The organism is Alicyclobacillus hesperidum, from assembly GCF_900107035.1.
GTDB classification, from domain to species: domain Bacteria; phylum Bacillota; class Bacilli; order Alicyclobacillales; family Alicyclobacillaceae; genus Alicyclobacillus; species Alicyclobacillus hesperidum.
The window spans coordinates 1-57671 of sequence record NZ_FNOJ01000007.1 but is presented as its reverse complement, the minus strand read 5'-3'; the positions used below and the strand labels follow the sequence as shown (position 1 = coordinate 57671).

Annotated in this window: 56 protein-coding genes, 1 pseudogene and 2 riboswitches (1 of these 59 running past the window's edge); of the genes and pseudogenes, 40 read left to right on the top strand and 17 right to left on the bottom strand. The window is 55.0% G+C overall.

Annotated features, from left to right (window positions below):
* The 4 genes from metA to lgt all read left to right on the top strand — a co-directional run.
* Positions 1-903, top strand: partial view of a homoserine O-acetyltransferase MetA gene (metA, locus tag BLU70_RS07040; protein ID WP_040288322.1) — the 3' portion only. It extends 33 nt beyond the left edge of the window; only the last 903 of its 936 coding nucleotides appear in the window; its start codon lies beyond the left edge, outside the window; the stop codon is at positions 901-903.
* A 46-nt stretch (positions 904-949) separates the two neighbouring features.
* Positions 950-1204 (top strand): hypothetical protein, encoded by a 255-nt coding sequence (locus BLU70_RS07035; protein WP_006445583.1) that lies wholly within the window; start codon positions 950-952, stop codon positions 1202-1204.
* Between the two features lie 157 nt (positions 1205-1361).
* Positions 1362-1670 carry a Spo0E family sporulation regulatory protein-aspartic acid phosphatase gene (locus tag BLU70_RS07030; RefSeq protein ID WP_040288324.1) on the top strand — a complete coding sequence of 103 codons (309 nt, stop codon included), beginning with the start codon at positions 1362-1364 and terminating at the stop codon, positions 1668-1670.
* A gap of 77 nt (positions 1671-1747) precedes the next feature.
* On the top strand, positions 1748-2554 hold the full coding sequence (lgt, locus tag BLU70_RS07025) for a prolipoprotein diacylglyceryl transferase (RefSeq protein ID WP_040288326.1): 807 nt from the start codon (positions 1748-1750) through the stop codon (positions 2552-2554).
* A gap of 77 nt (positions 2555-2631) precedes the next feature.
* Here the strand turns inward: lgt and BLU70_RS07020 are convergent, their stop codons facing one another.
* A complete protein-coding gene (locus tag BLU70_RS07020; RefSeq protein ID WP_074692952.1) occupies positions 2632-4101 on the bottom strand; it encodes a Ppx/GppA phosphatase family protein in 1470 nt (489 codons plus the stop codon).
* A gap of 186 nt (positions 4102-4287) precedes the next feature.
* Here BLU70_RS07020 and BLU70_RS07015 point away from each other — a divergent pair, with 186 nt between their 5' ends.
* Positions 4288-4485 carry an alpha/beta-type small acid-soluble spore protein gene (locus tag BLU70_RS07015; protein ID WP_040288328.1) on the top strand — a complete coding sequence of 66 codons (198 nt, stop codon included), beginning with the start codon at positions 4288-4290 and terminating at the stop codon, positions 4483-4485.
* Between the two features lie 64 nt (positions 4486-4549).
* Here BLU70_RS07015 and BLU70_RS07010 read toward each other — a convergent pair whose 3' ends face one another.
* The 4 genes from BLU70_RS07010 to BLU70_RS06995 form a co-directional block, all read right to left on the bottom strand.
* Positions 4550-5224 carry a haloacid dehalogenase type II gene (locus BLU70_RS07010; RefSeq protein WP_040288330.1) on the bottom strand — a complete coding sequence of 225 codons (675 nt, stop codon included), beginning with the start codon at positions 5222-5224 and terminating at the stop codon, positions 4550-4552.
* Between the two features lie 25 nt (positions 5225-5249).
* On the bottom strand, positions 5250-6026 hold the full coding sequence (locus BLU70_RS07005) for a 7-carboxy-7-deazaguanine synthase QueE (RefSeq protein WP_083341194.1): 777 nt from the start codon (positions 6024-6026) through the stop codon (positions 5250-5252).
* Positions 6023-6490 carry a 6-carboxytetrahydropterin synthase QueD gene (queD, locus tag BLU70_RS07000; RefSeq protein WP_006445591.1) on the bottom strand — a complete coding sequence of 156 codons (468 nt, stop codon included), beginning with the start codon at positions 6488-6490 and terminating at the stop codon, positions 6023-6025. Before queD ends, BLU70_RS07005 begins: the two co-directional genes overlap by 4 nt.
* Positions 6491-6619: 129 nt before the next feature.
* Positions 6620-6973: a winged helix-turn-helix transcriptional regulator gene (locus BLU70_RS06995; protein ID WP_040288332.1), complete on the bottom strand. Its 354-nt coding sequence runs from the start codon at positions 6971-6973 to the stop codon at positions 6620-6622.
* Positions 6974-7151: 178 nt separating this feature from the next.
* On the opposite strand from BLU70_RS06995, the gene cobT reads away from it, so the two are divergent.
* The 7 genes from cobT (at position 7152) to cobS (ending at position 14055) form a co-directional block, all read left to right on the top strand.
* Complete coding sequence (gene cobT / locus BLU70_RS14920) at positions 7152-8978, top strand: nicotinate-nucleotide--dimethylbenzimidazole phosphoribosyltransferase (protein ID WP_338082082.1); 1827 nt, start codon at positions 7152-7154, stop codon at positions 8976-8978.
* The gene (locus BLU70_RS06985) at positions 8975-9577 is read left to right on the top strand and encodes a cob(I)yrinic acid a,c-diamide adenosyltransferase (protein ID WP_006445594.1); all 603 of its coding nucleotides are present in this window, start codon (positions 8975-8977) and stop codon (positions 9575-9577) included. The genes cobT and BLU70_RS06985 overlap by 4 nt, the downstream gene beginning before the upstream one ends.
* 32 nt (positions 9578-9609) lie before the next feature.
* Positions 9610-9806, top strand: a riboswitch (cobalamin riboswitch).
* Between the two features lie 110 nt (positions 9807-9916).
* Positions 9917-10900, top strand: coding sequence for an ABC transporter substrate-binding protein (locus tag BLU70_RS06980; protein WP_237716367.1), 984 nt, complete (start codon positions 9917-9919; stop codon positions 10898-10900).
* Positions 10897-11910, top strand: a complete 1014-nt coding sequence (locus BLU70_RS06975) for a FecCD family ABC transporter permease (protein ID WP_006445596.1) — start codon at positions 10897-10899, stop codon at positions 11908-11910. Before BLU70_RS06980 ends, BLU70_RS06975 begins: the two co-directional genes overlap by 4 nt.
* 5 nt (positions 11911-11915) lie before the next feature.
* Entirely contained in the window at positions 11916-12713 is a 798-nt protein-coding gene (locus BLU70_RS06970; RefSeq protein ID WP_040288333.1) for an ABC transporter ATP-binding protein, read from the top strand.
* Positions 12710-13255, top strand: coding sequence for a bifunctional adenosylcobinamide kinase/adenosylcobinamide-phosphate guanylyltransferase (cobU, locus tag BLU70_RS06965; RefSeq protein WP_006445598.1), 546 nt, complete (start codon positions 12710-12712; stop codon positions 13253-13255). Before BLU70_RS06970 ends, cobU begins: the two co-directional genes overlap by 4 nt.
* Positions 13256-13269: 14 nt before the next feature.
* Positions 13270-14055, top strand: a complete 786-nt coding sequence (cobS, locus tag BLU70_RS06960) for an adenosylcobinamide-GDP ribazoletransferase (protein ID WP_040288335.1) — start codon at positions 13270-13272, stop codon at positions 14053-14055.
* Between the two features lie 10 nt (positions 14056-14065).
* Here the strand turns inward: cobS and BLU70_RS06955 are convergent, their stop codons facing one another.
* Positions 14066-14710 (bottom strand): histidine phosphatase family protein, encoded by a 645-nt coding sequence (locus BLU70_RS06955; protein WP_006445600.1) that lies wholly within the window; start codon positions 14708-14710, stop codon positions 14066-14068.
* Positions 14710-15390 carry a TIGR00266 family protein gene (locus tag BLU70_RS06950; protein WP_074692949.1) on the bottom strand — a complete coding sequence of 227 codons (681 nt, stop codon included), beginning with the start codon at positions 15388-15390 and terminating at the stop codon, positions 14710-14712. Before BLU70_RS06950 ends, BLU70_RS06955 begins: the two co-directional genes overlap by 1 nt.
* A 209-nt stretch (positions 15391-15599) precedes the next feature.
* Between BLU70_RS06950 and BLU70_RS06945 the strand changes: the two genes are divergently transcribed.
* Both BLU70_RS06945 and BLU70_RS06940 read left to right on the top strand, forming a co-directional pair.
* Positions 15600-16076: a MarR family winged helix-turn-helix transcriptional regulator gene (locus tag BLU70_RS06945; protein ID WP_074692947.1), complete on the top strand. Its 477-nt coding sequence runs from the start codon at positions 15600-15602 to the stop codon at positions 16074-16076.
* A 3-nt stretch (positions 16077-16079) separates the two neighbouring features.
* A complete protein-coding gene (locus tag BLU70_RS06940) occupies positions 16080-17702 on the top strand; it encodes an MDR family MFS transporter (RefSeq protein WP_074692944.1) in 1623 nt (540 codons plus the stop codon).
* A 153-nt stretch (positions 17703-17855) separates the two neighbouring features.
* Here BLU70_RS06940 and thiE read toward each other — a convergent pair whose 3' ends face one another.
* The 5 genes from thiE to def form a co-directional block, all read right to left on the bottom strand.
* On the bottom strand, positions 17856-18506 hold the full coding sequence (thiE, locus tag BLU70_RS06935) for a thiamine phosphate synthase (RefSeq protein WP_074692941.1): 651 nt from the start codon (positions 18504-18506) through the stop codon (positions 17856-17858).
* Positions 18503-19324, bottom strand: a complete 822-nt coding sequence (thiM, locus tag BLU70_RS06930) for a hydroxyethylthiazole kinase (protein WP_074692939.1) — start codon at positions 19322-19324, stop codon at positions 18503-18505. The genes thiE and thiM overlap by 4 nt, the downstream gene beginning before the upstream one ends.
* A gap of 35 nt (positions 19325-19359) precedes the next feature.
* Positions 19360-20265: a bifunctional hydroxymethylpyrimidine kinase/phosphomethylpyrimidine kinase gene (gene thiD / locus BLU70_RS06925; protein ID WP_074692937.1), complete on the bottom strand. Its 906-nt coding sequence runs from the start codon at positions 20263-20265 to the stop codon at positions 19360-19362.
* Positions 20258-20971 carry a thiaminase II gene (gene tenA / locus BLU70_RS06920; protein WP_074692934.1) on the bottom strand — a complete coding sequence of 238 codons (714 nt, stop codon included), beginning with the start codon at positions 20969-20971 and terminating at the stop codon, positions 20258-20260. The genes thiD and tenA overlap by 8 nt, the downstream gene beginning before the upstream one ends.
* Positions 20972-21033: 62 nt before the next feature.
* Positions 21034-21133: riboswitch (TPP riboswitch) on the bottom strand.
* Between the two features lie 60 nt (positions 21134-21193).
* A complete protein-coding gene (def, locus tag BLU70_RS06915) occupies positions 21194-21973 on the bottom strand; it encodes a peptide deformylase (protein WP_074692932.1) in 780 nt (259 codons plus the stop codon).
* A gap of 142 nt (positions 21974-22115) precedes the next feature.
* Here def and map point away from each other — a divergent pair, with 142 nt between their 5' ends.
* Positions 22116-23321, top strand: a complete 1206-nt coding sequence (gene map / locus BLU70_RS06910) for a type I methionyl aminopeptidase (protein WP_074692929.1) — start codon at positions 22116-22118, stop codon at positions 23319-23321.
* A 283-nt stretch (positions 23322-23604) separates the two neighbouring features.
* A complete protein-coding gene (locus BLU70_RS06905) occupies positions 23605-24414 on the top strand; it encodes a Nif3-like dinuclear metal center hexameric protein (protein ID WP_074692927.1) in 810 nt (269 codons plus the stop codon).
* A gap of 12 nt (positions 24415-24426) precedes the next feature.
* Here the strand turns inward: BLU70_RS06905 and BLU70_RS06900 are convergent, their stop codons facing one another.
* The gene (locus BLU70_RS06900) at positions 24427-24861 is read right to left on the bottom strand and encodes a hemerythrin domain-containing protein (RefSeq protein ID WP_074692924.1); all 435 of its coding nucleotides are present in this window, start codon (positions 24859-24861) and stop codon (positions 24427-24429) included.
* A gap of 126 nt (positions 24862-24987) precedes the next feature.
* On the opposite strand from BLU70_RS06900, the gene BLU70_RS06895 reads away from it, so the two are divergent.
* The 3 genes from BLU70_RS06895 (at position 24988) to BLU70_RS06885 (ending at position 28493) form a co-directional block, all read left to right on the top strand.
* On the top strand, positions 24988-25935 hold the full coding sequence (locus BLU70_RS06895) for a DMT family transporter (RefSeq protein ID WP_083341191.1): 948 nt from the start codon (positions 24988-24990) through the stop codon (positions 25933-25935).
* 201 nt (positions 25936-26136) lie between these two features.
* Complete coding sequence (gene mqo, locus BLU70_RS06890; protein WP_420865892.1) at positions 26137-27630, top strand: malate dehydrogenase (quinone); 1494 nt, start codon at positions 26137-26139, stop codon at positions 27628-27630.
* A gap of 524 nt (positions 27631-28154) precedes the next feature.
* Positions 28155-28493 (top strand): hypothetical protein, encoded by a 339-nt coding sequence (locus tag BLU70_RS06885; protein WP_040288346.1) that lies wholly within the window; start codon positions 28155-28157, stop codon positions 28491-28493.
* A 472-nt stretch (positions 28494-28965) separates the two neighbouring features.
* On the opposite strand, the gene BLU70_RS06880 is transcribed toward BLU70_RS06885, so the two are convergent.
* Both BLU70_RS06880 and BLU70_RS06875 read right to left on the bottom strand, forming a co-directional pair.
* Positions 28966-29706 carry an SGNH/GDSL hydrolase family protein gene (locus BLU70_RS06880; RefSeq protein WP_074692918.1) on the bottom strand — a complete coding sequence of 247 codons (741 nt, stop codon included), beginning with the start codon at positions 29704-29706 and terminating at the stop codon, positions 28966-28968.
* Positions 29707-29754: 48 nt separating this feature from the next.
* On the bottom strand, positions 29755-30438 hold the full coding sequence (locus tag BLU70_RS06875; RefSeq protein ID WP_074692915.1) for an SGNH/GDSL hydrolase family protein: 684 nt from the start codon (positions 30436-30438) through the stop codon (positions 29755-29757).
* A gap of 1153 nt (positions 30439-31591) precedes the next feature.
* Between BLU70_RS06875 and BLU70_RS06865 the strand changes: the two genes are divergently transcribed.
* The 7 genes and pseudogenes from BLU70_RS06865 (at position 31592) to fdhD (ending at position 39932) form a co-directional block, all read left to right on the top strand.
* Positions 31592-31924 (top strand): hypothetical protein, encoded by a 333-nt coding sequence (locus tag BLU70_RS06865; RefSeq protein ID WP_074692911.1) that lies wholly within the window; start codon positions 31592-31594, stop codon positions 31922-31924.
* 125 nt (positions 31925-32049) lie between these two features.
* Positions 32050-33291, top strand: coding sequence for an N-acetylglucosamine-6-phosphate deacetylase (nagA, locus tag BLU70_RS06860; protein ID WP_176780855.1), 1242 nt, complete (start codon positions 32050-32052; stop codon positions 33289-33291).
* A 119-nt stretch (positions 33292-33410) separates the two neighbouring features.
* Positions 33411-33575: pseudogene (locus BLU70_RS06855) on the top strand (DUF255 domain-containing protein); the annotation flags it as partial.
* A 76-nt stretch (positions 33576-33651) separates the two neighbouring features.
* On the top strand, positions 33652-35538 hold the full coding sequence (locus tag BLU70_RS06850) for a thioredoxin domain-containing protein (protein WP_074692905.1): 1887 nt from the start codon (positions 33652-33654) through the stop codon (positions 35536-35538).
* A 78-nt stretch (positions 35539-35616) separates the two neighbouring features.
* Entirely contained in the window at positions 35617-38577 is a 2961-nt protein-coding gene (gene fdhF / locus BLU70_RS06845) for a formate dehydrogenase subunit alpha (protein WP_074692902.1), read from the top strand.
* A gap of 6 nt (positions 38578-38583) precedes the next feature.
* On the top strand, positions 38584-39099 hold the full coding sequence (locus BLU70_RS06840; RefSeq protein ID WP_074692900.1) for a helical membrane plugin domain-containing protein: 516 nt from the start codon (positions 38584-38586) through the stop codon (positions 39097-39099).
* A gap of 20 nt (positions 39100-39119) precedes the next feature.
* Positions 39120-39932, top strand: a complete 813-nt coding sequence (gene fdhD, locus BLU70_RS06835) for a formate dehydrogenase accessory sulfurtransferase FdhD (protein ID WP_074693005.1) — start codon at positions 39120-39122, stop codon at positions 39930-39932.
* Positions 39933-40001: 69 nt separating this feature from the next.
* On the opposite strand, the gene BLU70_RS06830 is transcribed toward fdhD, so the two are convergent.
* Positions 40002-40907: a 1,4-dihydroxy-2-naphthoate polyprenyltransferase gene (locus tag BLU70_RS06830; RefSeq protein WP_074692898.1), complete on the bottom strand. Its 906-nt coding sequence runs from the start codon at positions 40905-40907 to the stop codon at positions 40002-40004.
* Between the two features lie 232 nt (positions 40908-41139).
* On the opposite strand from BLU70_RS06830, the gene menB reads away from it, so the two are divergent.
* From menB to BLU70_RS06765, 13 genes are all read left to right on the top strand, one after another.
* Positions 41140-41958 carry a 1,4-dihydroxy-2-naphthoyl-CoA synthase gene (gene menB / locus BLU70_RS06825; protein ID WP_006447945.1) on the top strand — a complete coding sequence of 273 codons (819 nt, stop codon included), beginning with the start codon at positions 41140-41142 and terminating at the stop codon, positions 41956-41958.
* A 40-nt stretch (positions 41959-41998) separates the two neighbouring features.
* Positions 41999-43522 carry an o-succinylbenzoate--CoA ligase gene (menE, locus tag BLU70_RS06820; RefSeq protein ID WP_074692895.1) on the top strand — a complete coding sequence of 508 codons (1524 nt, stop codon included), beginning with the start codon at positions 41999-42001 and terminating at the stop codon, positions 43520-43522.
* Positions 43516-44889, top strand: coding sequence for an isochorismate synthase (locus BLU70_RS06815; RefSeq protein ID WP_074692892.1), 1374 nt, complete (start codon positions 43516-43518; stop codon positions 44887-44889). Before menE ends, BLU70_RS06815 begins: the two co-directional genes overlap by 7 nt.
* Before the next feature lie 2 nt (positions 44890-44891).
* Positions 44892-46589, top strand: coding sequence for a 2-succinyl-5-enolpyruvyl-6-hydroxy-3-cyclohexene-1-carboxylic-acid synthase (gene menD / locus BLU70_RS06810; RefSeq protein WP_244885141.1), 1698 nt, complete (start codon positions 44892-44894; stop codon positions 46587-46589).
* A complete protein-coding gene (gene menH, locus BLU70_RS06805) occupies positions 46586-47395 on the top strand; it encodes a 2-succinyl-6-hydroxy-2,4-cyclohexadiene-1-carboxylate synthase (RefSeq protein WP_006447949.1) in 810 nt (269 codons plus the stop codon). Before menD ends, menH begins: the two co-directional genes overlap by 4 nt.
* Before the next feature lie 29 nt (positions 47396-47424).
* Positions 47425-48672 carry a cation:proton antiporter domain-containing protein gene (locus tag BLU70_RS06800; protein WP_052012399.1) on the top strand — a complete coding sequence of 416 codons (1248 nt, stop codon included), beginning with the start codon at positions 47425-47427 and terminating at the stop codon, positions 48670-48672.
* 133 nt (positions 48673-48805) lie between these two features.
* Positions 48806-49948, top strand: a complete 1143-nt coding sequence (gene pstS / locus BLU70_RS06795) for a phosphate ABC transporter substrate-binding protein PstS (protein WP_244885138.1) — start codon at positions 48806-48808, stop codon at positions 49946-49948.
* 24 nt (positions 49949-49972) lie between these two features.
* Complete coding sequence (gene pstC / locus BLU70_RS06790; RefSeq protein WP_006447952.1) at positions 49973-50977, top strand: phosphate ABC transporter permease subunit PstC; 1005 nt, start codon at positions 49973-49975, stop codon at positions 50975-50977.
* Complete coding sequence (gene pstA / locus BLU70_RS06785) at positions 50974-51828, top strand: phosphate ABC transporter permease PstA (RefSeq protein ID WP_006447953.1); 855 nt, start codon at positions 50974-50976, stop codon at positions 51826-51828. The genes pstC and pstA overlap by 4 nt, the downstream gene beginning before the upstream one ends.
* Positions 51829-52014: 186 nt before the next feature.
* Positions 52015-53187, top strand: a complete 1173-nt coding sequence (locus tag BLU70_RS06780; RefSeq protein ID WP_040290572.1) for an MGDG synthase family glycosyltransferase — start codon at positions 52015-52017, stop codon at positions 53185-53187.
* 13 nt (positions 53188-53200) lie between these two features.
* Positions 53201-53902 (top strand): polysaccharide deacetylase family protein, encoded by a 702-nt coding sequence (locus tag BLU70_RS06775; protein ID WP_074692888.1) that lies wholly within the window; start codon positions 53201-53203, stop codon positions 53900-53902.
* Between the two features lie 12 nt (positions 53903-53914).
* Complete coding sequence (locus BLU70_RS06770) at positions 53915-54544, top strand: YkoP family protein (protein ID WP_074692886.1); 630 nt, start codon at positions 53915-53917, stop codon at positions 54542-54544.
* On the top strand, positions 54541-55647 hold the full coding sequence (locus BLU70_RS06765) for an MGDG synthase family glycosyltransferase (protein ID WP_006447957.1): 1107 nt from the start codon (positions 54541-54543) through the stop codon (positions 55645-55647). Before BLU70_RS06770 ends, BLU70_RS06765 begins: the two co-directional genes overlap by 4 nt.
* A 22-nt stretch (positions 55648-55669) precedes the next feature.
* Here BLU70_RS06765 and BLU70_RS06760 read toward each other — a convergent pair whose 3' ends face one another.
* On the bottom strand, positions 55670-56155 hold the full coding sequence (locus BLU70_RS06760) for a flavin reductase family protein (RefSeq protein WP_040290575.1): 486 nt from the start codon (positions 56153-56155) through the stop codon (positions 55670-55672).
* Positions 56156-56376: 221 nt separating this feature from the next.
* Here BLU70_RS06760 and BLU70_RS06755 point away from each other — a divergent pair, with 221 nt between their 5' ends.
* Positions 56377-57240 carry a C40 family peptidase gene (locus tag BLU70_RS06755; protein WP_143027494.1) on the top strand — a complete coding sequence of 288 codons (864 nt, stop codon included), beginning with the start codon at positions 56377-56379 and terminating at the stop codon, positions 57238-57240.
* Positions 57241-57671 lie beyond the last annotated feature (431 nt).

Genomic DNA, 57671 nt, shown 5'->3' with positions numbered 1-57671 from the left:
AAAGAAATTTTGCAGTCTGAACATATTTTTGTTATGGGCGAAGAACGAGCTTATACGCAGGACATTCGCCCGCTCAAGATTTTGATTTTAAATCTCATGCCGCGGAAGGAAGTCACCGAGACGCAGTTACTGCGTTTGCTCGGTAACTCGCCACTGCAAGTGGAAGTCACGTTGTTGCGCATGCGGTCCCATGTTGCGAAAAATACTTCGACGGAGCACCTTGAGGCGTTTTATCAGACTTTTGATGAAGTGGAACAACAGGCATATGACGGGATGATCATCACGGGCGCACCTGTTGAACACTTGCCGTTTGAAGAAGTGACGTATTGGCCAGAGCTTTGTGAAATTCTCGACTGGACCAAGGGTGCGGTGACCTCGACGTTGCATATTTGTTGGGCCGCGCAGGCTGGGCTATATCGACATTATGGACTTCCGAAATACGCGCTAGAGCGCAAGACTTTCGGGATTTTCGAACACGTCGTCAACGTTCGATGTAACTTGACGCGAGGTTTTGACGACGTGTTTCTGGCGCCGCACTCGCGCCATACAGAAGTGCGGCCAGACGATATTCGGAGCGTGAAAGGGCTCGATATCCTCGCCGAGTCAGCCGATGCCGGTGCCTTTCTTATCGCCACCCCGGATGCTCGTCAGATTTTCGTCACTGGACATCCGGAGTACGACGCTATAACGCTAGCCGAAGAATATCAGAGGGACATCGAACGAGGATTGGATATCGATGTGCCATGCAACTATTACCCATTGGACGATCCGCGGCGTGAGCCGTTGAATCGGTGGCGCGGCCACGCCAATCTCTTGTTTGCGAACTGGCTCAATTACTGCGTATACCAAGAGACACCGTACGACCTGAGCGGGCGCATTCGACAGCGCGTGGCGAAGCCGTAAGCATCAATGACAGCGCGATCATCTCATTTGCAAGGAGTGTGTCGTCATGGTCTGGTGGATTCGCGTGGTGACGGCATTGATGTGCTCCGCAACCACATGGGGGATCGCGCGCGTGGTTGGCGATTCTGTCAAAATTGCGTGTGTATTGGGCTTTTTTGTCCTCGCTTTTGGCCTGTTGTCGACAGTCCGTAAGTACCTGTTACAACATCGGTTTTTACGACGCGATTTGTTGTCACAATATATCGATCCCATGGTCGCCAGTGCGATTGTCGCTGCGATCGTTCGGCTTGTTCGCGGATAACCTTTAGTTATCCAGTCCGATTTTACGAAATCCCTTTCGAATCGACTTTGTTCGACAATCTTGTCACGCTTTTGTTCCAACTATTTTTCCACTCACACGACAAAACGTCGTATAATGTTGAACGTTGGTTTTGTGTCACTTGGGTGGGGGGAATTTCATGGCCTGCGCGGGCAACACCACAGATTTGGTTGAATATCTGCGCAAAAAGATGGTTGAGACGGCAGAGGAAACAGGGAATCTATTAGACGAGCGGGTCATTCGCATCAGTCAGTTGCTGGATCTTCATTTGGTGGCGGCGATGCGCAATGCGCACCAGCCCGGAACTGTCGCGAGCGACGATAGGCAGATTGGGTTTGCTCCCCGTGTCTCAGGAGAACACACGTATATCGAAAAACGCATACTACCCCTCCAGTATCGTAGAAGGTTTCACGTCGTCCAGTTTACGGATCGCACGACCACGAGTTGACTGGGTGGTGCGAATCCATGTACGCTGGCTACGGAAATTGGTACGAGTGACTAACTCGAACAAAGGATGTGGCAAGCGTGCATTCGTATTGGTTTCACATTGGTGCATTTCCGGTTCGCTCTTACAGCACAATTTTTGCACTGGCGTTTCTACTCGGACTCGGCATCACGCTTTATTTAGCTAAGGTTCGGGGAAACCCTGGGGATTCCGAGCATTGGTGGGCGCTCGCACCGCTGTGTCTCATCGGTGGTGTCGTGGGAGCCCGGTTTTGGCAAGTGTTTTTCTTCGACTTTGGCTATTACGCGTCACATCCGGGTCAAATTCTACAGGTTTGGCACGGAGGCCTGTCTATCCAGGGCGGTATTGCTGGCGCGCTAGCGGCGTCCATCATCTACTTATGGAGAAAACGGCAGAGCTTTTTGCACTTTGCCGACATTGCGACGCCAGGCATCTTGCTGGGGCAGAGCATTGGCCGTGACGCAGACTTTATGAACGGAAGTGCCTTTGGTGCGCCGACTCACCAAGGCTTTGGCGTGTTATTCCCACCCGGAACCTTGGCGTATGAGCAATATGGACACCAACCCCTATGGCCTGCGGTCATTTGGGAGGGACAGGTTGATATTGTGCTCTTGGCCCTTTTGTTTGTCATATTGCAGCGCAAGAAGGGTTGGCCGCTCGGGTTCCCGTTCGTGTATTACTTGGTCGTGTATAACATATGCCGATTCTTTCTCGAAATACTTCGCGGCGACTCACCGCGGGGTATCTTTGGCTGGGACGCCGCACAGTGGACCGCACTCGCGACTGTTCTTGTCGGCTTGTTGCTTGGCGTTTGGATCTTTTTGAAGGAAAAGCGCAAAACTCCGTTGGGTGTGCAGGGTGAGTGAATCGCGATACGTGGGGATATGATGATGGCCCAAGCTGTCGGAGCGTTTCCGGCAGACCTGGGCCGTTTTGTTTTTCTTTATGATGCGGCTTGCGAAAAGTGAAGTGTGATTCCGAGCAGACGTTGTGCATCCTCCACGACTTTTGCGTCTGCGGTATCTGGTGCAATCGCGTAGAGATCTGCACCGCCAGCGATGGACAATTGGCGGGGCTGTGTGATCCATCCGATATCTGTGAGTGGAACGCCGAGTTCTAACGTGAGCCAGCGCGCAAGTCGAAGCAATACGGAGAGTTTCGCGCAACGTGAATCGGGCGTTTTTCCGCTTACCACATGTCCAACCCTGGCCCACTGTTCGTTCGACAAGCCATACAAGTAGGTCGATTGCACAAGGTAAGCGGCGTGATCGGCCGCATGCTCTGGATGTATATATGTACCCGCACCTTCAATTTGAGCAGCGGTCCATAAAATCATTCTGTCTTCTTGATTCAGATCCACGTCAGGCTGCATGACATCAAATAGCCTTAGGGCGGCGGTCGTCACGATGGCGGCAATATTGCGATCCACCTCGAACTGCCTTTGCAAGTTGCTCACGCTGTGGGCCAACACGGAGCTGACGACAGGCGTTTGGGCTTCGGCAAGCAGTGCTTCGAAAAGCAACCCTTCGCGGATTCCGTTGCGACTGATATGAATGGTGGTAGGGCGTACGTGATCGATAACCGCTTGTAATATCGCCATCCCGGACGTGATAATTTCCGCTCGGTGTTTGGCAATACCCTTAATTTTTCGCCGTTTATTCACACTCATGGCCTGCAGCTCGCGCAGCTTTCCACCTGTGTAAGAAGCGGGGAACGAATAGCCATGTAGCCGTGTCCATTCAGCGCCCGTATCTCCCATATGAAGTTTGGCCATAGCGCGGGCGGTTCCTCCAAGGCCGATGAGCGGCAAAGCACAGGCGTTTGCCAACCACGTAACGTCTGCTAACGCCTCGGTTACGACTGCGTAAGCCCGTTCAACAGCTTCCAGCTCGCCAAGGGCACCATACATTTCACGGAGATTGAGTGCCCCATAGGGGATACTGATGGCGTTTAGCAGTTGACGATTGCGCACAAGGCACAATTCGCTGCTGGCACCACCAATGTCAAAGATTAACGCGTCGTTTAGGGCGACGGTGTTGATCACGCCTAAGTATCCGTAGCGGGCTTCCTCGTCCCCAGTTAAGACGCGAAATGGAACGCCGGTTTCATGTTCTAACAACGAGAGCGCATATTCGCGGTTATCGGCTTGGCGAACCGCAGCGGTGGCGACGGCAAGCCACCGAGTGACTCCATACAATTTTCCAACGCGGACGAATCGATTCAGACAATAGATGGCTCGTGACAGACTTTCGTCAGTCAAACTGCCGTCATTTGAAAGCCCTTTCGCGAGACGTACATTTTGTTTGACTTCATAAACAGGACGATACGTCGTGTCTGCAAACGTATCAAATAGGGACATCCGGCACGAGTTGGAACCGAGATCGAGAATACCGAGCCGCTCGCTTCGTTCCATGTGTTCATCCTCTTCCGCTTTGATTTCAGTCAGTATCATGATAAGCGTATGGCTGGCGGAAGTCGATTCGGTAGGATGAATTTGGGTATGGATGGACTATTAGGAATGCTAAATGTGGCATAGATCGTGGCCATGGGGTCACAATACAACTGTCATCATCACCACACCACAAGGAGGTAAATGACGATGGCCAACAACAATAACAACAGCAAGTTGATTCCGCAAGCAGAGAAGGCTTTGGAGCAAATGAAGTACGAAATTGCTTCCGAGTTTGGTGTCAACTTGGGCGCCGAAACGACATCGCGCCAAAACGGCTCGGTCGGCGGTGAGATTACGAAACGCCTGGTCGCATTTGCTGAGCAAAACCTTGCTGGTCGTGTGTAATTAGATTGGGTTTGCAAAAGGGGCTGAACCATTGGGTTCGGCCCCTTTTCACCGTTATACGACGTCATGATTCGGAGAGGATGGCAGGCAACTCAGCAAGCGTTGCGATCACGTGATCCGGCTTTTGTCCGGGTGATATATATGGCACTTGACTTCGATTACACCAGCACGTGCGAAATCCGTACGCTTTCGCACCGGCGATATCCCAACTGTTGCTTGAGACAAAGAGGACTTCCCGCTTCTCGCAGCCAAAGGCCGATTGTACAAGGGCATAAGCCTTGCGCGACGGTTTATAGGTGCGAATGGGATCGACGCTGAGGATGAAATCGAACGAAAATAAAACATCGTTTGCAACGGCCAAGGCTTGTAGAGAGCGCAGGGTTCCATTGGACAAAACAGCCGTTTTGTAATTGTCCAATTGATGAAGTGTCGGCTTGACATCGGGATACACAGGAACCTTTTGCATGTGTTTGAGTAGCTGTTGGGCGACTGCATCGGCTTCTGTCCGCACCATCTCGTGCTCGGCGAGTGCGGCGTAGAGGGACTGTTTTGCAAGTTGATCAAAATCGCGATACTGCTCAGCCAATGCCGATTGCCACGCAAACTCGAGATGAAGCTGTCGCCAACGTTGGCAAAATGCTTGAGCGGCGGGTTGGTCCGCAAACAAAGGGCGCGCAACATCCGCCAAATCACTTATATCAAACAGTGTTCCATAGGCATCAAATGCCACAACCGCCATTTTCATATCCCCCTGCCGCATCATTTCATACGCCGCGCTGATTCGGATCCCAAATGACTTTGTGTATTTGTAGATTCAGCTTGACCCGTGAGAGTCGGTGTTGCAGTATGCGGTTGACCAGTTCACGAGGAGGCATCGACTCCCAAACAGGGCTGAATAGGACCTGAGCCTTGGTTGGATAGGCCGCCAAGACAGAGGCGGCTGTGTCAAAGTCGTGATCGTCCGCAATCACGAATTTCACTTCATCCCGGTCCGAGAGGGCAGCCAGGTGTTCGTTCACCATCTGCGCCTGTTCACCGCTTGACGGAAGTTTGTAATCGACGATAAATCGCAGCTTTGCCGCCAATTCGGGAGACTGCTCGCGCAGGGCTGCAAATGGCCGGACGTCGATCGCGCCGTTGGTCTCGACATGTAAGTCCTCGATTTGGGGCAGGCTCGCGATGGCGTCGATGAGCAACTGGGATTTGTGCCGATGAATCAGCGGTTCCCCGCCAGTTAGGCAGACCTGATGCCAGCCGAACCGATCCACACGGTCTACGATCTCGCCGATCGACGCTTCGAATTCCGGCTTGGCAGGGGCATAGCTGTAGGGGGTGTCGCACCAGGTACAACGCAGGTTACAGTGAAAGACGCGCACAAAGACGGTAGGATACCCTGCGCGCGTACCTTCGCCCTCCACCGTTTCGAAAATCTCAACCATCGGCAAGCGGCTGGATCGCCAATCGCCCCTGCGGGCCTGCTCGTATTGTACGTGCCAGTCGACGTTTCGCCGAACCGTTGTGCCAGCGGAGCTTCCTGTCATATCATCCACTCCCGCTTGAGCGTCGCTTTACTCGTCGGCGTCTCGAAAAGATCAATTTGCTCCAAACGAAGGCCACGGTAAGCATCATACTGGGCCAAGGCCGCCTCAAATTGTTCCCAGATCCATACGACCATGTTTTCGGCGGTCGTGTTCATCTTTGGTAGCACTTCATTCAGATATTGGTGATCCAGTTTGCGCTCAATGACATCTCGATATATCTGCTTTAATTCGCCGAAGTCGATCACGATGCCAATGGCATTGACGAAGCCGCTGACGGTCACGACCAGCCGATAGGTATGGCCGTGCAAGTTCGTACACTTGCCGTCGTACGCGTGCAGATGGTGTGCCGCATCGAACGTAAATTCTTTGGTGACTGCGACGCGCTTTTGATGATAAGGAAGTTCCGATTTCTCTATATCGACGCCGAGAACCTGCAGGCGCTCCGGGATTCTGTATTCGGCCATCGTCTCTCACTCCTTACTACCGGATGAACGGTTGTTTGTGCGCATAAGAGGAGTATGCTCCTATACACGTAAATGAGGCTGTCACCAAGGATACCCGTTGGATGACAGCCTTCCATCGCTGTATTGGTCTCACCGACTCAATTTCGACGTGAGTTCTTGACACTCCTCCGGGGTCACCCATTCGTCGCCCCACTGTTGCACCGCATCCATCACAGGGCGGAGTGCCTTGCCTTTGGGTGTCAACTCGTATTCGATGCGCACCGGTGTTTCCGGGTACACGTGACGAATCAAAATGCCCGCCTTTTCAAGTTCCTTAAACCTCTCGGCAAGCATTCGATCACTCATGTTCGGGATCATTTCCGAGATATCCTTAAATCGTTTCGGCCCCTGCAAAAGAACCCGTATGATGAGCCCGGTCCAGCGCTTGCCCAAAAGGGCGAAAGCCGACTCGAAGCGCGGGCATATCTGCTCATGGTTGCCCATGACGATCATCTCCTAACGATATTGTACCACAATTCTTTCAACGTCTCCTACTGAATGTGAGTAACTTTTCTTTACCGTCGCCAGAATCTTCGACCACTCGTGGCGAAACCCTCCATCCATTGCAGATTGCCGCCAGTTCTGTTACATCTGAGACAAGTGAATGCGCACGATGAAGGAGATGACAGCGGTGGACGGCCCTTTGCAACTTCCTGATCCGCGCCCGGTCGACCCAAAGGCGTATGCGAGAGCACAGGATCGATTAAATCAATTGACCAAGCCGGTTGGAAGTCTCGGTTTGCTCGAACCCATCTTATGCGATCTCGCCGCCATCCAAGGCCGCGCGATTCCATCCGTGAGGCGACCGCGTTTTCTGTTATTCGCCGCCGATCACGGTGTCGCGTCGAATCGCTCTATTTCGCGCTATGGCCAGCATGTGACAGAGGAGATGGTGGTCAACATCGCGATGGGTACCAGCGTGTCTTCGGTGATGGCCCGCAACATGGGCGTTGCGCTCGACGTCTACGACGTCGGGGTATTGCGCAAGCCGCGTCACCCACGCGTGCATGTCGAGAAAGTTGGGCTTGGCACAGCCGACTTTACGTACGGCCCGGCGATGACCAAAGAGCAGTGCGGACAAGCGCTTGCAAATGGCATGAAGGCCGCGTTACGAGCCGTTGAAGAACATGGCATGGATTTGCTGATTCTTGGTGAAATGGGAATTGGCAATACGACGGCGGCCAGCGCGCTTGCCGCATGGTTGCTCGATCTCGGCGCACAGGAGGTGGTCGGGCCAGGTACGGGCATCGCCGACGAAGCGGTCGCGAGCAAGCGCGATGCCGTTGAGCGAGCGTGTGCGCTCTGGCAGAGCGCCAGTCAGGCCTACGAACCGGATAGCGACGCCTACTGGTTAGCCGGGATGGCACAACTGGGTGGCTTTGAGTTGGCCGCGATGGCGGGGGCCATCTTACAAGCCAGCGCATCCGGCGTGGCCGTATTGCTCGACGGATTGCTCGCAGGCGTCTGCGCGCTGTGGGCAACGCGTATGCGACCCCAGACGAGCGCGTATCTCATTGCCGGCCATCGCTCGCCTGAACCGGCGCATGGCCGGATTTTGTCTGCGCTTGGAAAGACGCCTTTGCTCGATATGGGCCTGCGCGTCGGTGAAGGAACGGGAGCCATGATGGCTTGGCCGCTGATCAAAGCAGGGTGTGAAATCATGGCGGAAACAGCGACGTTTGCCGACGCGCGCGTTTCCAATCCGTTTGCCGCCGATTTGTCTAGCGATGAAGGCCATCTCGCCCTAAACGATACAGATACAAGGCGCGAGATGCCGCCGGTCGCCGTGGACTTTGACGATGCCGAGCGCAAGGCGGTGTACAAAGCGATTGCCGCAAGGCGGGATGTTCGCGTGTTTTTGCCCGATCCTGTGCCTGTCACGGTCGTGCGGCGCATTTTGGAAGCCGGGCACCAGGGGCCGTCGGTTGGCTATATGCAACCTTGGAACTTCATTGCGATTCGCGACAAACAGCTGCTTGCCGAACTCGCCGAGCTCGTCGAACGCGAACGCGTGCGCGCCGGTGAGAAGTTTCCAGATGAGCAGCGGGACTACTATTTGCGGCTAAAGGTAGAGGGATTGCGCGAGGCTCCGTGGACCATTTGTGTCACCAACGACCCGACGCGGGGTGGACCCGTCGTACTCGGGCGCAACACGATTCCTGAAACCGACCTGATGTCGACTGCCTGTGCCATTGAGAACATGTGGCTGGCTGCGCGTGCGGAAGGGATAGGTATGGGCTGGGTATCGATGTATGAAAAGGAGGATTTGCGAACCCTGTTAGGTATTCCTGAACACATTGATCCCGTGGCCTTGCTTTCGCTGGGGTATACACCTCATTTTGCGGACGAACCCATCTTGCAGAGGGTCGGTTGGCGCAATCGCATCGACATCGATGATATTGTCTTTTTTAATGGCTGGGCAAAACCGTGGAAGGGGGATATACGATGAGATTATACACGCGCGGAGGCGATCTCGGTACGACAGCGCTGATCGGCGGCGAGCGGAGGCGCAAAAGCGATTTGCGCGTCGAAGCCTACGGTACGGTGGACGAGGCCGGGGCCTTTCTTGGCTTGGCCTCAAGCCAGCTTGTCGATCCACAGTTTGCGGACATCCGCGAGCTACTCTTTGCCATCCAGCAGCGCTTGTGGGACGTCGGGGCCGATTTGGCCGCACCCAAGTCCGCGACTTCCTATGTGCTACGCACGCCCGAGGATGCGGCTTCAGTGCTGGAACCATACATCGATACATACCAAGCAGAGGCAGATAAGTTGGACAAGTTTGTGCTCCGCCAAGGCTCGCAACCAGCGGCAAGCCTGCACGTCGCCTGCACGGTGGTGCGCCGAGCAGAGCGTCAGGTTGTCCGTTTGGCCGAGTTCGAGCAGGTTCCAGGCGCGGTCCTACGGTATTTAAATCGGCTGTCAGATCTGCTTTTTGTCCTTGCCCGGGCCGTTAATGCCCGCATGCACGTGGACGACGTCGACTACGCCAATAGCCCACCAGTGTTTCGCGATCCGCGTTCGCGCCGCGATCGCCCACGAGAGGATTGACAGCAGGGCCGCCGCTGACTAGGATGAAAGGCGAACTGAACCAGCCGCTAGGTGCTTCGCGCGAAGCGAAGAGAATAGGGAAACCGGTGTAAATCCGGTGCGGTCCCGCCACTGTGAACAGGATAGACGCCTTTGCTACGAGGCACGTATTGCAATCCACTGCCGTAGGGTGGGAAGGATGCGACACGAACCTGTGAGCCAGGAGACCTGCCTAGCTGCTTACGAGCCAACCTTCGAGGAAAGGTTTGTTTCGACATGCGCGTCCAGAGAGGCGTGCACGACGGACACAGGCAACTTTCTCGCAAGGGACGCTCCAGATGAATGGGGGTCCATTTTTTTATGAGACGAAAGACAAGCTGGGCAATGTGGACGACAGCATTGGCCGCGGTTGCGGCCCTTACCGGTTGTGGTGCGGCAACTGGCGGATCCGGCGGCAACGCTGCGCAAGGAACGAGCGGGGCAGCCGCATCCAGTTCCACTTCGTTTCCGATCACGATGACCGACGACACCGGTACCAAGGTTACCATCCAAAAGGAGCCAATGCACATCGTATCAGGCACCGAGGGCACGGACGAGATTCTGGTCTCACTCGTTCCGAAATCGCGCATTTCACTGGTGACCAACCTCTCCAGCGACGCCACATATTCAGATGTCACAAACCTTGTCAAAGGGATTCACCAGTGGAGCGGTGACGACGCCGAGCAGGCGCTCGCCGTCAACCCGGATTTGGTGCTCATGGCATCGTATGCGCCGCAAAAAGTGGTGAACCAAATACGCAGTGCGGGCGTTCCGGTTTATGAATTCAATGACTTTACGTCGGTGGCAATGATTGAGCACAACATTGGCGTCATTGGCAAGCTAGTTGGTGAGCCGCAAAAGGCAAAGGCCATCGTAAATCATATGAATCACAACATCGCCGAGATCGAACACGCGGTCGCGCCGTACGGTCGTCCGACGGTCCTCGATTACAGTTCTTATGGGTACGCCGCTGGCGAAGGTACGACGGTCAACGATATCATCCGCATGGCGGGTGGGAAAAATGCCGCTGCGAGCTTGAACGGTTGGGCCAAGATCACCGATGAGGAGATTGTCAAACTCAATCCCAGTGTGATCATCGATTCGAGCGACGATGCCGCGTTTCTCAAAAAACTAGCGTCCGATCCGGCTTTGCAGTCCGTCGCGGCCGTCCGTGAACATCATCTTTACGCCATCGACAGCGCCGACTTGTCATCGGTTTCGCAATATGTCGTGAAAGGCGTTTATGATGTGGCAAAAGTGATTCACCCGAACGCGCACGTTCCGGCGGTTCAGGTGCTTTCATGAGGTGTCGGCGGCGGCTTGCGTTCGCGCTGTTAGGATTCGCCTTGTGCGTCGCCGTCGCGCTCGAAATCGGGATTGGCCCCGTCTATATTCCGTTTTGGCACATTCCTGGCGACACCATCGCGTACGCGAGCGGCCATCGGTCGCTCGACGCGATTGTCGTCGGTGCCATTCGCTGGCCGCGATTGTTGGTCGCGCTGTTGGTGGGGGCAGCGCTGGCTGTGGCTGGTTGCGTCCTCCAGGCCATTTTCAAGAACCCAATGTCAGACCCGGGCGTGATCGGCGTTTCGAGCGGTGGCGCCCTTGGCGCGGTGCTCACCATTGCCCTGGGTTTGTCAAACAAATGGCTGTGGGTAACGCCTATCGGCTCATTCGTTTGTGGCCTTGCGGTGGTCGTCCTCATTTATCGCCTTTCCACTTTCGGCCGCCGGACGAATCTTTACGCGTTGCTCTTGGCTGGTGTTGCTGTGGGTTCGTTGTGTAGCGCCATCATCACGGCAATTCTCGACATGTCACCACTGCAGACAATGGAGCAGATGATGTTTTGGCTGTTTGGTGGACTGGACGGCAGCAATTGGCATGAGACGTTTATCCTCGCCATCGTCGACGGCGTTGTGTTGCCCGCCTTTCTGACTTTGGCGTGGGCCCTCGACATCATGGTGACCGGCGAAGAACATGCCGAAGGTGTCGGCGTGGCCGTGCAGCGGGTCAAGCAGATTGCGCTTGGGCTGTGTGCGCTCGTCGTCGGCGTTTCCGTGAGCACAACAGGCGTCATTTCGTTTGTCGGCCTCATTGTTCCACATGTTCTCCGCTATCTCGTCGGGCCGCGTCACCGCTATCTGATTCCCGCCTGTGCTTTAGGTGGGGCCACTTTGCTTGCGCTCTCCGATCTCGTTGCGCGTACGGTGGTCGCCCCGGTTGAACTGAACGTGGGCATCGTCACATCGTGTTTAGGTGCGCCCTTCTTTCTTTTCTTATTATTTCAACATGGTCGCAGTTGGCGAAGGAGATGAGCGCGATGGCTGGTGTGCGACTGGATTGTGCTGCGTACCTGCCGATCTTAAAACCGATGTCCATCGCGCTTGATCTGGGCCAAGTGGTTGGCGTGATCGGGCCGAACGGAGCCGGAAAGTCGACGCTGCTTCGCCTTATGGCTGGACTCATTGCGCCGACCTCCGGGCAGGTGGTTGTGGCAGATCTGCCTCTTACAAGTCAGTCACCGCGCTGGCGCGCTCAGCAAATCGCCTATTTGCCACAGTTTATCGGCGATGACATCCCATTTACCGTGCGCGAGTTTGTGGAAATGGGGAGGTACAGCAGGGAATCGGCTTTTGCACAGGGCTCCTCGCGGCAGGAAGCCGTGATGGCTGCTGTCGCTCAAATGGGCCTGGAGCGGCTGCTCGATTTGCCACTTGCTCAGATATCGGGGGGAGAGCGGCAACGGGCAGGTATTGCCCGCTGTTTGGCACAGGCTTCGCCCGTGTTTTTACTCGACGAGCCAATTGCCAATCTCGACGTGTTTTACCAACTGGACATCCTGTCGCGTCTACGTGGTCTCGCAGCGGATGGGCGACTCATTGTCCTCGCTATTCATCATTTAGAGTTTGCCATGCGTTTTTGCGATGCTTGCATCGTGCTTGACCACGGTGCTGTCGTGGCATTTGGCTCACGCGACGAAGTGTTTCAGACAGAGCTTGTGCAGCGAGTCTTTCACATTGGTGCGCGACGTTTTGCCGATCCATTCACTGGTGATCCGCGTCTGAGTGTTATGGGCTGTCTGCCTGCCAAGGATGGAGAGGAAAGGGAAGAGTCATGAGCATCATTTTGGTCACCGGCGGCGCGCGTAGCGGGAAGAGCCGATTTGCCGAGATGCTGGCTGACCATCATGCCAACTCCGGCGCGAAGGTCATTTTTGTCGCAACAGCCGAGGCGTTTGACGACGAAATGGCGGAGCGGATCAACCGCCACCGAGCCGCGCGCGATCGGCGCTGGCGCACTGTCGAAGAGCCGTGTAATCCGGCGGCCGTCGTGCGCGCTGCACAAGCCGATGTCTATCTGATCGACTGTTTGACCCTGTTGCTCGCGAATTGGATGTTTCAGGCGAAGGTAGACGAAGCAGGTTTTTGGGACAAGCTCACAGATTTGGTTGACACCTTGGCCGCATCTCGTGCCACCTGTATCGCCGTAACGAATGAAATTGGTCTCGGCATTGTGCCTGCGGATCCAGAGACTCGGTTGTACCGCGATTGGCTCGGTTGGATGAATCAAGCGTTTGCGCGTTCCGCAGAGCAAGTGTTTCTCGTCACAAGTGGGATCGCAGTCGATCTCAAGGCGCTGCCAGGTGCGAGGGTCCTTTGAAAGGGGACGTCAGCTTGCAACGGTTAGGGAGGACTTTTGCGTTAGCTTGGTCATTTTTTACGATTTTGCCTGCTCCTGAACTTCAGCGCTCACCGACTCCGGACGAGTTGGCCAAATCCGCATATTGGTTGCCATTCGTGGGATGTGTAATCGGCGGCCTGGCGTGGTTGGCCAATCGCGCCGGCTTCTGGTTAGGCGGCTCTTTGCTGGCGAGCCTGTTGGCGGTGGTTGCCCAGGGCGTGCTCACCGGTTTTTTGCACGTGGACGGTTTGCTGGACGTCGCAGATGCGTTGGGGAGCCGAACCCGCGGCGATGCGGCACTCGCGGTGATGAAGGACAGCCGTGTCGGCGCGATGGGGGCGATTGCCGCGGTGCTGTTATTCCTAGGCAAGTGGCTCTGGGCGTATGGGCTTGGCGGATCGAACTGGTTGATCCTGTGGCTCGCGCCGGTCTGGAGTCGGGTCGCACTTCTTTGGGGGATTGTCGCAATCCCCGCCGCGAGGCCGAGCGGGCTTGGCGCACTGTTTGCAGAGCAGCTTAGCGTTCGTGCTGTGACGCTTATCTCGCTAGGTAGCATTGCGGCGACGTTGTTTGTTTGCCGATGGTTTCCTGCTGTTGTTTGCATGGGTGCGCAAGCGATCCTCACGGTCTGGTCGATCCGCTTTGCAAAGAGTCGATTTGGCGGCGCCACAGGCGACGTCTACGGTGCACTCGTCGAGAGCGGCGAATGGTGCATCGGACTTGTGGCGTTAGCGATGCACCATCACGGCGTCTTCTTTGCAAGGTTCGTCTGGGGGTAACCGCCCCGGTTTAGGTGAGGTCGGCGATGTGACGTGTGTCATTCCAGCGCACGATGTCCCATGTGCAGTCGTCCGGATGAAGGACAAGCTCAGAAATGCTGGCGTGCCGCGGTTGATACGTGCGAAAACGAGCGAATGGCACGCCGGCGAGACGGGCGTGAAACAATCCCAGCACGGCCCCATGTGTCACGACGCATATCGTTTGCGCGAAAGCATGCGCTGCGGCATCCAACAACCCTTTATGAAACCGATCCGCCGCACGGCTCCAACATTCCCCACCCGGAAACGCAAAATCCTTGTCATCCTCGACGAACGATGCTTCAAACCAAGGCCGATACCGGTCGTATGCATCCCAGACAGACATGCCGTCGACCACCCCAAGATCGATCTCGGCAAGGCGTTCGTCGATTCGCACTTCGTCGACCGCAAGTCGCTTAGCGATTGCGTTTGCCGTCTGTCGCGCGCGCAATAGCGGGCTCGACCAAATTGCCGTTACCGACAAATCCGCCAGCGCCGTCGCGACTCGCTCTGCCAACTGTTCGCCAGCGGTCGATAAAGGCGGATCCGTGCGGCCGATGAGGATGTGGCGGGCGTTTTCTGCCGTCGGCGCATGCCTGATCAGGAATATGCGCGAGAAAACAGATTTTGTTTGCATCAATTTTGTCCTGAATCCCAATATTCTTGAATGATATGCACGAGATTGTGGACCGTGAGCGAGTGCATCCAGACGCGCCCGGGCCCGGTCAATTGCACCAGAAAGACTCCGTCGCCACCGAACAACATGTTGCTGACGCCCTGCATCACCTGCACGCGGTAGTCGATGGACGACGTGAACGCGGCGATGTGACCCGGGTGGACGAGCAGGCTTTCGCCGCGGGCGAGATCGCGCTCAATGACTTCGCCATCGATGGATAAAAAGCCGGTGCCATCGCCATCGAGATACGTGAACACGAGTCCGTTGCCGCCGAGCAGACGCCCGATGTTCAGGGTCGCTTCGATGCCAAAGTCGATGTGCTCTTCCGCACATAAAAACGCATGGCGCTGTGCGATCACGCGGCCGTAATTGCGCAGGTGAAGCGGCAGGATATGTCCTGGCATACGAGTTGTAAACTGGACGATAGAGTCCTCACGCGTCGCCCGGAAATAGTTGAGAAACAAGCTGTTGCCACTAAATGCTCGCCGAAACATGCCACCGAGACCGCCGGACGATTTTGTTTCCATGCGCGTGTTTGGGCTCATGCTCAGTAGACAGCCAGCCTCAGAGAACACCGATTCTCCTGGCCGCAAGTGAACTTCGAGTGTTTGCATTGTCGTGCCATGAATGTGATACTCCATGCCTTCGCCTCCACCCTATTCGCCTTCGGTATCCGTATCTTACCATGGTCTAAAGGTGTCTGAACGTCAATTTTCATCGTGAATGTTTAATGAATTTAATATTCCGGCTTGACGCGCGTAGCACCTGTTTATATAGTATAAATGTTAATTGATATAAACATTTTAAGGGTTGAACATGTATCTCGTAAAGGATGTGGAGGACTTCATCGATGGCAGAGGATATTGACACATTGACGGAGCGATTTGACCGGTCATTATCGGTCTTGGCACACCATTTCGGGCCGCATCTGGTCAACCGCATGCATGTCGGATTGACTGCCGGCCAATTTTTCACGTTGCACGTCATCCAGGAGGAAGGCCGTTGCAAGGTTTCACAGTTGGCCGAGAAGATGGAGGTCACACCAAGTGCCATCACCGTCATGCTGGACCGTTTGGAGAGCCATGGACTTGTGACTCGCCTGCGCGATCAAGAAGATCGGCGCGTCGTCGTGATCGAACTGACGGCGGCGGGCGAGGCGAAATTAAAGCAGGTTGAGCGCGTATGGCGGAACTTGTTTCGCCACTGTTTGGGTCAATTGGATGCGGGCGAGTTGTCCGCATGTATTGGCACGTTGGAATCGCTCGCGCAAATTGCGGCGAAGGTCGATGTAGACCGCATCATTCAAGAATCGGCAGAGGGGGCCTAATGGATGTCGCAGACAGCCGCTGCTGTGCAAACGACGAATCAAATTACGGGTCAACGAAAATGGTGGGCGTTTGCCACAGTTTTGTTGACGATGTTTTTTTCATCTATGGATCAGACCGTCGTTTCGACTGCCATGCCGACCATTATCGGCGACTTAAAGGGTTTTAGCCTTTACTCATGGGTGTTCACCGCGTATATGATCACGTCTTCAATCACGGTTCCGATTTACGGAAAGTTGTCTGACGTGTTTGGGCGCAAGCCGTTCTACCTGTTTGGTCTCATCATGTTTGGCGTTGGTTCCGCGGTTTCGGGCATGGCGCACACGATGACGGAACTGGTTTTTGCTCGTGCATTTCAAGGCATCGGCGCAGGCGCGATGATGAGCATGCCGCGGGCCACCGTTGGCGACATCTTCTCGCCGCAAGAGCGCGCGAAATGGATGGGCGTAATGATGGCGGTGTTTGGTATTTCGAGCATCGTGGGTCCCGCGCTCGGTGGCTGGATCACCGACAGCTTGTCGTGGCGCTGGGTGTTTTATATTAACTTGCCGTTTGCTGTACTTGCCATCGTCGGCGTGATCGCCGCGCTGCCAAGGGTCCGTTCCGAAGCGCGCGTGCAGGTCGATTGGCTGGGGGCGATGGTACTCACCATTGGGTTGATTCCCATGCTGCTTGGCTTCACCTGGGCAGGTACAAAGTACGCGTGGGGGTCGGCGCCGACCTTGGCTCTTCTACTTGGTGGTGCGGCGGTGCTCGTGTTGTTTGTGTTGTGGGAACGCAAAGCCGCCGATCCGCTGCTTGCACCGTCTCTCTTTAAAAACAGGATTTTTAGCACGTCTCTGATTCTAGGCATGTTTGTCGGCATGACGATGTTTGGCAGCTTGATGTTCCTGCCGATTTATGTTCAAGGAGTCATCGGTTTAAACGCGCAGAACAGCGGTTGGGTCATGACGCCGATGATGGGTGGCTTTATTGTGGGAAGCATGGTGTCTGGTCAGGTGATGTCGAAGACCGGGCGCTACCGCTATCTCGCCTGGTTGAGTGGGGCGGTCATTGTCGTTGGCTCTATTCTGCTAAATCAAATGAATCTGCACACGACGTGGGGCACGGTCATGGTCAACATGGTTGTGATTGGTCTCGGTATTGGATCGTTGATGCCGTTAATGAACATGGCCGTACAAAACGCTTTCCCCTATAAGATGATGGGCACGGTCAACTCGACGCAACAGTTTGTCAGTTCGCTCGCGGGCGTAATCGCATCGCCCATCTTTGGCTCGATCCTCAATAAGGCGTTCAGTCACAAACTGAGCGAATCGTTGCCGGCTTCGCTGACGGCGTTCAAAAGTAAACTTGCTGGCCTTAATCCGCAGTCCCTGCTCACGTCGCAAGCACAATTGTCCATTGCGCGGGAATTTAACAAATTCGGTGCGGCAGGGCACCATATGTATCTGCAGTTGATGGATGCTATCAAGACGTCGTTGACTTTTGGCATTCAGCACCTATTTGAGGTGGGGTTGTTGTTTGCCATTCTAAGCTTCATCGGTACGTTCTTCCTGCCAGAAGTGAAGTTAAAGGGCAAAGAATATTTCGAATCTCACTCGGCTCAAAATGAGGAAAGTGCTTCTTGAGGCATCGCGTACGCACGCGTGAATGAAGCATGTCCACAACGTGAACGAACAGGCGGCTGTTCAGATGATGGGCACCCGGATCATCATCTAGAACAGCCGCCTTTTACGTTTGGTTCGCTTCTTAGGCAAACGGTGCTCACATATTTGGCATGGTCATCGCGATCGATCCGATTCTCGGTAGAGAGAGGCAAATGCCCGAGCGGCATCGCGTGGCGACGGAGCCGACATGATTGCCGAAACGACGGCGAGTCCGTCTGCTCCAGCCGCCAAGACTTGCGGAGCCCGTGCGATGTCGATGCCGCCGATGGCGACGACGGGGATGGAACTTGTGCCCGCAATCGCGCGCAGTGTGTCGATCCCGCTGTGGATTGCGTCCGCCTTGGTCGTCGTCGGAAAGACGGCGCCGACCCCGACATAATCTGCGCCGTCTCGTTCCGCCTCGAAAGCCTCGGCGGTCGTGCGCGCCGATACGCCAATGAGCTTGTCCGGCGCAAGTTCGCGCACCCGCTTGCAGGGAATATCGGTCTGCCCGACATGAATGCCGTCTGCTTCCGTGAGTAACGCAATGTCCACGCGATCGTTCACGATATAGAGCGCTCTTGCTTCTCGCGTCAGACGCCGAATTTCGAGGCCGAGTCGCAACATCGGACCGCCATCGTCGCGTTTACGGCGCAGTTGAATCGCGGTTGCACCGCCCGCCAGCGCAGCCTCGACGGCGGCAAGAAGGCTCTTTGTATCTTCGCGATCGTCCGTGATCGCGTAAACGACCAGCTTGCTCTTCCAGTCATCCCGTATGTCTATCATCGAGGTCCTCCTGATAAGGTTTGCACCTGCGCAGCTTTGTCGATCTCATCGGGCGTGATGTGGTATAGGGCGTCGAGTAGTGCAACTTGAAAGCTGCCTGGCCCGTCTGCGTGAGTGGCCGCGCGTTCGGCAGCGACGTTGAAGCATGTCACGGCGGCGATTGCGGCTTCGGCGTACAGGTGCAGGTCACACGTGTCAACAGTGCCGACGAATGCGCCGATGACTGCGGTCAAAGAACAGCCAGAGCCGGTAATGGCGGCGAGCAGCGGGTGCCCGTTGGCCAATTCCCAAACCGTTTGTCCGTCTGTGACAAGATCGCGCGGGCCGGTGGCGACGACGACAGTTCGGTGCGCAGAGGCAAACGCGCGCATTGCATCGATCAGATGCTCGCTCGCCTCACCCGCGTCGACACCGACGACCGAGCCGCCTGCACCTGTTAAAATACCGATTTCTGATGCGTTGCCGCGCAGGATGGCAAGTTGATGGCCATCGATGATCTCCTTGGCTGCTCGTGTACGGTAGGGAGTCGCCCCGGCACCCACCGGATCGAGCACAATGGGGACGCCGGTGCGATTGGCGGCCGTGCTGGCTAATCGCATGGCGACGACAATCTCGGGATCGAGCGTGCCAAGGTTGAGCGCGAGCGACTTGGCGATGCTAGCCATATCGGCGACCTCTTCATGTGCATACGCCATGACGGGCGACGCACCGAGGGCCAGCAATGTGTTGGCCGCCACGTTGGTGACGACCAAGTTGGTGATGTTGTGAACCAGCGGGCGCTGATCGCGCACGCGTGTCAACCACGATCCGATACTCATGCTATATACCATCCTCTCTAGCGGACCACCCTCGGTCACGCAATATCGTTACGTTCCAGCCACTGCTCGCCGTCGAACAGATAAAACATGCCCGGCGCGATATTGGCTGTGAAAACCGGTTGTACGGAATGATCCGTTGGCCCGTGTCCGTGGCCTACATCCCAATTGCGGGCTCCTAGGATGGCCCGGTGAATAAACGCCTTGGCCGAGGCGATGGCCGCCAAAGGTTCCATGCCTCGCGCTAAACAGGACGCGATCGCGGATGAAAACGTACATCCTGTGCCGTGTGTCTTCGCGGTTTGCAAGCGCGGCGCGGCAAAATACGTAAACCTACCGTTTGCATACACCACGTCGACGGACAGTTCGCGTTCAGCGATGTCTGTCGCGATGTGTCCGCCCTTGACCACGACCATCTGCGGCCCGTGCTCGGCAATGCGCACGGCTGCAGCCTTGCATTCCGCGAGCGATTGCACGTCAATGCCAGTCAAGGCCGACGCTTCTGGGGCGTTGGGCGTGATGATGGTTGCCACAGGCAACAAGTGCTCGATCACGGCCTGGACATCGGCCGGATCGAGCAATGGAGTGCCACCTTTCGCCACCATCACCGGATCGACGACAATTGGACAAGTCGCCCGCTCTGTCAGGAACGATGCGATGGTGTAAATCGCAGCGGCGTCGCCCAACATGCCGGTCTTTACAGCGTCGAATCCAAGATCGTCGGCGATGGACCTCAGCTGTTGCAAGATGGCATCTGGAGAAAGCGGGAAGACGCCTTGTACGCCGAGCGTGTTTTGAGCCGTGATGGCCGTGATGGCGGACATCCCATACACGGCAAACTGATGGGCCGTCTTCAAGTCAGCCTGAATGCCTGCGCCACCGCCGGAATCCGAACCAGCGATGGTCAGCATGCGCGCAATGTGCCCAGCAGTCGTTTTAAACATCGCTATCACGTCCGCCACTGACCGGTGCGCTATTGGCGGGCAACCATGACTCGCCGCGGTAAGCCATATCGAAGAAGCGGTATTCCAAATAACAGCTTGTCATGTAAGCCGCGCGCATGAACGCCTTGGCTTCTTCATTGGCGATGGCGGCCCGCCGATCCAGCATGTGCAGCAAGCGGTCTAGACTGGCTTTCATCTCGTCGCTTGCGTAAAAGGAAAGCCACGTCGAAAACGGATGGTCGGGGCCGGGTTGCACTTTGTTTACGATGCTGCGCGCGAGATCGACATACAGCCAGTGGCACGGCAGGATGGCGGCGATGATCGCACCGAAATCGGACGTCGCCGCGACGGCGAGCAAGTGGCTTTCGTAGTGGTGCAGGGTGGGGAGTTTTTCGGCACTTGTGCCGCGTTCATCCGGCCGTACCGCCGCAACTTGTAGGAGATTGTCATGCGCCTCGTGTTCACCTTCCAGCAGTAGTCCAACGCGATCGTAAAAATCGCGCATATGTTCGTCTGTGTCTGCGCAGGCAAGCGCTTTGGCGTAGACGCGGCAGTATGTGTTTAAGTAAAGTTCATCCTGTTGTACGTAGCGCACAATGGCGTCGCGCGGCAGTTCGCCTTGCGCGATGCCTTGCAAGAAAGGGTGTGCGAGCGTGGCCGCAAAAATCGGCCGTGATGCCTCGTAGAGTTCTGCGGAAAAACGCATCATCCAGCCTCCTTCAGGGTGGAGGCCAACAAGGGGAAAAACGGCGCAGTCGGCGGATCGATCCGCGCAGCGAGCCACTTTCCTACGCTGGTATTACCCAGATCAGGTGCTAAGGGTCCGGAGCCGCACTCCGTCTCAGCAAGCGCTCCCCTAGTGGCATCCATGTGTGATCGACTGTAATGATAGCATAACAAGACGCGCGTGTCCCGCACATCGGGAGGCCTATCCGTGCAGCGTTGTGTCCGTGGCCAAGCGTTCCGATAAGCCGGCGAATGTCTCTTCCAGCGTTTCACTTGCCTTCTGTAACCCGTGCCAGTTGACGCCGTCCGTCCAACCACTCGCGTCCTCTCGCAGCATATCGATGGCAATCGCCAATTTCCAAGACACTTCCGCGAGCATGTCGACAATCATTTGCCGCTCTTGACGCAGTTCTTCTTCGGCGCTCGGACTGATTGCGTCGCTTGTACCCGCTGCTGCCTGCGCCGCGGTGGACATCGCTATCTCTTCATCTTCTTCATCGTCGACGACGTACGCGTTTGCCAGGAGTTGTTCGAACAACTCTTCCTCGCTTAAATAATCGATGAACAACACACCTTGCAGATGGTCGTACTCGTGGCAGACGATGCGCGCCAAAAGACCGGTAGCTTCCAGTTCGAAGGGCGCGCCATGGATGTCCTCTGCACGAACGATCACCCGTGTGGGGCGTTCGATGCACAAGGCGTGATCGGGAAAACTAAGGCAAGATTCATATGCTTTTGCGTAGGCGCTCTGTTCGTGCAGCGTGGGGTTGACGAACACTTTCACGCCATCGTCGGCGTCTGTCACGAAGACGTTTTGTAAACAACCGATTTGCGGTGCGGACAACCCAAGCCCGCGGTGCGCTTCGAGCGTATCGATAAGATCCCCGACAAGCTCGGCAAGTTGGTCGTCAAATTGCGTGACGGGTTGCGAGACCTGGCGTAGTTCAGGGATATCCCCTTGCAAAATCGATTTTATGGCCACATCGGTTCCTCCATCCTGTCATCTCTATCGATCTCTATACAATGCAGCCAATATGACATTTGACCAAGCGTCCACCTATGCCAACGGCTGTTGCACACATGTGCGGGCATGCGTATCGATGCTGGGAGAGGAGAGTGCAAAGATGATTGAGGTACGTACTGGTGGTGAGCTGGATGCGTTGCGCACTTGCGGGCGGGCCAATGCAAAGGTCCATCGCGCAGTCGCCAAGGCCATACAATCCGGGATCACGACGCGCGATTTAGAGGATGTTGCCGTCGCTGCGATGCGGCTTGCTGAGGCGAAGTCGGCCATCAAGGGTGTGCACGGCTTTCCGGGCGAAATTTGCGTGTCGGTGAACAGCGAGATAGGGCATAGCGTGCCGGGCGCGTACAGATTACAGTCTGGGGATCTCGTCAAAGTCGACATTGCCGTCGCAGTCGACGGCTGGATCACCGACGCCGCGCGATCGTACGTGGTAGGGGACGGCACACGCGAAGCGCATCGGATGCTGGAAGTCGCGGAGGCAGCTTTAGCGGCGGGAATCCAGCATGCAAAGGCCGGGGGGAGGTGTTCGGACATTTCGCATGCCATCGGCGAGATGGTCAAACACTCTGGCATGCGCATCATCCACAAGGCAGTCGGACACGGTACTGGGATGAGTTTGCATGAGGATCCGTGGCTTCCTAACTTTGGGCCGCCTGGTCTAGGACCCCGATTGCGTGAAGGGATGGTCCTGGCCATTGAACCGGTGATTGCGCAGGTCAGCCGTTACGCACGTCGTGCCGACAACGGGTGGGCAGATGTCACAATGCATGGCGACTTGAGCGTGCACGTCGAAGATACCGTGATCGTAAGGGATGGCGTGGCAGAAGTGATCACGCGATCCGCAGAGGAGCAACAGGCGGTTCGGGTCGCGAACATGCTCCTCATTCCGGCTGCAAAGGTGGATCAGACCGAGCTAGTGCGATTGGTCGCAAAGGAGATGGATCCCATCCTTCTCGAGGCTTGGGGACGCCGTGTAACGCCTCACGATTTGTTTGCTGGAGGAGCGATCGCGCTAGCGATACAGGATGAAGACGGTCGCCTCTTGGGCTTTGTATCCTACGCGCGGCAGGGAAGGCACTTGCACCTGCACACAATCGTCCTGCGGCGGGAGCAGCAGGGCAGACAGCGAGGCCGAGCCATCCTGGCATGGCTGGAAGGGGAGGCGAGACGGCTCGGCTGCAACGCCTTGCAACTGTGTGTCCAAACGAACAACGAAAGAGCGTTGCGCTTTTATCAGCGACTCGGATTCGTGGAAGTAGGAAGGCCGCAAAGCAACACTTGGTTGATGACTAAACGCTTGTGATGCGCAAATGGACACTCATCAAGTTAGTCTGGAAGGACTATCGGGAAATCGTACAGATGGGCGATGAAGCAAACGTAGTGGAATGCGACAATCAAGGTGTCTCCAGAGGGCGGATATAACGCCGCCTTTATTGCACTCGACCAAGCGGCCGGGTGTTTTTTTGTTGGGGACTGCAAAGGTCTACGAAAGATTTGCCGAGGATACTAAACATACCGTTCTCTTCGCAACGAGGTATTCCTCCCCAAGCAGGAGTTGATGTAAGCTAAAGTCCGGGGGAGTCAACATGACGACAGTACGAGATATTGTGCATCACCTGGAATTCCTGATGCCGTGGTCCAATGGCGAATGCGAGACGGTGGATCAACTCGTATTTGGCGGTCTGGAGGATTTGGTACACGGCGTGGCTGTCACATTTATTGCATCGTACGAGGTCCTTCAAGAGGCAGTACAGCAGGGGGCTAATCTCATCATCTCGCACGAAGGGCTGTTCTATCAGCATATGGGCGGTTTGGACGCACTAAATCAGGATCCGGTGGGTTCTGAAAAGCTAGAATATATTGTGAAGAACAATTTGGCCGTGTATAGATTGCACGACCGCCCTCACCGAACTCGTCCCGACTGGATTGTTCAGGGGATGGCCAAAAGGCTCGGTTGGCGTGACATGATGGGCGATGGTTATCGTACATTCTTCGACGCTCCCATCGTGCAATTACCACCCGTTTCATTGGGACAGCTTATAAACCAAATCAAAAAGTCCTTTTGTCTTTCGCAAGTACGCGTCGTGGGTCATTCGGCGCTGATCTGTCGCCGTGTAGGCTTGTTGCCGGGATACCGCGGCGGCGGAGCCGCCGCCATTCCTTATTTGCGCCAAGCCGATCTCGACGTGATTATTGTAGGCGAGGGGCCGGAATGGGAGACGGCAGAGTATGTGCGCGACGCTGTGGCGATGGGACACGCCAAAGCGATGGTGGTCATCGGCCATCAGCAGAGCGAAGAAGCTGGCATGGAAATGATAGCGGACAGTCTGCGAGACCTTGTTGCCCCAATCCCAGTGCGTTTTATTCCACTGCATCCCGTATTCCGGGTTCTTTAACAATAAAGTACATTATCCTGGGTAGTGTTCCGCGAAATACGGCGCCAGTCGCTCCAGTTCCGATTCGCTAAGGGCGGCTTCAATCATGGGAAATACGACTTGTTCCTCATTGCGAACATGACTTTGCAACAACTTACCCAGTTCTTGCATCACGTCATCGCGCTTCTCGTCACAAACTTGGCTGACCATGCTGCGCACCTGAACGTGTTCGAGGAGTAACTGCACAATTTCGGGTCTGTTGAGTGGCGCGTGCTTCGCGTAGGCCGGTAAAAGCACTTCTTCCTCTTCGCGAAAATGCTCTTGGCCTCCATTGTGCCAAAAGCGCTCAAGTTCTGAGCGCAGTTCGTCGCTGGGCAGTTCCTGTCTAATCAGATGCAAAGCCACGACGAGTGCATGGTGGTGGTGGCGGGAGAGCGGCTGCAGGGATGGATGGCGCTTGGTTGCCATAACGTGTGCCCCTTTCTTGGAAAGTGCGGACATTGTCTTTGGCAACGAGTGTACCACAAAGATAGATCATCGCTTCATCATTTCGTGAAGTGCGTTCTGGGATGAGAAAAGCAGGGGGGATTTTTGTTGTCAGAATTAACGACGCAGACGTCCTTACACCCGGACGTCGTATCTGACGCAAACAGGTTTAAACGTTTAAAAGGCCTGTTTCTTGCCTTGCTCGGCGCGGTTTTGTGGGGCGTTTCTGGCACCGCGGCGCAAGTTCTCTTTCAGCGTCACGGCGTTGCCCCAGGCTGGCTCGTCGCCGTACGCATGACCATCGCCGGTTTTTTGCTAGTCGTCATCGTCGGCTTGCGCAAAGGATGGGCGAGCGTGTTTGCCCCGTGGCGCAATCTGCCATCCGCCTCCGGAATGTTGGTGTTCGGCCTTGTTGGTTTGCTGGGTGTGCAATACACATACTTTGCGGCCATTGGCTATGGCAATGCGGCGACAGCGACCATCCTGCAGTACCTAAGCCCGCTCGTCATCGTCGCCTATGGTGCCTTGCGGAGTCGGCGACTACCTTCAGGCACTCAATTTTTTTGCCTGGCACTGGCGCTTGTTGGGTCGGCTCTCCTCGTTACGGACGGGCGCGTCACGAGTTTGTCGATAGCGCCTCTTGCGGTGGTTTGGGGACTAGCTTCCGCATTCGCGGTCTCCTTTTACTCGATTTATCCGCAACGTCTTCTCGCGCAATTTGGTGCGGCGGCAACGACAGGCTGGGGAATGCTCGTTGGCGGGGTGATGATGAGCATCGCTACTGTGCGCCCCCAAACGATGCCGACCTTGCCGATTGGGGCATGGGGATTAGTGGTATTTGTTGTGCTATTTGGCACGTTACTCGCGTTTTACCTGTACATGGTAAGCCTGCGATACATCGAGCCTGCTGAGGCGAGTTTGCTCGCTTGCGGCGAGCCCCTTTCAGCGTCCATCTTGGCGCTGACCGTACTTCATGTTCAAATGGGCCCGGTGTCTATCTGCGGCGGCCTTTGTGTCCTTTTGACCGTGTCCATCCTGGCGCGATCGCGCAAATGATCTTCTCGCTTTGGATATGTGAAATATGTAAGTCGGTTAGCCAATTGGATTGTTATGATTTATACTATAGGGGTTGTCGAACGTTGCTGAATCTTCGACACCCCGTTTTTATGCTTTCAATCTGAATATCCATGTTTGAATGTAACTTTATTGCGCGAATTTCCTAAATAAAGGTAAATGGTTATAAGGATGGGGACCCGGATGGAAGTGCAAAACAGATCGGATGTCGTGTTGATCGGTGCCGGCATCATGAGTGCCACGTTAGGCACGTTGCTTCAACAGTTGGCTCCCGACTGGACTATCAGTGTCTTTGAGCGTCTGGATCAAATTGCTGTCGAGAGCTCAAACGAGTGGAATAACGCAGGCACGGGTCATTCAGCATTGTGTGAGCTCAATTATACCGTGGAGCGTCCCGACGGATCGATCGATATCAGTAAGGCCATACACGTCAATGAACAGTTTCTGGTCTCTAGGCAGTTTTGGTCTTATTTGGTCCATCAAGGGATCATCGAAAATCCGCGCGATTTCATCGTGCCTGTTCCTCACATGAGCTTTGTTCAAGGGGATGCCAATGTCGCTTTTTTACGAAAGCGATTTTCCTTGTTGTCAGAGCATCCACTGTTTCAGGGAATGGAGTATTCGGATGATCCCCAGCAATTGTCCGAGTGGATTCCCTTGATGATGAAGGATCGATCGGCGGACAAACCCATTGCAGCTACCTGGATCGGTTCTGGCACAGATGTGAATTTTGGTGCTCTGACGCGTCTGTTGTTCTCCTATTTAGAGAAGAACGGGGTAAACATTCAGTGTAACAAACAGGTTCAGAATTTGCGGCGAACGAGCGATGGCTATTGGAATCTAGATGTGCGTGATACCAAGACAGGTGCGATCGAACAGCATAGTGCGCGCTTTGTCTTCATTGGCGCAGGTGGATGGAGCCTGCATTTGTTGCAAAAGTCCGGCATTCTCGAGGGGAAGGGGATTGGCGGATTTCCGGTCAGCGGGCTCTTCATGGTGTGTGAAAATCCGGATGTCGTCAAAGAACACCGCGCGAAGGTGTACGGCAAGGCACCTGTTGGCGCGCCGCCGATGTCGGTTCCGCATCTGGATACGCGGGTGATTAACAACCGCGAATACCTGTTGTTCGGACCGTTTGCCGGATTCTCACCAAAGTTCTTGAAGACCGGCTCAATGTTGGACTTGCTGAAGTCCGTAAAGCCACACAACTTCACTACGCTTCTTGCCGCCGGACTGAAAAATGCCGGTCTTACATGGTATTTGATCAAGCAATTGATGTTGACAAAAAACCAGCGTATGAATGAACTGCGTGAGTTTGTACCCACAGCTCGCAATGAGGATTGGAGCTTAATCGTGGCGGGGCAACGTGTGCAGGTCATTAAGAGCAATCCGCGGGGCACGCTTCAATTTGGTACGGAAGTTGTCAGTGCGTCAGATGGTTCAGTGGCGGCACTACTTGGGGCATCGCCCGGAGCTTCGGTCGTCGTTTCCATCATGATGGATGTCATTAGAAAGTGTTTCCCAGATAAGCTACCCGACTGGGAACCGAAAATACGGGAAATGATTCCATCGTATGGCGAAGCGTTAAATGAAAATCCGGATTTGATGCGTTCCATTCAGGCTATGACTGCCGAGGCTTTGGGGCTCGCCTCAGCACATGGCAGCATGCAGGCGTGATGCCTTTAGAGTACGTCCGTATGTTCCATCGCCTGCATTGCACGAGATAAGCCTTCAGGCAGGTGTTCATAAAGAACGCTGGTTTTGATGACAGCTCTGCTGGGACATGACCTAGTGGAGCTGTTTTTGTCTTTAAAAGCGACATACCAAACGGAAATCAACTTTCGCGGGTTGATGTCACATCGGTGAGCGTGGCATGCGTGAACATACCATTCTCATGTTTGAGCTATCAAAGTTTCTACGAAAATAGGCACGCTTGTTCAGGCGGTTGCCGATAGCGATGAGCAGTCGAAGTCACGTAACGTAAAGCATGCCGCAAGGGAAAGGGGTGTGACACATGTACGGTGCATTTGGTGGCTACACAAGGTGGGCGGTTGTGTTTCTGATTATCTTCGTGTTGTTCTTCCTCCTCGTTCCCAATTACGTGACAACTTGCACAACCACACCGGTGTACTGATGACGGGCTGATGGTCGTCCATAACCCCATATGGAATGCAAGTTGTGGAACAAAGGAGGTTTCGGACGTGTGTACAAAAGCGGATTGTGAGCGGTATATCGGAAAGATGGTTGGCTTTCGAACCAAATACGGGTATCACGTGGGATTTGTCGAACGGGTTACCCAAGACTCGGCCATCATCCTCTCGCCACGCAAATATATCCCTACTGAGTTCGCCAGTGCCAATGTCAGTGATGACGAGTTGCAGAGGTTGGACCTGGCCCTAGCACAATGGGGAGGTGCTCCAGGAGCTGGATACGGCGGTTTTGGCGGAGGATATGGTGGCTGGGGGTGGGGGTGGGGCCGCTGGGCGGTTTCCTTCCTCATCATCTATGTCTTGTGGGGGCTGGCCGGCTGGTGGTGGTAACCGTACAGTAGGCATCGCCCTTTATGTTCATGAATTACTGGCCAACTTTCGTTGGGCAGGGACTCGTCACACCTCTCTTCGCGTGCTTGTCGATCGCGGCGTTGGCGAAGAAGTGTCAGTGCTATCTTGAAAGAATTGCGTTGGATGGCTACATGGCTATGTAAGAGGCTGTGTAGCCGCCCATTCCTTTTGCAAGCCTGCCGTGGAACTGCATACGTCTCAGAAAATGACACGCAACGCAAGGCTTATAGCAGTCTTACCGTGAAATTGTGTATGGGGTCAAGAATCACGTCCGTATACATATAGACATACAGCAGGTTATACATTCGGGGCGTTCATACGTGCATCTTGAGCAATACGATGCGGTGCAGTCGAGGGTATACCGTCGATGCGAGGTCATCGTTGCATCAGACATTGGGATCTAGTGTATGGTCTGTTTCGGCTTCGGCGTGCACCAAGCTTTCCTCCCGGTTCATGTCGTTAGGCGCCTGCGAAGTTTTCCCGGACGACTGGTTCCTGACTTTTGGCCTTGCTTCTTTTTGGTCAACAATTGGCTGAGACGTTGGGTAATCAGATGTGCAATCAGCTTATGCCCTGCGTTGTTAGGTAGAATCGGCTTGCGCAAAGGATGCATCAAGTCTAGGACACTTCCAGTGCGGTACCCGTCAATCAGATACGCCTCGTTATTGGCAAACCCCTTTTCCAAATCAACGACAGGGAATTTATAGTAACTGGCACAATCGCAAATGATACCGTTCATTCCTTCGACAAACTCACGGGCAGGCGCAAACCCAGGTAGTGGGTTATACAATGTTGTAACAAGCACATGTGGCACCTGTTTCTCGCGAATGAGACGAAACAATTGATCCGTATGATAACCAAACTCGTCCGCGTGTTTTAACACACTCCGCGGTGGGCGGGCATGTGCATGGGCGCCGCGAACGGCCGGTCGCAAGAGTCGAAGTAGATCCGCGCTACCAAAACAAACAGTTATAACATTGACGTCGTCCCACAGATTCAATCTGGGCGTCGATACGAGTTGAAATAGTCGTTTCGCCGTAAGACCTGGAAGGGCCATGATGATTGTGCGTTGCGCGAATGATTGGTCACGTAAATAGTTGCCGACATGTTGTACGAACCCGAGTCTCGGATGACTCGCTCCCTGCCCCGCTGTAACGGTATCGCCAATCGCTAGGTAGATGTCTCTTGCCATCGCGCTCAACCCCTTGTATATGTAGAGATGCCAGTGACGCACAACGTGTTACGGCAGAGGCGGAGCCATGCCGCGCAACGACTTTTTGATGACTTCGGCGATTCGCGCATGTCCGGCATGATTTGGGTGAATTGGGCGGCGAAACGGTAAGGCCAGGTCCTCGAATTTTCCATTGCGGTAACCTTCAATCAATTGATGTTCGCGGTTTTGAAATCCTGCGAACACGTCGCTGACCGTAAACCGGTAGTCTTCGGCAAGCATGCGTATCACGGTGTTAAGCCTATCAAAAGCGGCAACCGCAATCGGAAAATGTGGTATGGGGTTGTATACGGTGGTGACAATCACGTACGGAACGTTGCGTTTGTGGATGAAATTACATAATAAGTCCATGTTGTAAGTGAATTCCGCGCTCACGCGATCGATGACGGATGGGGTGATGACTGGCCCCGACACTGGGAGATAGAAGCGCCGTAACAGGCGTCGCAAGTCATTGCCACCTGTCATCAACGTGATCATATTTGTCTGGTTCCAAATCGCCTCACCGATGACGTTAACGGCTTTCCACAGATCTCCGCTCGTCCATCCGTTTTGGGCAATGATCATGGTATGGTCTGCCAGTCCCTGTTCGTGTGCAAATTGCGAGACCTGATAGACAAATGTCGCATGTGGGTGGGGCGCACCGTACCCGGCGGTGATGGAGTCCCCGAGCGCAATGTACAGGTTTCGCTTCATGTCGCTTCCCCCTTCCAGCCTGAAGTGAGTCATGCGTATGGGTTCAAGGCCTTCGCTTTCGTATCTGTGAATTGGGATATCGTGACTGGTTTGCAGGGACTGTTGGTCTTTGTTGCATCCAGGGAAACGGAAATGGTTCGTTGAACCCTTTGGCAGGCGACTCCTCTTGCCGCGGTTTACCGAACAGTTTCGGCATCAGCTTGCCCCCGCGCTGTCCCTTATGCGGTCGCTTGGAGGCTTCTTCAATCATGCGACGCATCTGAGGATTTTCGCTTAAGAATTCCTGCACCCTTGGATCTCGCAATAACTGTTTGATTTCGGTTTCGCTGGGTCCAGTCTTAAAGGGGCCTTTCAGACTTGGGACGGCTCCGGAGCCTTTCAAAGCATCGCGGTCGGATAAGCGATTGGGGCTAAACGGATTTCCCAAACCATAGGAAAACCCTTGTGTACCAGATGTGTTTGGGGCTGCACCCAGGGGATGCGATGGAATACCCGGCTCCATGGCCCCCCGCAGTTTTCGGATACCTGTCCATGCTCCTCGGGCTAGTAGATGGATGTTTGGATCCTGAACCATGTTCATCAGAACAGAGCCCCATCGAAATAGCATGCCAATGTTCAACATCATCACCTCCAAAACCTCAGAGTAGTGTATGATCCCCTTTTCGAACGAGCATCGGGTAAATGTGCAATAGAAAAATCAACATGCGCGTTATCAAGACTTTGCGGCTGTGCGAATGCCTGTGCGGCAAACACCGATGCAAAAGGTGAATCGCACACATACTTGTACATCACGTCGTGAAACGAGGAGGCAAAAGGAAGCTTTCACTTTGCAGGCGCCCATTTGCACGGCACGGGCATGCCTATTTGCTGGCGTGGTGATGCGTGTACATGGAAATGCGTTGCGGGCAAGATGAGGCGTCAGGCTCGTGGGTATATTCGGATTTTATGCTTTGCACGGCAGGAGGGAAGCAACATGTATGATGGCGGCGCACTCGGCGGCTACACTCGTTGGGCGGTTGTATTTCTCATTATCTTTGTACTCTTTATTCTGCTAGTGCCTTCCTACACCACAACCTGCACGACAACGCCGGTTTACTAATGATGGACGACATGAAGATCGCGTTGTGTGTTGCGTGAAGGGGAGGGCATCAGCATGTGTTCGAGAGCAGAGTGTATGCGCCACGTTGGACAATATGTGCGCTTTATGACACCCTACGGATATCACGAGGGGATCATTGAGCGCGTGACAGGGAATGAGGCCATTATCTTATCGCCAAGGAGGTACATTCCTCCGCAGCTTGCCAGTGAAACGCTTGACTCAGATGAAGTTAAGCGCTTGGATATTGCATTGGCGTGGGGAGGATATGGGGTTGGTGGCTATCCCGGTTATGGTCGTGGCGGGTATGGAGCCGGTTACGGCTGGGGATGGGGGCGTTGGGCCGCATCCTTTTTGATCATCTATGTCCTGTGGGGCCTGTGGTGGTGACGTGTGTCTCTACCTAAGGGTAAAGTGATAGTGGGGCCATCGCGCCCCTTCTCTCCTCGCTAAGTGCTCCGAAGGTGTTCCATTCTTCTTGGGGTTGGAAGGTCTAATGGATTGCAGGATGCAGTTTGTATCACGAAAAATATAAGTTGGATGAATTGAATGCAAAGCGGGCGATACACGTGGATCGGACAACAGCCACATTCGTCATTCGTAATGGAAGGCTGGTTCTTGAAGATTCCATTTGTGACGGCGGATACATTTATGTTGAGCAAGGCGTGATTCGCGAAATTGGACATGGAGAAAGCTCTTCGCGCATGTTTGCTGGTCGTTCCATCACAGTGTTCGATGCAAACGATCAATGGATTCTGCCTGGTTTTATTGACATACATATCCACGGAGGGGACGGCTACGAGGTGATGGATGGCACCATTCACGCCATCGAAGCCATAAGCCGATTCCATGCCAGGCACGGAACGACAGGTTGGCTTCCGACAACGCTGACAGCACAAATAGCTGACCTTGACCGAGTGATCCATGTGGTAAAGCGTAGCGCGTGCCGCTTTCATGGTGGTGCACAGATTCTTGGCATTCACCTGGAGGGGCCGTTTATATCTCCTAAGCGCTGTGGTGCACAGAATCCGGAGTTTGTCATTCCCCCATCGATGGATATCCTCAAGCATTTGACGAGTATCGCGGAAGGTTTTGTGAAGAAGGTCACTATTGCCCCGGAGCTAGAAGGTGCTCTAGACGCCATTTGTTGGCTAACCGAGCAGGGTATTATCGTATCGCTTGGCCACACGGACGCAACATTCCAACAAACGCTTGATGCGATTGCGGCGGGTGCCTTGCATGCCACTCATCTCTTTAATGCGATGCGAGGACTTCATCATCGCGAAGGCGGAGTCGTAGCCGCGGCGTTGCTAACTGATGATGTCGTATGTGAGATGATCGCCGACGGACATCACGTCTCCCCGGAAATGATGAGACTGGCGTATCGTCTTAAAGGCCGGGACAACCTGGTGCTTATTACCGATGCCATGGCGGCAGTAGGCAAAGCCGATGGCAACTATAAGCTTGGTGCGCTGGACGTGATCGTCCAAGATGGGGTGGCTGTACTCAAAGAAGGTAACCACCTTGCGGGAAGCACGTTGACCATGGACGAAGCGATCCGCAACATGGTCCGCAAGGTAGGTATCGATCTGCGGGATGCCGCCTATATGGCGGCGACGGTACCGGCCAGAGAGCTCGGTCTCGCGCATACACAGGGCTCCATCGCGGTCGGGAAACGTGCAGATCTCGTTGTACTGGACGAAGGATTGCATGTTGTCGCAACGTGGATCGCAGGGCGTCAAGTGTTTGCCAGATAAGCTGCTGTCATCGAAAATCAGCTTCCAAAACCATCGCGTGCAAACGCTTCTTTGTGTAGGACCCTTTGTCAGGGGTACAATCATGAAGAGGATGCATTTTCCTCGGAAGGGGAGCAACGATGACTACACAAAATGAGCGCAAGCCAAACCGTTTGATTCATGAAAAATCGCCATATCTCTTGCAGCACGCATATAACCCTGTCGATTGGTTCCCCTGGGCACCGGAAGCTTTCCAAAAGGCTGCCCGAGAGTCCAAGCCTGTTTTTTTATCCATTGGCTATTCGTAGCCCTACGGGGCTATGAATAGTACGCCTGCACGCAATGGAGTAAATAATTTCGACTTGTCACTGGTGCCATGTCATGGCGCATGAGTCGTTTGAAGACGAACAAGTTGCCCAGTACCTGAATCAACACTATGTCTCAATTAAGGTCGATCGCGAGGAGCGGCCGGACATCGACCACATCTACATGACCTACTGCCAAGCGGTCACCGGCGAAGGTGGTTGGCCGCTGACGGTCATTCTGACGCCGGACGGGCATCCGTTCTTTGCCGGAACGTATTTTCCGAAAAACGCGCGCTACGGGCGCCCGGGACTTCTAGACATTCTCCGCATGATGCGCCAAAAATGGGACGAGGAGCGGGAAAAACTCGTTTCGGCGAGTGCCGAGCTGGTAACCCGTATGCAGCCCATATTTGCCGCGATGCCCGGTGAGGTCGACGGCAAACATGCCGCGCGCCAAGCAGCAGCCTCTCTGCGCGAGCGCTTTGACAACGCGTATGGTGGCTTTGGGGATGCGCCCAAGTTTCCGGCGTTTCACCAGGTCATGTTTTTGCTGCGATACAGCCGATTTGCTTCTGACCAAGGGGCGCGGCAAATGGCTTTGGATACACTGGATGCCATCATGAGGGGCGGAATTGCCGATCACGTTGGCGGCGGGATCGCCCGCTATAGTACCGATGCCTTCTGGCGTGTTCCACACTTCGAGAAAATGCTCTACGACAACGCGTTGGCTATCACTGCGTACACCGAGGCCTATCAGGTGACGCAGAATCCGCAATACCGTCGTTTTGTCGAGCAGATTGTCACGTTTCTTGAGCGCGAGCTGACCTCGCGGGAAGGGGCGTTTTACAGCGCACTCGACGCCGACTCAGAAGGTCAAGAAGGGCGTTTTTACGTGTGGCGGCCGGAGGATGTGACGGCTGCGCTTGGCGATGAGGACGGCGAATGGTACTGCGCTTTTTACGATATCACAGACGAAGGTAACTTCGAGGGCTACAGCGTGCCTAACTATGTCGATCGCGATATTGCTGCCTTTGCATCCGCGCGTAACATGTCGGAAGGCGAGTTGTGGCAGTGGCTCGACGAAGCCAATCGGAAGCTCTACGAATGGCGAGAGCATCGCGAGCACCCAGGGCTTGACGATAAAATCTTGACTGCATGGAACGCCTTGGCCATTTCCGGACTCGCTAAAGCCGGTGCTGTCTTCGCAGACGAGCACTGGCTCGGCCTGGCGGTGCGGGCTGTTCAGGCGCTGGAAACCCTGCTTGTACGCAAGCCGGACGGCCGTCTGCTCGCGCGCTATCGCGACCAAGATGCAGCCGTATTCGCCTATGCGGACGATCACGCCTACCTCATCGCGGCGTATCTCGATCTGTATGAGGCCACGCTCGATCCGTTCTACCTGCGTCGTGCCCAACATTGGCAGTCTGTGCTCGACACGCTCTTTTGGGATAGCGAAGGCAGTGGTTACTTTCTATATGGCCGCGATGCAGAGCGCCTCATTGCGCAACCAAAGACCGTTTACGACGGCGCGACGCCGTCGGCCAACAGCGTGGCGGCACACAATCTCCAGCGCCTGTACGCGCTTGTCGGCGACGAAGCGTATGCGGAACGATTGGATCGTCTTTTGCATGCGTTTGGCACATGGTTGATGGAAGCCCCAGTTGACCATTTATGGCTTGTCACCGCAGCCATGTTGCGCGATCTCGGCACGACTGAGGTCGTGTGGTCATCAGTACCAGGCAGGGGGGACGTACGCGCGATGGCGACAGCCTTTCATCTTGCGTTTCTGCCAGAAGCGGTGCTGTTGACGCCATCAGCTCGACCGAACGGAGAAAATGCGTACCCACCGGCAGCGGACGAAGCGCTTGTCTACGTGTGTCGCCACTTCCATTGTGAGCGTCCAGAGGCGGACATTGCCGCAACCATTGCCAATCTTGTCGCTAATCCTCCCCGTTTGACATGAAGCGGGGGATCTTTAGGCCATACTGAATCGAGATGTGCAAATTTTGGCCGAATCAACGGCACGTTGGAGGTGGGGCTTTTGAGCACCAATGTAAAGAAGACATTCGTGGTCGATGGCAGGCTCATATCTGCGAGCGATCACGAAACCATACTCCAAGCTCTTCTCGAGAACGACGTCGATGTCCCGCACATTTGTTATCACCCTGCCTTAGGGCCGATTCAAACCTGCGATACTTGTATGGTCGATGTCGGAGGCAACATCGTACGAGCTTGTGCGACGCCTGTAGAAGACGGCATGGAAGTGCGGACCAAGTCGGTGGCCGCGCGATTTGCGCGCAAAGAGGCGATGGATCGCATCTTAAAAAACCACGACCTATATTGCACGGTCTGCGATAACAACAATGGCAACTGCACCGTGCACAACACGACGATGGCCATGGATATAGATCATCAATCGTATCCATTCCGGAAAAAGCCGTACGAAGAGGATTTATCCAACCCGTTTTACCGATACGATCCGAATCAATGTATTCTCTGTGGCCGTTGCGTCGAGGCGTGCCAGAACTTACAGGTCAGCGAGGTTTTGTCGATCGCGTGGGATCGCGAGATTCCCCGTGTCATTTGGGACAACGATGTACCGATCAACGAATCCTCGTGTGTTTCTTGTGGCCATTGCGTAACGGTTTGCCCGTGCAACGCGCTCATGGAAAAGAACATGATCGGCAAGGCTGGTTTTCTGACCGGCATTGAGCCAGAGCCTTTACAAACGATGATCGATTTGACCAAGGCCGTGGAACCAGGCTATCGGGCTATATTTTCGATTTCTGAAATGGAGAGCGCTATGCGCAAGTCGCGCATTCAACGCACCAAAACGGTTTGTACATACTGCGGCGTCGGCTGTTCGTTTGACGTATGGACGAAAGACCGCGAAATCCTCAAGGTTGAGCCGCAGATGGAGGCGCCGACGAATCAGATTTCGACATGCATCAAAGGCAAGTTTGGCTGGGACTTCGTCAACAGTCCAGATCGCCTGACAAAGCCACTCATCCGTCGAGGCGATGCATTCTATGAAGCGTCCTGGGACGAAGCGCTGGATTTGGTTGCCAAGCGCTTGACGGAGATACGTCTCAAACACGGAGACGATGCAGTTGCGTTCATATCCTCGTCGAAGTGCACGAACGAGGAGAATTACTTAATTCAAAAGCTCGCACGCGCCGTGATGCATACCAACAATGTCGATAACTGTTCGCGCTACTGCCAATCGCCGGCGACCGAGGGGTTGCGCAGAACTGTTGGCTACGGCGGCGACACAGGTTCGGTACACGACTTGGCGATGGCCGATCTCGTCATCATCGTTGGCGCCAATCCAGCAGAGTCCCATCCGGTTTTGTCGACGCGCTTGCGGCGTGCAAAAAAGAAATATGGTCAGAAGCACATCGTGATCGATCTACGGCGCAACGGCATGGCCGAAAAGGCAGATATGTTTGTCCGGCCCGAACCGGGCACCGATCTCGTGCTGTTGTCGGCGGTGACAAAATACATCATTGATCAGGGCTGGCAGGATCAATCGTTCATCGACGGACACGTGGATGGTTACGCCGAATTTGTCAATTCTCTTGCCATGTATTCACTCGCGTATGCAGAGCGGACAACCGGTGTGCCCCAGTCTACAATCAAACAATTGGCGTCCATGATTCACGAGGCAAAGTCGGTTTGTATCTGTTGGGCGATGGGTGTCACCCAACATTTAGGGGGCAGTGAAACGAGTACGGCGATTTGCAACCTGCTGCTTGTCACAGGCAACATGGCACGGCCGGGCACGGGTGCTTATCCCCTTCGTGGCCACAACAACGTCCAGGGGGCGGGGGACATGGGGTGCAACCCGGTGTACCTGCCTGGTTACGAGCGCGTGGACGACCCTTTGGTACGCGCAAAGTATGAACAGGCCTGGGGCGTTGAACTGCCGACAACGAAGGGACTCGACAACCACGAGATGGTCGAAGCGATTCACGATGGCAAACTGCGCGCGATGCTGTTGCAAGGCGAGGAGATGGCGCTTGTCGATTCCAACTCGCACTACGTGCGCGACGCTTTCACCAAACTGGACTTCTTCGTGGTCATGGACGTGTTCTTCAGCAAAACGGCGGAGTTTGCGGACGTCGTGTTGCCCGCTTCACCGAGCCTTGAGAAGGAAGGCACGTTTACCAACACCGAACGCAGAATTCAGCGCCTATATCAAGTGTTGGAGCCTCTTGGCGAGTCCAAGCCGGACTGGATCATCCTGCAGGAGCTGGCCCGTCGACTTGGTGCCGACTGGAATTATCAACACCCACGTGAAATCCTCGAGGAAATGGCTTCGTTGGCTGAGTTGATGAAAGGCGTCACGTACGAGCGACTCGAAGGTTACCGCAGCCTGCAATGGCCGGTCGCCGAAGATGGTACAGATTCCCCGTTACTGTACACGGACGGCTTTCCATTTCCGAACGGACGTGCGAGACTGGTGCCAGCCAAATGGATCGAACCGACCGAATTTGCTCCAGAATATGACCTGCACCTGAACAATGGGCGGATGTTGGAGCATTTCCACGAGGGAAATCTGACCTACCGCGTCGCGGGTATTAAAGAGAAGATACCCACCACGTACTTGGAGGTTTCACCCGAATTGGCGAAGGAGCGCGGAATCGAAACGGGTGCTCTGGTGCGGTTGACTTCACCGTTTGGACAGTTGAAGCTTCCCGTAGTGGTCACGGATCGCGTACAGGGCTATCAGATGTACCTCCCGATGAACACGTCGAACGACGAAGAGGCCATCAACATCCTGACAAGTAGTGAATCAGATGTGACGACACATACGCCGGCATATAAAGAGTTGCGTGTGCGTATGGAAGTTCTCCGTGAACGCGGAAAAAGTCCGCTCACGCCATATAATTATCGGCTTGGCCACCCCAATCCACAACCGGGTGTACAAGTCGAGAAAAAATGGGCCAGAGCGGGGTATGTTCCGGTCGAACAAGCACGACATCGGCCGGAGAGGGGGTAATGCCAAGTGGCAAATGCAATCACATCTATCGTGCGCCAGCCTGTCGACGATGCTGCGCTGGCGAAACAGAAAATTGAGCAAGCGTTGGTCGATCACGCGGACGGCGTGATCGACGGTTTGGCTCTGTTGCAGGCGTGCGAGGAACGTGGGCTTCTTCCCTTGTTGCGCGCGTTGCTGGAGCAGGGGGACGATGTTTTACGAATTGTGCTCAATTTGGTGACGCGGCCGGAGATCACGGGTGGATTGAAAAACGGAATCGGGGCATTGCAATTCTTAGGGGCGATTCCACCGGAGTCGATGTCTCGGCTCTTCGAGGCTGCCTCAACAGGATTCAAAGAGGCAACAGGGGTGCCAGTAAATGCGCGGATGGGCGTGTATGACGCCTTAAAGGCTCTGCGCGATCCCGATGTTGGCAGGGCCTTGGCGGTCGCCTTGGCATTTTTAAAGGGCATGGGGCGCGGGCTTGCCGATTCGCCGGAGGCGACGGCTGCGCGTGGCGAAGATAGGGGGCCTGAAGTGTGAGCGGACAACCGCGCATCGCGATGTCCGAAAAGATGACACGCCCGGTTGTCCGGTATCGCGATGGGGAGTGGGTGAGAAGAAACGACGAGATTGCAACGGAGTATGCGTTGACCATTTATGTGAATGACAACGAGCTTGCGACCATCGTCTGTACGCCTTCTTATATGGAGGATTTAGTGTACGGTTTTCTGGCGTCCGAGGGGATTATCCAATCCGTTGATCAAGTTGAATCGCTGCAACTGAGCCGTTTTCTAGGAACGGCTCGGGTGCGTACGAAAAGCGCCATCACCTTCAACCAAGCTTTTTACAATAAACGATATATCGCTTCATGTTGTGGGAAGGGACGCCAGAGTTTCTATTTCCAAAATGATGCCGTCACAGCGAAGCGTGTAGATGATGCCGTGACTTTGAGCCCTGACGAGGTATTTGCCGTGATCGACGAACTCGACGGGGCGGCGACGCTGTTTCAGGAGACTGGCGGCGTTCATATGGCGGCCTTGTGCACGCCAGAAAAACTTTTGTTGGCACGTACTGACATTGGCAGGCATAATGCCCTCGATAAAATCTATGGATACTGCTTGCAAAACGGAATCTCGTTGCGAGGCACGGCGATTGCATTCAGTGGACGCATCTCGTCCGAGGTGTTGTTGAAGGTATCGAAGATTGGCGTCGGCATCGTGATCGCCAGATCGGCGCCAACGGCGCTTGCCATCGACATGGCGGACGAACTGGGTATTACCGCCATCGGTTTTGTGCGCGGCAGGGCTTTTAACGTATATTCGCACCCGTGGAGAATTGTGGGGGCTTTGCAAGCCGATACCGAAGTGAAATGAAATCAAAGCGCCGTCGCACGGGGAACTTCCCAGCGACGGCGCTTTTGGATTTATGCGCGGCACCTCTGGTTACGCGACGTGTACTAGCGACACCAACATCGCGCAAAACATCAGTACGCCGAAGCGAAACAACAGGTTTGACGTGCCTTTGACAGCGGCGTGCAGCTTCGCCGGTTCTGTATGTTGGTAATAAAGGCGTACCACGTACACGGCAGTTGGGATCGTCGCGAAGACAGCGAGTGCCCATGGCGTAATCAGGTGAAAGACCACCAGCATGACAATGACAAGGTACGCGGCGGCAAAGACGCTCGCAAATAAAATTCTCCCCCGCTCGCGGCCAAGCAAAATAACAACCGTGCGGCGGCCACCTTCCGCATCTTGTACCATGTCCCGCATGTTGTTGGCAAACAAGATGGCGCCGATTAAAAGGCCAATCGGAATCGACAAAAGTGCCGCTCGCCAGGTTACGGTACCACTTTGCAGGAAAAAGGAGATCAGGACAATGACCGGTCCCATGGCTGTTGCGGCCGCCAACTCGCCAAACGGCGTGTATGCGAGCGGCCACGGCCCACCCGAGTATAAGTAACCAATACCCATGGATACTATGCCGACCAGAGCAAGCCACCAACTCGTTGTCGCGCAGAGATAAATGCCCAGTAACAGGGCAACAGCCATAAAAATAAAGCCTAACCGCAATACGGTCGTCGGCTTCACACCATCGCGTACGATGGTGCCCGCGATACCAACCATGCGCTCGTCGTCAAGCCCTCGTTTAAAATCGTAGTACTCGTTAAACATATTGGTTGCTGACTGGATTAAAATGGACGCCAAAAACATGGCAAGAAATCTCCAAACGTGGAAATGATAAAAAGGAATCGCAATCCCTGCCCCGACAAGGACTGGCACGATGCTCGCCGTCAAGGTAAACGGTCGTAAGACTCGCCACCAGACGCCAATCCGGCTCGAATGTATCATGTGCTAAGCACCTCGTTTCCCAAGCCGCGCAGATCGCACACGGCGATATTTCAAACAGAACTCTATACGTTCTAGGAATCCATTCGTAATCCTAGCATGTGCATGCGAGACCGGCAAATCCGTTTCTTGCCGGGGGTTCCGAGGGGTTGCGTTTTTGCTTCTCTATTGGACAAGTTCTATAATGTTCTCGCGAACATTCGACATCTGACTCGGAATCAGGAGGCCTTCCGAAATGACCATGCAGTGGGAGCGAGTGAAGGAATATACCGACATCATTTACGAACGCGCGGAGGGCATTGCCCGTGTGACCATCAACCGACCTGAGGTGCATAATGCGTTTCGCCCCGAAACGGTTGCAGAGATGATTGATGCCTTTCAGCACATCCGCGACGATGCATCGACCGGTGTCGTCATTATGCGCGGCCAGGGCAATCTCGCTTTTTGCTCCGGGGGAGATCAACGCGTGCGTGGGCATGGCGGCTACGTCGGGGGAGATCAAATCCCTCGTCTCAATGTGCTCGATTTACAGCGGCTCATTCGTCAATTGCCCAAGCCAGTGATTGCCGCTGTTGCCGGTTATGCGATTGGCGGTGGACACGTCCTGCACGTTTGCTGTGATTTGACGATTGCGGCCGAGAATGCCGTATTTGGACAAACAGGGCCGAAGGTCGGTAGCTTTGACGCGGGTTATGGCATCGCTTTGCTCTCACGGTTGGTTGGGCAAAAGAAAGCAAAGGAAATTTGGTTCCTCTGCCGTCAGTACAACGCCCAGGAAGCCTTGCAAATGGGACTTATTAACGCGGTCGTGCCGCTTGATCGACTCGAAGAAGAAAGCATTCAATGGGCAAAGGAAATTCTCGAAAAGAGCCCGATTGCCATTCGCTTCCTCAAGGCGGCATTTAACGCAGATACCGACGGCGCTGCTGGATTGCAGCAACTTGCTGGAGACGCGACCATGTTGTTCTATATGACTGATGAAGCCAAAGAAGGAAAGAACGCGTTCCTTGAGAAGCGCAAACCAGACTTCGGGAAGTTCGGGAGATTGCCCTGATTGTTCCACAACCACTTTAGACACGGGGGTGGAATGCTGCATGACAAATGCATGGTCACAGGAGCCGGTTCGCCGTTTGCCCGATTGGTTGCAGGCGCAAGCGTTGCGACGTCCTTTGCACCCGGCCATCGAAACGGCAAATGGCGTTTTAAACTACGAAGAATTATTGTATGCCGCGTTATCCTGCGCGGCATCGCTTTATGATCAGGGGCTCTACGCGGGTCAACGCGCCGCCGTCCTGCTCAAGGACAGCTATGCGCACACGATAGTGCTACACGCGTTGATACAGCTAGGGGCCATCTTGGTGCCGCTCAACTGGCGCTTGTCCGCACCTGAGCTTGCCTATCAGGTAGAGGACTGTGATGCGCAGTTGTTGATTTGTGATGCACAGACCATGTCGTTGGCACAAGAAGTGAATCAAAGCTACCGCTTTCCTGCAGGCGTGATCGAGTTCGCCGAACTGCAGACGAAAGGCGGTCGTGCACTCGACGTGTTCAAAGCGGATATCGACTTGACTGCGCCGCATTGTATCGTCTATACGAGTGGAACGACGGGCAGGCCGAAGGGCGCTGTCATTACATATCAAAATCACTGGTGGAGCGCTATGGGCTCTGTGCTGCAACTCGGGTTGCGGCTCGATGAGCGTTGGTTGGTGCCGATGCCACTGTTTCACGTAGGTGGCATGGGCGTATTATTGCGTAGCCTCATTTATGGGACGACTGTCGTGGCCCATAATGGTTTTGACGTCGAGCGCGTGGACAAGGCCTTGGCGTACGAAGGAATAACATTGGTCTCCCTCGTGCCTGCGATGTTGGCAAGGCTTCTAGACAAGCGAAGCGATCCATATCCAGATACGTTGCGTGCGGTTCTGCTTGGCGGCGGTCCGGCACCCAAGCCGCTGTTGGAGCGAGCGTTGGCCCTGGGCATTCCCATCAATCAAAGCTATGGACTGACAGAATCGAACACACAGGTCGCCACGTTGATGGCGGACGATGCGCTGGCGAAGGTAGGAAGTTCGGGAAAGCCTCTAGCCAATGTGCGACTTGCCATTGACAGTCCTGACGGGCCAACATCTATGCCGCGCGTCGAGGGCGAAATTCTAGTGCAAAGTCCCACGGTCATTGCCGGTTATTTCAATCAACCAATGGCCACAGAGCATGCGTTCCGAGACGGTTGGTTGCACACTGGCGACATTGGCGTGTTCGACGACGACGGTTTCTTATATGTGTTGGACAGGCGTACAGATCTCATTGTTTCGGGTGGCGAGAACGTGTATCCGGCGGAGGTTGAGTCCGCCTTAATGAGGTTGGCAGGCGTACAGGACGCGGGCGTAGTTGCGCAAGCGAATGCAACATGGGGCCAGGTTCCTGTGGCCTTTGTCGTGCTCAAAGACGGTGTCGAGTTGACCGACGAGACACTGGCGCAGTGGCGAACCCGTTTGCGCGAGCTATTGGCGCACTACAAGATTCCGCAGGCTTTTTATGCTGTGTCATCGTTGCCGCGCAACGCGTCGGGCAAACTGTTGAGACGGGAATTGAGGGAGTGGGTGAAAACGCGATGCTGACTTCGGCGAAAGAGACGGTATGGGAACACCTGGTGGACGCCATCGCGCAGGCTTATACAAGGATGCCTCCCGCGGACGAACAGGGCTTTCATTGCATTCGCACGACGATCAAATTCCAAGAGCCGCTTGCGTCGCTCACAAATTGGCATACACTCGAGCCCGCCGTGTACTCGCTGCCGCATAATGCTGATGCTGAGACGCTTGGCATTGGCGTCTACAAGCAAATTTTGGAGTCTGAAGAGGATGCGCTTGAACGCTCCAGGACGCGGTTGTCTGAACTTGCACTTCCCAAAGGCGTCCGCTGTTATGGCGCATTTGCGTTTGACTTCACAGAGCCCGCGTTCGGGATGTGGTCCGCCTGGCCGAAGGCGATTTGGTTTGTGCCAAAGCTGACGTTGCGCAAACAGCTGGGAACAGATGCGGTGGAGGTGTTCTACATCGCCTCGCCCGCCCTCGACGAGCATGACGTTCGCACAGAGGTTGCGGATCTTCTTGATGCTTTTGCAGCGAGTGAGCATGAGCCAGGAGCGCATCCAGTATTTGCGGCAGCTTTAGAAAACACTGCTTGGGCGGATAAAGTTGAGCGGGCGTTGCGCGAAATCGCGGCGGGAAAGCTGAGCAAAGTCGTCTTGGCGCGCCGGGCGTTTGCGTCGGTCAACCGGCCGCTGCCAGAAGCGCTGCAACAGCTTTTGAGCACTTATCGCGATAGTCACATCTTTGCCATGAAGTGGCAGGACAGGTGGTTACTTGCGGCCAGTCCAGAGGAACTGGTTCGCGTAGAAGAGAGGACTTTGTCGGTTGACTGCTTGGCTGGCTCGGCGCGCCGCGGACGCGACAAAGAAGAAGACCGGAATCTTTGCTTGCAGTTGCAAACGAGTGCAAAGAATCGCGCGGAACACGAGGCGGTCGTGCACTCGGTCACCCATCGCTTGGCCAGTGTTGCTGAACAACTCACTTGGCCAAAGGAACCTGGCATTCGCCAGTTGACAAATGTGCAACATCTGTACACTAAGGTGGAAGGGCAGTTGCGCGAAGGGTGTAGTCTACTCGATGCAGCGATTTCTTTACACCCGACACCCGCTGTCGCGGGGGTGCCGGATGCGGCCGCGATTTCGTTCATCAAGGCCCACGAAGGTTGGCCACGCGGGTATTACACTGGAGGATTCGGCTGGATGGACGGCGATGGCAATGGACAAATCAATGTTTCGCTGCGATCGGCATTCATCCATTACCCACATGCGTGCATGTTTGCGGGATGTGGTATCGTTGCCGGATCAGACGCCGCAACGGAGTGGGAAGAAAGCGAGTGGAAGCTCGCACCGATGCGAACGGCGCTGGGGGATTTTCGTGAGGGGGACGCAACGTGAACATGACCTTGTGGCCTGTGCACGCATTTGTCGATGGGCTCGCCGCAACAGGCGTACGCCAGGTGGTCGCTTCGCCCGGTTCTCGGAACACGCCGTTGCTCATGGCCTTTGCGGAACACCCGCAGATTGAGTTGCTTTCCCATCTCGACGAGCGGTCTGCTGCCTATTTCGCCCTTGGCCTCGCAAAAGGCGGAGGGCGCCCGGTGGCGCTTGTCTGCACGTCTGGGACCGCCGCTGCCAATTACTATCCAGCCATTGTGGAGGCTTACATGTCGCGCGTTCCGCTCATCGCGATTACGGCCGATCGCCCGCCGCAATTGCGCGAGGTAGGAGCCAATCAGGCCATTCGCCAACTGGGTATGTTTGGCGATCACGTCAAGTGGTTTTATGAATTGCCGATCCCTGATGGCACCGTGCAATGCGCCCGGCATGCACAGGCGATGGCTGTGCGTGGTGCCACGTTGGCTGCTTCAAGTCCAGCGGGACCCGTCCATTTGAATTACCCGTTTGTGGAACCCCTCGTGCCACCGCGCCGGGATGAGGTGCCAGAGCTTGTAAACCTCGCCCCACCTGCGACGCAGATGGGGCCATCAGGATCGTTTGCTGGCTCGCGGTTCAAACGTTTGCAGGAAGCCTTGGCAAGTGCACAACGCCCACTCGTCGTGTTCGGTCCTGAACGCGATGCAAACCTTGCCAAGGCGGTTGTTGCATTCGCAGAACGAACCGGTCTTCCGATTCTGGCGGATATCATTTCGCCGGTTGCGGGATCGTCACAGGCTGTCCAGCACTACGATGCCATTTTGCAGGCTGCACCCGATGTGATGGCGCCTCCAGACTTGGTGCTGCGCTTTGGCGCCGAGCCGACCTCGAAGGCGTTGGCATCGTGGCTGGTGAAAAGCCGTGCGCGCGTATTTGTCTGCGACGAAACGCCGCTTTATCGCGATGCGTTAGGCATTGCCAGCGACGTCATCGCTGGCGGCGTCGAGTTCGGGCTAAGCCATCTCATAGCCACGTTGACGACTTCCGCGCAAGCCTACATGGCGGCTTGGCGGCATGCGGACGATTTAGCGAGGCGGTTCATCGAACGCTTTTGCGCCGATCACTGGTTTGAGGGTGCGGCGGTACGGGCAACGGTCGCGGCGTTGCACAGTGGGGAGCGGTTATTCATCGGCAACAGTCGGCCGATTCGCGACGCCGACGCCTTGGTCAGGCCGCAATCGGGCGTCATCGTCGATGGCAATCGCGGTGCCAGCGGGATCGATGGTCTAACGTCGACAGCCTTTGGCGAGGCGTTGGCGTCAGGTCAGTCTACAGTACTGTGTATTGGTGATGTGTCGTTTTATCACGACACGAACGGACTCCTCGCGGCCAAGCGATTCGGGGTACCACTTGTCATCGTCCTCATTCACAACGATGGTGGCGGCATTTTTCAGCATTTGTCGCAAGCGTCGCGGCCAGACACATTGCACCACTTCACGACGCCGCATGGCCTGGAGTTCCAGCACATCATCGAGGCGTTTGGCGGGCGACATGTCGAGGTGGAAGGTGTGCAGGCTTTGATGCAGGCGGTGCGCAAAGGCATACACGATGCCGAGTTGACCGTCGTGCAAGCCACATTTGCCAACGAAGCGAGCACACACGTATACAAACGCCTCTTTGCCGAATTGCGGCATGAACTAGAGCGAGGGATGGCGCAATGAGACGAACTGTGCAAGTGCGCGGCGTTTCGTATTCCGTACTTCAGGCCGGCGATGGTGAGGAGTGTTTGTTGCTGTTACACGGTTTCACTGGCAGTGGCGACGTCTTTGCACCGTTTTTCGCGAATTGGGCGCGACGCTGGACCGTGCTAGCCCCCGATTTGCTGGGGCACGGGCGAACTGCGGCGCCTGCCAGCGTTGAACGCTATCGGATGGCTGAACAAGTGGCCGATCTCGCGGCTCTTCTTGACACTTTGAGTTTTTCGCGAGCACACGTGCTGGGTTACTCGATGGGGGGAAGAATTGCCCTTTCCTTTGCCGTTCAGTATCCTGAATATGTTTCACAGCTCATCCTCGAGAGCGCGTCTCCCGGGCTCGCGACCCCGTCGGAGCGGGCTCTGCGCAGAGAAGCAGACGAGCGACTGGCCGGTGAAATTGAGGATATTGGCCTTTCTGCTTTTATTGAGCGCTGGGAGAAGATACCTCTTTTTTCGACACACAGTGCCTTGCCGGAAGGTGTACGCATGCGGCAACGGGAGATCCGTGAACAGGGAACGGCGTTTGGCTATGCGCAAAGTCTGCGTGGCATTGGCACTGGAGCGCAGCCATCGAACTGGGACCAGCTTGGTACGCTGACAATGCCAACGCTGCTTGTCACCGGGGAGTTGGATGCGAAGTTCACGGCTATCAATGCTCAGATGGCTCGGGAAATGAAAGCCGCTCGTCATGTCGTGATTGAGGAAGCGGGGCATACGCCGCACTTGGAGCAACCCGACGCTTTTGCCGCGGCTGTCGAGACTTGCTTTTAGCTCGCCGAAGTGTGAAAGGGGGGATGCTTGTGCTCAATCTCGCCAATTGGCAGGACGCCATGCTGATCATCGCCCTCGTCGCCTTACTTGGCGCCGTCATCAGCAGGCTTACGGAACGGCCGCGCATCCCCGATGTGGCGGCATTTGTCGTTCTCGGTATCGCACTTGGACCGGCAGGTTTTCACGTGCTGCACGTGGCAGGTGGCTCCGGGGCGAGTCAGTTTGCGGTGTACACCGGGGCAGCGCTGTTGTTATTCGAGGGCGGATGCCAGATGAATCTGAGGCTTCTGCGCCGGGCGGCGTTGACCATCAGTCTGTTGGCTACCCTCGGTGTGCTTATCACGGCACTTGTCGTCGCCTTGATCGCAATGTGGCTGTTTCACTTTTCATTTCTCTGGTGTCTACTACTTGGTTCGATTATCGCCTCGACAGATCCAGCGACATTGATCCCTGTCTTTGCACGGACACCCATTCGCCAACGCTTACAGCAGGCTCTCGAAGCGGAGAGCGCGGTCAACGACGCAACGGCCTCGGTCTTGTTTGCCGTCGTGCTCACATCGGTCAAGGCGCAACAGTCCCTGCATTTGGCGTCTGCCTTTGCTATGTTTGGGCGAGAAGCCGGCATTGGTCTTGCCATGGGAACTGTTTTTGGCTTGCTTGGAGCATGGCTGACATCGGAAAACGGCCCCGCCTGGCTGCGTCTGCACACAAGCGTCGTGGCCATCGCCATCGCGCTTGGCAGTTACGCTCTCGCAGTTGATCTTGGTGGCAGTGGTCTCATGAGCGCGTTCGCGAGTGGGGCAATATTTGGCAGCCCAGGCGTGTTCGGCATGGCGCGATCGCAGGTTCAATTCGCTGAATTGGCACATGTTGCACTGCCGACGGCATTGCTGCGCATGTTGATCTTTACGCTGCTTGGCGCACAAGTGCAGTTTTCGGCGTTGGGGCGCGATCTGGGCGTTGGTCTTGCGATCGCAGCCGCTCTCATGTTCATCGCACGGCCGCTTACGGTGCTCGCATGTGTACCGGGCGACCGCTTTGCGAAATGGTCCGCGCGGGAGATCATTTTGATGATGTGGGTACGTGAGACTGGCGTGATACCGGCCGCGTTGGTCACATCAGCCGCCGCCGCTGGTGTACCGCATGCGCGCGACCTCATGGCAGTCACCTTTCTAGCGATTTTGTCGACGATTTTGTTGCAAGCGACGTCGACAGGATGGGTGGCCAAGCTTCTGGAATTGGAACGTCAATCGGACGCTGGCGACGAGTTGTTGTAGATTGTAAAGACGAAAGTTGTCGATTTTCACGATCCCTTAACGAACCTTCCACCGCAAGTTCACAGAGCGTTGCTATCCTTTGAGTCGTTGGCCATGCTTACGCACACAACCGACCTAAGGGAGGACGATCTTTGTGATCTTACATCATACGAAATGGTTCGCAGGTGCCGCCGTACTCACCGCATTGCTTGCGGTCTCTGGGTGCGGCACGGGAAACTCGACAAATAATGCCGCTCACGTAAGTGCGCATCCGGAACAGAATGCGACAACCACGGGTGCCGCGAAGACTGCAGGCAGTATCTCGCTTACAGAGACAGGTTCCTCGTTACTGTATCCTCTGTTTAATACCGAGTGGATTCCAGCGTATCACAAGGTGCAGCCGAACGTGCAGATGACCGCGGCTTCTACCGGCAGTGGGACTGGGATTTCCGACGCTACGGCCGGGACGGTAGACATTGGCGCTTCGGACGCATACATGGCGGACGCACAAATGGCGCAAACGCCCGGCATGTTGAACATTCCAGTGGCCATTTCAGCGCAGCAGGTGATGTATAACCTGCCAGGCGTCAAAGGCCATCTCCATCTCAATGGTGCTGTGCTTGCCCAGATTTATGAAGGGAAAGTCACCTATTGGGACGACAAGGCGATTCGCGCTTTAAATCCAGGCATATCGCTGCCGCATCAGTTGATTAAGCCGGTCTATCGCTCAGACGGGTCTGGCGATACCTTCTTGTTCACGCAGTACCTCAGCCATGGTAGTGCAAGCTGGAGCCAGCAATATGGCTATGGCACGTCCATTTCGTGGCCAGGGCTATCTTCGGCCATTGGCGCAAAGGGCAATGACGGTGTCGTCGCTGCTCTGAGTAAAACCAAGTATGCCGTTGGTTATGTCGGCATCAGCTGGTTGGACAAGGCCGTGCAAGCGGGGCTTGCATATGCAGCACTGCAAAACCGCGCTGGACAGTTTGTGCTACCAACGACGCAAAATATCCAAGCCGCCGCTGCAGCCGTGAAGCAGGTGCCAAGCGACGAGCGAGTCTCGCTGATCGACGAGCCAGGAGCGAGCTCGTATCCCATCATCAACTTTGAATACTTGATTGTCAAAAAGACACAGCCATCGACAACGACGGCCCACGCGTTACAAGCGTTTCTCAAATGGGCTATCGATCCCGGAAAAGGCAATGCAGCATCTTACCTGACACCCGTCCACTTCCTGCCACTGCCGGCCGATATCTATACCAAAAGCCAGGCGCAGATTGCACAGATCACAGGCTGATGGAAGAGTGTGGGGGCCCAATACATGCGTAACGTATCGCGTACGGCCAAGGTGGCCGACTATGTCTTTCGCGTGGTTGCTGGTTTTTGTGCCAGCAGCCCCGCTATCTTTTTGTTGCTTATCGCGGGCATCGTCGTGTACCAATCAATACCCGTTATGCACTTCATGGGTTGGAGTTTCCTTACACATACACGGTGGGATCTTGGCAATTTGTATGGCGCGATGGTCAAGAAGAATGGTGTCACGGCGCCTGTAGGAGCTTCCTACGGGGGACTTGTATTCATCGTTGGGACGCTTTTGTCGTCGGCTATCGCGCTTGTCATCGCGGTCCCGATTGCAATTCTCACGGCTGTGATTCTAGCCTACCGCGTCCGGGGCGCAATCGCTTGGATACTGAGCATTCTCGTCGAATTGCTGGCAGGTATTCCAAGCGTCGTGATTGGGCTGTGGGGTATTTTGGTCTTGGTGCCCTGGATCAGTGCCCATCTGGCACCATTTCTGCGACATGTACTTGGCTATATTCCGTTTTTCGGAGGGCAAGTGGGAAGTGGCTATGGGCTTCTCGCAAGCGGGATCGTCCTTGCCATGATGATTGTGCCCATCATCACCGCAACCGCGCGCGATCTGTTGTTGCAAGTGCCGTTGCTTGCGCGGGAAGGCGGCCTCGGTATCGGCATGACGACCTGGGAGGTTGTGCGATATATCTCGTTGCCTTATGTACGAGATGGATTGGTCGGCGCGATCGCGCTGGGCTTTGGACGGGCAATGGGAGAGACGATGGCTGTACTCATGGTGAGCGGGAATGCGATGAATATTCTCCCAAGCAACTTGTACAGTCCAATCTCAACCATGGCGGCTTTTATTGCGGATCAGCTGGATAGTGCACAGACGGATGCATCTGGCATGGCCGTGCATGCGTTGTCGGAACTCGCCCTGGTTCTGCTCGTCATCACTTTGGCGACCAATTTGCTTGCACGCTGGTTGGTTCGCCCGCGTCAAGGTCGGAGGAAGGCAGGTGTGGCAAAATGAAGCGAAGGCGTCGGCGTAATGCGTTCTCGTATCTTGGCTGGTCGATTGCCTGGCTGGCTGCAGCGCTCGTTCTATTCGGCCTCTTTGATTTGCTGGGTTCAATTGTTTGGCGTGGTGTTCGTTCGTTTCACTTCGCTATGCTGTTCACTCCGACGCAAGGGGTGGCGGGTGGATTGGAGAACGCAATCCTGGGAACATTTGAATTGGTTCTTATCGCCGTGTTGTTTGCGGCGCCCCTTGGTATTCTTGGCGGGGTGTATACATCAGAATTTGCTGGGCGACGCACCGCCGCAGTCATTCGTTTCTTGGCTGAGGTCCTCTCCGGCGTGCCGTCCATCGTGATCGGCTATTTTGGGTATTTGCTTCTTGTGTTGCAGTTTCACTGGGGCTTTTCCGCGCTTGCTGGCGGTATTGCCTTGACGCTTATTATGTTGCCCTATATTTTGCGCACCACGGATACCAGCTTGCAGCAGGTCCCACATATGCAACGCGAGGCCGCATGGGCCTTGGGAATGACGAGATCGCAGGCGATTCTGAAAGCCATCTGGCGGCCGGCCGCAGGTGGCATCGCCACGGGACTATTGCTTGCCATCGCCATCGGCCTTGGGGAAACCGCACCGCTGTTATACACGGCTGGGTGGAACGCCAACAACCCCAGTCTGCAGCTCACCCATGCCCAGGTCGGCTACTTGACATACGTAGCCTACACCTACTTGGACCAGCCATATCCGGCTGCGCGCGATCTCGCCTATGCAGCGGCTTTCGTCTTGCTCGTCGTCATCCTCATCATCCAGTTGGTCGTCCGTGGTTTGGTCTGGCGCACCACGAATCGGTTGCAAGGGCGTCATTAAACAAGAAATGGGTTGGCTAGAGGGGTTGTCAACTGAATAGGATAAGCGGAGAGAAGTGGAACGAATGCTCTCCGCTTTTTCCTTTATCTGCTCCTTGCCATTTCGCTGGCGCCGGGAATTTGAGTTGTCCGCAAGAAATATCAAGTTTAGAATAAGAGACGTGGAAGACTTGAGGGGGCGAGACCAATGCGTCGCGTTTTGCTGATGACCGCGTCCTTTGGTTCCGGGCATAACCAGGCTGCGTACGCCGTGCAGGAGGCGTTGAAAGAAAGAGACGCACAGGTCGAAGTGGTTGACTACGTCAGCCTACTGAATCCGGCGTTGCGTTCGTTCGCCAAGTTTAGTTTGATTCAAGGAGTGCAAAAGGCGCCAAGTTTGTACGGCTTGTTCTACAAGTCGATGTCTCGGATTGATCCGGATTCGGCCCTTCAGCGCTACGTGAATCATTTAGGCATTGAGCGGATGCAGGAGTATATCCAGTACTACCAACCGGACGCGATAGCCAGCACGTTTCCAACGCCGATGGGAGTCGTCGGTGAATTGCGCCGCACCGGGCAGATTGGCATACCTAATATTGCGATTGTCACGGACTACACAGCCCATCGCCAGTGGTATCACGATCACGCGGATCACTTCTTCGTCGCTACGGACGAGGTCAAGCGGGATCTTGTATCGTACGGCGTGCCAGACAGCGCGATCGAGGTTGTGGGGATCCCGTTGCGTCGCAAATTTCAAGCCGAGAACGTGATGCGGCTGTTGTCACACCGATCCCAATTGGTCCGCGAAATGGGATTTCGCGAAGACCTGCCGATTGTGCTCTTAATGGGAGGCGGTAGCGGTATCTTGGCCGACCCGCCGCTCTGGGAATCGTTTATCCCAGAATCGGGCATGCAGTACATCATTATCTGCGGTCAGAACCGACGTATGGAGAAACGCTTCTCGGCACTGGCGAGCGATCGGGTGCACGTTTACGGCTTCACGAGCGAGATCGACCGTTTCATGGCGGCGGCCGATTTGATCGTCTCGAAGCCCGGTGGTTTAACGTTGACAGAGGCCATCACCATGCGGTTGCCGATGTTGCTATTTAGACCGATACCGGGACAGGAAGAGGCGAACGCTCGCTTCGCTGAAAAGGCGGGAGTTGCAGTCTGTGTTCGCACGGCGCGTGAAGCTCAGCAATTCCTACTGGAAGTAAAGCAGCACCCTGAAATCCTGGAACGGATGCGTATGGCGTCGGAACACATGCCGACCTGCGGCGCGGCCGCGCGGATCGCTGAGAAGATTATGCTGTTTGCAACGGGACGGCAAACGTCGCCAGCGATGAGGGCAGCGTACCCGCCGGAATTGCTGCCGACGTGAGAGGAGACCGCGTGTGATTGGCTGGCTGGTTGGTCTCATTGTATTTTGCATCCTCGTCGCGTACTGTGGGGTGCCTGTACTTTGGACGCGCGTGTTTCATTTAAGCAGCAGGCGATACACGAACAAACCGGGTAAAGTGGCCTTGACGTTTGACGATGGGCCGCATCCCGAGTACACGCCGCAACTGCTCGACGTGCTGAAGTCGTGTGGTGTGCGGGCAACGTTTTTTGTGATTGTCGATCACGCGCTGAAATATCCTGAAATCGTCGAACGGATGATGGCGGAAGGACACGAAGTGCAGGTACACGGCGAGCGGCATCTGTTCGTTCCGTTTTTGCACCCGGTTTTGACGTATCGCCAGTCTGTTGGCGCCAGTCGTATCTTGCAACAGCGTTTTGGCGTACTGGCAAACGTCTACCGGCCGACGTGGGGTGCTTGCAATTTGGCGACATTGTTCTTGTTGCCGCGCCACGACATGCATATGTTGCTATGGTCCGTGATGGTTGGCGATTGGCGTCGCACAGAACCAGGGGAGTTGGTGCGAAGGGTGACTGACAAGTTATCGGACCGCGCGGTCATCGTGCTGCACGACAGCGATTGGTCGTACGGTGCAGAGCGAGGGGCTCCGTTGCAAGTGATTGCGGCGATTCCCGAGATCGTTCAAGCGGTCCGCGAGCGCGGGTGCGATTTTGCACTGGCCTCGGAATGTGTGTAGGGAGGGAGAGCTATGCCGAGTCGGGCGCTGCGAGCGGTGTTTGATGTGTGGGAGTCGCTGTTTCATCGTGCGTTTCGCCTGGAAGATTTGGAGCCAGGAACGGAGCATCTGTTCTTCGTTGCCAAACGCCGATACTTTGGACGTGGCTTTGAAGTCGATGGCATTCGCGTGAATCCGGGGGACCGCGTCGTGGAACTCCATGTCAACAACGACATGGTAGAACGCGCGTTGCGCGAAGATGGGAATGTCGTTCGAGCGATGGTGCAACTACTTCGCCAGGCGCGTATTTCCATGCCGGCTCTTGCCCGTGCCGTCCAACGCGAGCGGTTTGCCGACGCCCAGGTGCTCTACGGGGTGACGATGATTCATCGCGGGATCGAGCGATTCGGCTTTCACACTTATCCGCTGCCGAACGGCATTGCCAAGTCGTTGACCACATGGCATTTGACGAATGTCTTGAAGATGTTGAATCCCGATGCAAACCATATCATCGAAACGCATCACGATGTCTTGCAACCGAAATTAGTCGTCGCATCTAAGGCAAAGATCATCGAGATGTTTGGCGAAGGGAACGCAGTGTCGCACGCCAAGACCACCGAACTGTCCGTGGATAACGAGCAGGCCGTACCGCTGGAATCATGAAGTGTATCTTATTGTATGGCTCATTTGGAGACGGACACGTTCAGGTTGGCAAGGCAATCAGCGAGGTGCTTGCCCAAGAATTCGGAGCAGACGTCGAGATGATCGATACGTTTCGGACAACGAATCGTTTTGTGGCATGGTTCAATGAACGGATGTTCGAATGGAGTACCCGGTATGTTCCTGGGTTGTATGGTGTGAGTTATGACTGGACGCGCAATTTGGCGACCGCCAATCCATTGTGGTCGCTACTTGCGCGTTTCTCGCGAAAGGCGGCTTGGCGGGCCCTCGAAGAACATCGTCCTGATATTGTCGTACAATTGTTTCCCGATCACGCGTTGGCTCGCATGCCAAAAGGGATTCGACCTTTTGTTGCCGTGGTGTTGACTGATTTTGCCGTGCACAGCCGTTGGTTTCACCAGGGTGTCGACCTGTATATCTTGCCCGCGCAGCGCGCTGTTGACGAAAGTGTTCGTTTTATTCAGGACAAGGCTGTAGTGGTCGCAGGGATACCCATCAGACGGCAGTTTTCTGCATGTACGTTGATGAAGCAAAGTGGGAGAAGTATCGTACTATTGACGGGCGGCCGTGGCGTTTTCCCGCAGTTTCAGGATGTTTTGGATCGACTTGTAGGGCGCTTTCCGAACCATACTATCTATGTGTTGTGTGGCCGTAACCAGAGGATGTTTGCACAGGTTAAATCGTTTGCGGAGGCTCGGTGTGTAGCTGAGCGGATTGTGCCAGTTGGCTTCACGGAACAATTGGCTGCCTATCTGCAGCAAGCGGATTTTGTCATGACGAAGGCCGGTGGTGTGACCGTTGCCGAATGCTTGGCTTGCGGAGTGCCAATGGTCTTCTTCAGGCCACTTCCTGGTCAAGAGCGCGAAAATGCGAATTGTGTGGCTCGCATGGGGGCTGGTTTGATTGTTCACAGCTTGCGAGAGCTCGAAGAAACGTTGGCCATCCTGTCCGATGAGGTGATTGCTCAATTGGCCCGACGAGCTCGGGAAAACGGGCGACCAGCCGCCGCCTGGACGGCGGCATATCGCATTGTCGATGCGTGGAAGTCTTTCCGTGGAGATGAAACCGGCACTGCAGTGAAGTGAAGGCCAGGCCTGCACCGGCTTATCACGATTCAAATGGATGAAACGAGCCGTAATGGCTGCTGTAATAGAGCAGCGGCTGACGGCTCGAGTCAACCGATGCAGCCTCGACTTCTCCAATTAAAATAACGTGATCTCCCCCATCCAATTCCTCGCGCAATTGGCATACCAAATATGCCTGCACCCCTTCAAGAATCGGCTGCCCGAGCTCACCAATGAAATAGTCCACTCCTTGAAACTTATCCGACATTTTACTGGCAAATTGATTGGAAAGATGACTCTGATCACTTGCGAGAATATTGACCGCAAACGCTTTACTTTTGCGAGCAAAGGGAAGGGCATTGGCCGTTTTATCAATGCACGCTAAGATTAGCGGGGGATGCAAAGAAAGTGACGAAAACGCGGAAACGGTAATGCCCGACATCTCGCCATCAACCGCCATCGTAATGACGGTGACGCCACTGGCGAAACGTGCTAAAGCTTTGCGAAAATCTGCAGCATCGATGGTCATGCCAAAGCCCCTTTCATCGGCTCCAATACTGTCCTCGCTATCATTGTATATGATGGTTCTCGCTGCGTAAAATCGCTGGAGAACAGGAAAACTTTTCTTGAAAATTGCTAAATTCGCCACAGTCAGTCCAAATCTACGAGCTTATGATTGAACTCGACAAGAATTCCAGTTTATAATGAAGCTAGTGAACAACAAAAAATATTGAAAAGGGGCTTTGCCTGGTGCGTTTTTCGTTCCTGATGGGTCTTTCGACCGCTGCGACGATGGGGATTACCCTGACAACAGTGTTTGCCGAAACCACTCGATACACCGTGCACAATGGCGATAGCCTCTACAGTATCGCGCAGAAGTATCACACGACTGTCAGTGCTCTGAAATCTGCAAACCATTTGAGTTCCGACCTTATTCATCCTGGTCAAGTACTATGGATTGGGAGTTCTCAAAGCGTTGGCAGGGGTAGCGAGGTGAAAGCGGATTCAGTCGCTGCCGCGAAGCCTTCATCCGTTAGCACCTATACGGTTCAATCGGGCGATTCGCTCTGGAGTATCAGTCAAAAGTTTCACGTTACGGTGCAAAGCCTGGAAGCATGGAATGGCCTGCGCAGTACAAGTGTCATCCATCCTGGCGAGCATTTGGTGGTTTCGAAATCGACCGCCGCTAAAATTTTCGTTTTAAGCAGCCGTTCGAGCAATCCGGATGGCTCAGATTTATCGCTCGCGGAAAGTGCCCTCGGCTTTACCATCGCAGACTATGCGAAAACGCTTCTGGGTGCGCCGTACGCGTGGGGTGGTACGTCGCCAGCCGGGTTTGACTGCTCAGGGCTCGTTCAGTACGTGTTTGCCCACTTCGGTATCTCGCTTCCTCGGACCAGTTATGGACAATTCGATGCAGGTACACCGGTTACGCAAAGTAACTTACAACCAGGTGATGTCGTATTTTTCGATACATACGGAAGCGGTGCTTCGCACGATGGTGTGTACATCGGAAACAATCAGTTCGTGAATGCGGCAGGTTCCGCGGTTCAAATCGATAGCTTGGCAGACCCATATTGGGGTGGACATTATATCGGAGCCCGTCGGATGTGATACTGTGAAGGTATTACGGAGGACGGCAGTTATGGAAAGAGTTCCATGACAAGACAAGCCGCTGGGGAATCCCAGCGGCTTGTCGTAGTACGCCCAGCATGGGCGGAATCTTTAGGGTGTAAGTCCCGAACGGGGGTTGGCGACATACCTACCGTTAGCCAAGAGCAAGGGTGTCCACCGTGAGGTGGAATCTGAAGGAAGCTGGAGGCAAACCCTCGACCTGAGGTACACGAATCGCATTTGAGGCTGTCATAGTTGGACGAGTTGCCTACACACAACGAAGTCCTAAGTCGCCAAGAGCTACGGCAGTAAACTGCGGCAGGTACGTGAGGGGAAAGAGTCCGTTCTTATCTGGGGAGACCTGTCTGCGCGCTAGCAAGGCTAGTAACCGTCATCGAGAGGTGACGCTGAACAGGCAGGGGTCAGCAGAG

Bases quoted from the DNA above. Each gene is read 5' to 3' on its own strand.
- BLU70_RS07035 (WP_006445583.1), top strand. From the start codon at position 950: ATGGTCTGGTGGATTCGCGTGGTGACGGCATTGATGTGCTCCGCAACC.
- BLU70_RS07030 (WP_040288324.1), top strand. From the start codon at position 1,362: ATGGCCTGCGCGGGCAACACCACAGATTTGGTTGAATATCTGCGCAAA.
- BLU70_RS07020 (WP_074692952.1), bottom strand. From the start codon at position 4,101: ATGGAACGAAGCGAGCGGCTCGGTATTCTCGATCTCGGTTCCAACTCG.
- BLU70_RS07015 (WP_040288328.1), top strand. From the start codon at position 4,288: ATGGCCAACAACAATAACAACAGCAAGTTGATTCCGCAAGCAGAGAAG.
- BLU70_RS07010 (WP_040288330.1), bottom strand. From the start codon at position 5,224: ATGGCGGTTGTGGCATTTGATGCCTATGGAACACTGTTTGATATAAGT.
- BLU70_RS07005 (WP_083341194.1), bottom strand. From the start codon at position 6,026: ATGACAGGAAGCTCCGCTGGCACAACGGTTCGGCGAAACGTCGACTGG.
- queD (WP_006445591.1), bottom strand. From the start codon at position 6,490: ATGGCCGAATACAGAATCCCGGAGCGCCTGCAGGTTCTCGGCGTCGAT.
- BLU70_RS06995 (WP_040288332.1), bottom strand. From the start codon at position 6,973: ATGGGCAACCATGAGCAGATATGCCCGCGCTTCGAGTCGGCTTTCGCC.
- cobT (WP_338082082.1), top strand. From the start codon at position 7,152: ATGACAGCGGTGGACGGCCCTTTGCAACTTCCTGATCCGCGCCCGGTC.
- BLU70_RS06985 (WP_006445594.1), top strand. From the start codon at position 8,975: ATGAGATTATACACGCGCGGAGGCGATCTCGGTACGACAGCGCTGATC.
- BLU70_RS06980 (WP_237716367.1), top strand. From the start codon at position 9,917: ATGAGACGAAAGACAAGCTGGGCAATGTGGACGACAGCATTGGCCGCG.
- BLU70_RS06975 (WP_006445596.1), top strand. From the start codon at position 10,897: ATGAGGTGTCGGCGGCGGCTTGCGTTCGCGCTGTTAGGATTCGCCTTG.
- BLU70_RS06970 (WP_040288333.1), top strand. From the start codon at position 11,916: ATGGCTGGTGTGCGACTGGATTGTGCTGCGTACCTGCCGATCTTAAAA.
- cobU (WP_006445598.1), top strand. From the start codon at position 12,710: ATGAGCATCATTTTGGTCACCGGCGGCGCGCGTAGCGGGAAGAGCCGA.
- BLU70_RS06955 (WP_006445600.1), bottom strand. From the start codon at position 14,710: ATGCAAACAAAATCTGTTTTCTCGCGCATATTCCTGATCAGGCATGCG.
- BLU70_RS06950 (WP_074692949.1), bottom strand. From the start codon at position 15,390: ATGGAGTATCACATTCATGGCACGACAATGCAAACACTCGAAGTTCAC.
- BLU70_RS06945 (WP_074692947.1), top strand. From the start codon at position 15,600: ATGGCAGAGGATATTGACACATTGACGGAGCGATTTGACCGGTCATTA.
- BLU70_RS06940 (WP_074692944.1), top strand. From the start codon at position 16,080: ATGTCGCAGACAGCCGCTGCTGTGCAAACGACGAATCAAATTACGGGT.
- thiE (WP_074692941.1), bottom strand. From the start codon at position 18,506: ATGATAGACATACGGGATGACTGGAAGAGCAAGCTGGTCGTTTACGCG.
- thiM (WP_074692939.1), bottom strand. From the start codon at position 19,324: ATGAGTATCGGATCGTGGTTGACACGCGTGCGCGATCAGCGCCCGCTG.
- thiD (WP_074692937.1), bottom strand. From the start codon at position 20,265: ATGTTTAAAACGACTGCTGGGCACATTGCGCGCATGCTGACCATCGCT.
- tenA (WP_074692934.1), bottom strand. From the start codon at position 20,971: ATGCGTTTTTCCGCAGAACTCTACGAGGCATCACGGCCGATTTTTGCG.
- map (WP_074692929.1), top strand. From the start codon at position 22,116: ATGATTGAGGTACGTACTGGTGGTGAGCTGGATGCGTTGCGCACTTGC.
- BLU70_RS06905 (WP_074692927.1), top strand. From the start codon at position 23,605: ATGACGACAGTACGAGATATTGTGCATCACCTGGAATTCCTGATGCCG.
- BLU70_RS06900 (WP_074692924.1), bottom strand. From the start codon at position 24,861: ATGGCAACCAAGCGCCATCCATCCCTGCAGCCGCTCTCCCGCCACCAC.
- mqo (WP_420865892.1), top strand. From the start codon at position 26,137: ATGGAAGTGCAAAACAGATCGGATGTCGTGTTGATCGGTGCCGGCATC.
- BLU70_RS06880 (WP_074692918.1), bottom strand. From the start codon at position 29,706: ATGGCAAGAGACATCTACCTAGCGATTGGCGATACCGTTACAGCGGGG.
- BLU70_RS06875 (WP_074692915.1), bottom strand. From the start codon at position 30,438: ATGAAGCGAAACCTGTACATTGCGCTCGGGGACTCCATCACCGCCGGG.
- BLU70_RS06865 (WP_074692911.1), top strand. From the start codon at position 31,592: ATGTGTTCGAGAGCAGAGTGTATGCGCCACGTTGGACAATATGTGCGC.
- BLU70_RS06850 (WP_074692905.1), top strand. From the start codon at position 33,652: ATGGCGCATGAGTCGTTTGAAGACGAACAAGTTGCCCAGTACCTGAAT.
- fdhD (WP_074693005.1), top strand. From the start codon at position 39,120: ATGTCCGAAAAGATGACACGCCCGGTTGTCCGGTATCGCGATGGGGAG.
- BLU70_RS06830 (WP_074692898.1), bottom strand. From the start codon at position 40,907: ATGATACATTCGAGCCGGATTGGCGTCTGGTGGCGAGTCTTACGACCG.
- menB (WP_006447945.1), top strand. From the start codon at position 41,140: ATGACCATGCAGTGGGAGCGAGTGAAGGAATATACCGACATCATTTAC.
- menE (WP_074692895.1), top strand. From the start codon at position 41,999: ATGACAAATGCATGGTCACAGGAGCCGGTTCGCCGTTTGCCCGATTGG.
- BLU70_RS06815 (WP_074692892.1), top strand. From the start codon at position 43,516: ATGCTGACTTCGGCGAAAGAGACGGTATGGGAACACCTGGTGGACGCC.
- menD (WP_244885141.1), top strand. From the start codon at position 44,892: ATGACCTTGTGGCCTGTGCACGCATTTGTCGATGGGCTCGCCGCAACA.
- menH (WP_006447949.1), top strand. From the start codon at position 46,586: ATGAGACGAACTGTGCAAGTGCGCGGCGTTTCGTATTCCGTACTTCAG.
- pstC (WP_006447952.1), top strand. From the start codon at position 49,973: ATGCGTAACGTATCGCGTACGGCCAAGGTGGCCGACTATGTCTTTCGC.
- pstA (WP_006447953.1), top strand. From the start codon at position 50,974: ATGAAGCGAAGGCGTCGGCGTAATGCGTTCTCGTATCTTGGCTGGTCG.
- BLU70_RS06780 (WP_040290572.1), top strand. From the start codon at position 52,015: ATGCGTCGCGTTTTGCTGATGACCGCGTCCTTTGGTTCCGGGCATAAC.
- BLU70_RS06770 (WP_074692886.1), top strand. From the start codon at position 53,915: ATGCCGAGTCGGGCGCTGCGAGCGGTGTTTGATGTGTGGGAGTCGCTG.
- BLU70_RS06765 (WP_006447957.1), top strand. From the start codon at position 54,541: ATGAAGTGTATCTTATTGTATGGCTCATTTGGAGACGGACACGTTCAG.
- BLU70_RS06760 (WP_040290575.1), bottom strand. From the start codon at position 56,155: ATGACCATCGATGCTGCAGATTTTCGCAAAGCTTTAGCACGTTTCGCC.